At 68.0% G+C, this 55,957-nt stretch carries 52 protein-coding genes and 1 pseudogene (1 of these 53 cut by a window edge); 23 read left to right on the forward strand and 30 right to left on the reverse strand.

Annotation, left to right across the window (positions count from 1 at the left end; translation table 11 throughout):
• From ABD104_RS17610 to ABD104_RS17620, 3 genes are all read left to right on the forward strand, one after another.
• On the forward strand, positions 1–112 hold the end of the coding sequence (locus tag ABD104_RS17610) for a MarR family winged helix-turn-helix transcriptional regulator (protein ID WP_343927959.1). Its footprint begins 422 nt before the window's first position; only the last 112 of its 534 coding nucleotides appear in the window; its start codon lies beyond the left edge, outside the window; it ends in the stop codon at positions 110–112.
• 64 nt (positions 113–176) lie between these two features.
• On the forward strand, positions 177–974 hold the full coding sequence (locus ABD104_RS17615; protein ID WP_343927960.1) for an exodeoxyribonuclease III: 798 nt from the start codon (positions 177–179) through the stop codon (positions 972–974).
• A 22-nt stretch (positions 975–996) separates the two neighbouring features.
• Entirely contained in the window at positions 997–1,902 is a 906-nt protein-coding gene (locus ABD104_RS17620; protein WP_343927961.1) for a LysR family transcriptional regulator, read from the forward strand.
• Between the two features lie 13 nt (positions 1,903–1,915).
• On the opposite strand, the gene ABD104_RS17625 is transcribed toward ABD104_RS17620, so the two are convergent.
• From ABD104_RS17625 to ABD104_RS17640, 4 genes are all read right to left on the reverse strand, one after another.
• Positions 1,916–2,887: a Bug family tripartite tricarboxylate transporter substrate binding protein gene (locus ABD104_RS17625; RefSeq protein WP_343927962.1), complete on the reverse strand. Its 972-nt coding sequence runs from the start codon at positions 2,885–2,887 to the stop codon at positions 1,916–1,918.
• A gap of 35 nt (positions 2,888–2,922) precedes the next feature.
• Positions 2,923–4,494, reverse strand: a complete 1,572-nt coding sequence (locus ABD104_RS17630; RefSeq protein WP_343927963.1) for a sulfatase family protein — start codon at positions 4,492–4,494, stop codon at positions 2,923–2,925.
• A 112-nt stretch (positions 4,495–4,606) separates the two neighbouring features.
• A complete protein-coding gene (locus ABD104_RS17635) occupies positions 4,607–5,758 on the reverse strand; it encodes a CaiB/BaiF CoA transferase family protein (protein WP_343927964.1) in 1,152 nt (383 codons plus the stop codon).
• Positions 5,759–5,771: 13 nt separating this feature from the next.
• Entirely contained in the window at positions 5,772–6,938 is a 1,167-nt protein-coding gene (locus ABD104_RS17640) for an acyl-CoA dehydrogenase family protein (protein WP_343927965.1), read from the reverse strand.
• Between the two features lie 87 nt (positions 6,939–7,025).
• On the opposite strand from ABD104_RS17640, the gene ABD104_RS17645 reads away from it, so the two are divergent.
• Positions 7,026–7,928 carry a LysR family transcriptional regulator gene (locus tag ABD104_RS17645; RefSeq protein WP_343927966.1) on the forward strand — a complete coding sequence of 301 codons (903 nt, stop codon included), beginning with the start codon at positions 7,026–7,028 and terminating at the stop codon, positions 7,926–7,928.
• A 9-nt stretch (positions 7,929–7,937) separates the two neighbouring features.
• On the opposite strand, the gene ABD104_RS17650 is transcribed toward ABD104_RS17645, so the two are convergent.
• Positions 7,938–8,900, reverse strand: a complete 963-nt coding sequence (locus ABD104_RS17650) for a Bug family tripartite tricarboxylate transporter substrate binding protein (RefSeq protein WP_343927967.1) — start codon at positions 8,898–8,900, stop codon at positions 7,938–7,940.
• Positions 8,901–9,104: 204 nt separating this feature from the next.
• Here ABD104_RS17650 and ABD104_RS17655 point away from each other — a divergent pair, with 204 nt between their 5' ends.
• On the forward strand, positions 9,105–10,661 hold the full coding sequence (locus ABD104_RS17655; RefSeq protein WP_343927968.1) for a class I adenylate-forming enzyme family protein: 1,557 nt from the start codon (positions 9,105–9,107) through the stop codon (positions 10,659–10,661).
• Between the two features lie 70 nt (positions 10,662–10,731).
• Here the strand turns inward: ABD104_RS17655 and ABD104_RS17660 are convergent, their stop codons facing one another.
• The 4 genes from ABD104_RS17660 to ABD104_RS17675 all read right to left on the reverse strand — a co-directional run bounded on the left by ABD104_RS17660 (position 10,732) and on the right by ABD104_RS17675 (position 16,226).
• Positions 10,732–11,973 (reverse strand): serine hydrolase domain-containing protein, encoded by a 1,242-nt coding sequence (locus tag ABD104_RS17660; protein ID WP_343927969.1) that lies wholly within the window; start codon positions 11,971–11,973, stop codon positions 10,732–10,734.
• Positions 11,974–11,995: 22 nt separating this feature from the next.
• Entirely contained in the window at positions 11,996–12,970 is a 975-nt protein-coding gene (locus ABD104_RS17665; RefSeq protein ID WP_343927970.1) for a Bug family tripartite tricarboxylate transporter substrate binding protein, read from the reverse strand.
• Between the two features lie 221 nt (positions 12,971–13,191).
• A complete protein-coding gene (locus tag ABD104_RS17670) occupies positions 13,192–14,160 on the reverse strand; it encodes a Bug family tripartite tricarboxylate transporter substrate binding protein (protein WP_343927971.1) in 969 nt (322 codons plus the stop codon).
• A 44-nt stretch (positions 14,161–14,204) separates the two neighbouring features.
• The gene (locus tag ABD104_RS17675; protein WP_343927972.1) at positions 14,205–16,226 is read right to left on the reverse strand and encodes a metallophosphoesterase family protein; all 2,022 of its coding nucleotides are present in this window, start codon (positions 16,224–16,226) and stop codon (positions 14,205–14,207) included.
• A gap of 93 nt (positions 16,227–16,319) precedes the next feature.
• On the opposite strand from ABD104_RS17675, the gene ABD104_RS17680 reads away from it, so the two are divergent.
• Entirely contained in the window at positions 16,320–17,225 is a 906-nt protein-coding gene (locus ABD104_RS17680) for a LysR family transcriptional regulator (RefSeq protein WP_338617082.1), read from the forward strand.
• Between the two features lie 5 nt (positions 17,226–17,230).
• Here ABD104_RS17680 and ABD104_RS17685 read toward each other — a convergent pair whose 3' ends face one another.
• The 4 genes from ABD104_RS17685 to ABD104_RS17700 all read right to left on the reverse strand — a co-directional run bounded on the left by ABD104_RS17685 (position 17,231) and on the right by ABD104_RS17700 (position 21,669).
• The gene (locus tag ABD104_RS17685; protein WP_338619244.1) at positions 17,231–18,493 is read right to left on the reverse strand and encodes a hydantoinase/carbamoylase family amidase; all 1,263 of its coding nucleotides are present in this window, start codon (positions 18,491–18,493) and stop codon (positions 17,231–17,233) included.
• 25 nt (positions 18,494–18,518) lie between these two features.
• Complete coding sequence (locus tag ABD104_RS17690) at positions 18,519–19,454, reverse strand: dihydroorotate dehydrogenase (protein ID WP_132979713.1); 936 nt, start codon at positions 19,452–19,454, stop codon at positions 18,519–18,521.
• Positions 19,454–20,221 carry a dihydroorotate dehydrogenase electron transfer subunit gene (locus ABD104_RS17695; RefSeq protein WP_207958626.1) on the reverse strand — a complete coding sequence of 256 codons (768 nt, stop codon included), beginning with the start codon at positions 20,219–20,221 and terminating at the stop codon, positions 19,454–19,456. Before ABD104_RS17695 ends, ABD104_RS17690 begins: the two co-directional genes overlap by 1 nt.
• A 197-nt stretch (positions 20,222–20,418) precedes the next feature.
• Positions 20,419–21,669, reverse strand: coding sequence for an MFS transporter (locus tag ABD104_RS17700; RefSeq protein ID WP_087838838.1), 1,251 nt, complete (start codon positions 21,667–21,669; stop codon positions 20,419–20,421).
• A gap of 357 nt (positions 21,670–22,026) precedes the next feature.
• Here ABD104_RS17700 and ABD104_RS17705 point away from each other — a divergent pair, with 357 nt between their 5' ends.
• From ABD104_RS17705 to ABD104_RS17720, 4 genes are read left to right on the forward strand one after another with little or no spacing between them, the layout of a single operon-like run.
• Positions 22,027–22,908, forward strand: coding sequence for a helix-turn-helix domain-containing protein (locus tag ABD104_RS17705; RefSeq protein WP_087838839.1), 882 nt, complete (start codon positions 22,027–22,029; stop codon positions 22,906–22,908).
• Positions 22,909–22,946: 38 nt separating this feature from the next.
• Entirely contained in the window at positions 22,947–23,621 is a 675-nt protein-coding gene (locus ABD104_RS17710; RefSeq protein WP_087838840.1) for an orotate phosphoribosyltransferase, read from the forward strand.
• Between the two features lie 22 nt (positions 23,622–23,643).
• Positions 23,644–23,973, forward strand: a complete 330-nt coding sequence (locus ABD104_RS17715; protein WP_087838841.1) for a hypothetical protein — start codon at positions 23,644–23,646, stop codon at positions 23,971–23,973.
• On the forward strand, positions 23,970–25,229 hold the full coding sequence (locus ABD104_RS17720; RefSeq protein WP_243724507.1) for a muropeptide transporter: 1,260 nt from the start codon (positions 23,970–23,972) through the stop codon (positions 25,227–25,229). The genes ABD104_RS17715 and ABD104_RS17720 overlap by 4 nt, the downstream gene beginning before the upstream one ends.
• A gap of 19 nt (positions 25,230–25,248) precedes the next feature.
• On the opposite strand, the gene ABD104_RS17725 is transcribed toward ABD104_RS17720, so the two are convergent.
• On the reverse strand, positions 25,249–25,977 hold the full coding sequence (locus tag ABD104_RS17725; protein ID WP_338617081.1) for a DUF2076 domain-containing protein: 729 nt from the start codon (positions 25,975–25,977) through the stop codon (positions 25,249–25,251).
• Between the two features lie 75 nt (positions 25,978–26,052).
• Positions 26,053–26,493 (reverse strand): multidrug/biocide efflux PACE transporter, encoded by a 441-nt coding sequence (locus ABD104_RS17730; protein WP_087838842.1) that lies wholly within the window; start codon positions 26,491–26,493, stop codon positions 26,053–26,055.
• A 99-nt stretch (positions 26,494–26,592) separates the two neighbouring features.
• Between ABD104_RS17730 and ABD104_RS17735 the strand changes: the two genes are divergently transcribed.
• A complete protein-coding gene (locus ABD104_RS17735; RefSeq protein ID WP_087838843.1) occupies positions 26,593–27,453 on the forward strand; it encodes a LysR family transcriptional regulator in 861 nt (286 codons plus the stop codon).
• On the opposite strand, the gene ABD104_RS17740 is transcribed toward ABD104_RS17735, so the two are convergent.
• Positions 27,443–29,131 (reverse strand): SulP family inorganic anion transporter, encoded by a 1,689-nt coding sequence (locus tag ABD104_RS17740; RefSeq protein ID WP_087838844.1) that lies wholly within the window; start codon positions 29,129–29,131, stop codon positions 27,443–27,445. The genes ABD104_RS17735 and ABD104_RS17740 overlap by 11 nt on opposite strands.
• 28 nt (positions 29,132–29,159) lie before the next feature.
• Complete coding sequence (locus tag ABD104_RS17745; RefSeq protein WP_087838845.1) at positions 29,160–29,912, reverse strand: SDR family oxidoreductase; 753 nt, start codon at positions 29,910–29,912, stop codon at positions 29,160–29,162.
• A 172-nt stretch (positions 29,913–30,084) separates the two neighbouring features.
• Here ABD104_RS17745 and ABD104_RS17750 point away from each other — a divergent pair, with 172 nt between their 5' ends.
• Positions 30,085–31,524 carry an FAD-binding oxidoreductase gene (locus tag ABD104_RS17750; RefSeq protein WP_087838846.1) on the forward strand — a complete coding sequence of 480 codons (1,440 nt, stop codon included), beginning with the start codon at positions 30,085–30,087 and terminating at the stop codon, positions 31,522–31,524.
• Positions 31,525–31,655: 131 nt separating this feature from the next.
• On the opposite strand, the gene ABD104_RS17755 is transcribed toward ABD104_RS17750, so the two are convergent.
• The 3 genes from ABD104_RS17755 to argS all read right to left on the reverse strand — a co-directional run bounded on the left by ABD104_RS17755 (position 31,656) and on the right by argS (position 34,800).
• Positions 31,656–32,315 carry a thiol:disulfide interchange protein DsbA/DsbL gene (locus ABD104_RS17755; protein WP_254914597.1) on the reverse strand — a complete coding sequence of 220 codons (660 nt, stop codon included), beginning with the start codon at positions 32,313–32,315 and terminating at the stop codon, positions 31,656–31,658.
• Positions 32,316–32,406: 91 nt separating this feature from the next.
• Positions 32,407–33,108 (reverse strand): SPOR domain-containing protein, encoded by a 702-nt coding sequence (locus ABD104_RS17760; RefSeq protein ID WP_087838847.1) that lies wholly within the window; start codon positions 33,106–33,108, stop codon positions 32,407–32,409.
• 6 nt (positions 33,109–33,114) lie between these two features.
• The gene (gene argS / locus ABD104_RS17765; RefSeq protein ID WP_087838848.1) at positions 33,115–34,800 is read right to left on the reverse strand and encodes an arginine--tRNA ligase; all 1,686 of its coding nucleotides are present in this window, start codon (positions 34,798–34,800) and stop codon (positions 33,115–33,117) included.
• Between the two features lie 243 nt (positions 34,801–35,043).
• Here argS and ABD104_RS17770 point away from each other — a divergent pair, with 243 nt between their 5' ends.
• The 4 genes from ABD104_RS17770 to ABD104_RS17785 all read left to right on the forward strand — a co-directional run bounded on the left by ABD104_RS17770 (position 35,044) and on the right by ABD104_RS17785 (position 37,169).
• A complete protein-coding gene (locus ABD104_RS17770; RefSeq protein WP_087838849.1) occupies positions 35,044–35,367 on the forward strand; it encodes a DUF1840 domain-containing protein in 324 nt (107 codons plus the stop codon).
• 11 nt (positions 35,368–35,378) lie between these two features.
• Positions 35,379–35,963 carry a DUF924 family protein gene (locus ABD104_RS17775; protein ID WP_087838850.1) on the forward strand — a complete coding sequence of 195 codons (585 nt, stop codon included), beginning with the start codon at positions 35,379–35,381 and terminating at the stop codon, positions 35,961–35,963.
• A 103-nt stretch (positions 35,964–36,066) separates the two neighbouring features.
• On the forward strand, positions 36,067–36,765 hold the full coding sequence (locus ABD104_RS17780) for a DUF433 domain-containing protein (RefSeq protein WP_243724505.1): 699 nt from the start codon (positions 36,067–36,069) through the stop codon (positions 36,763–36,765).
• Positions 36,762–37,169, forward strand: coding sequence for a PIN-like domain-containing protein (locus ABD104_RS17785; RefSeq protein WP_087838852.1), 408 nt, complete (start codon positions 36,762–36,764; stop codon positions 37,167–37,169). The genes ABD104_RS17780 and ABD104_RS17785 overlap by 4 nt, the downstream gene beginning before the upstream one ends.
• A gap of 40 nt (positions 37,170–37,209) precedes the next feature.
• Here ABD104_RS17785 and leuA read toward each other — a convergent pair whose 3' ends face one another.
• The 4 genes from leuA to ABD104_RS17805 form a co-directional block, all read right to left on the reverse strand.
• Positions 37,210–38,910 carry a 2-isopropylmalate synthase gene (leuA, locus tag ABD104_RS17790; protein WP_087838853.1) on the reverse strand — a complete coding sequence of 567 codons (1,701 nt, stop codon included), beginning with the start codon at positions 38,908–38,910 and terminating at the stop codon, positions 37,210–37,212.
• A gap of 86 nt (positions 38,911–38,996) precedes the next feature.
• Positions 38,997–39,224, reverse strand: a complete 228-nt coding sequence (locus ABD104_RS17795) for a hypothetical protein (protein ID WP_132979709.1) — start codon at positions 39,222–39,224, stop codon at positions 38,997–38,999.
• Positions 39,217–39,636, reverse strand: coding sequence for a putative toxin-antitoxin system toxin component, PIN family (locus ABD104_RS17800; RefSeq protein WP_087838854.1), 420 nt, complete (start codon positions 39,634–39,636; stop codon positions 39,217–39,219). Before ABD104_RS17800 ends, ABD104_RS17795 begins: the two co-directional genes overlap by 8 nt.
• Positions 39,633–39,851 carry an AbrB/MazE/SpoVT family DNA-binding domain-containing protein gene (locus ABD104_RS17805; protein ID WP_087838855.1) on the reverse strand — a complete coding sequence of 73 codons (219 nt, stop codon included), beginning with the start codon at positions 39,849–39,851 and terminating at the stop codon, positions 39,633–39,635. Before ABD104_RS17805 ends, ABD104_RS17800 begins: the two co-directional genes overlap by 4 nt.
• A gap of 95 nt (positions 39,852–39,946) precedes the next feature.
• Between ABD104_RS17805 and prpE the strand changes: the two genes are divergently transcribed.
• Positions 39,947–41,893 carry a propionate--CoA ligase gene (gene prpE, locus ABD104_RS17810; RefSeq protein ID WP_343927988.1) on the forward strand — a complete coding sequence of 649 codons (1,947 nt, stop codon included), beginning with the start codon at positions 39,947–39,949 and terminating at the stop codon, positions 41,891–41,893.
• Here prpE and ABD104_RS17815 read toward each other — a convergent pair.
• Entirely contained in the window at positions 41,890–42,792 is a 903-nt protein-coding gene (locus tag ABD104_RS17815) for a LysR family transcriptional regulator (RefSeq protein WP_087838857.1), read from the reverse strand. The two genes, prpE and ABD104_RS17815, sit on opposite strands and share 4 nt — an antisense overlap.
• A gap of 94 nt (positions 42,793–42,886) precedes the next feature.
• On the opposite strand from ABD104_RS17815, the gene ABD104_RS17820 reads away from it, so the two are divergent.
• Positions 42,887–44,077, forward strand: coding sequence for an MFS transporter (locus ABD104_RS17820; protein WP_338617076.1), 1,191 nt, complete (start codon positions 42,887–42,889; stop codon positions 44,075–44,077).
• A gap of 103 nt (positions 44,078–44,180) precedes the next feature.
• The gene (locus tag ABD104_RS17825; protein ID WP_343927973.1) at positions 44,181–44,651 is read left to right on the forward strand and encodes an Hsp20 family protein; all 471 of its coding nucleotides are present in this window, start codon (positions 44,181–44,183) and stop codon (positions 44,649–44,651) included.
• A gap of 36 nt (positions 44,652–44,687) precedes the next feature.
• Here the strand turns inward: ABD104_RS17825 and ABD104_RS17830 are convergent, their stop codons facing one another.
• Positions 44,688–45,323 carry a flavodoxin family protein gene (locus ABD104_RS17830; protein WP_343927974.1) on the reverse strand — a complete coding sequence of 212 codons (636 nt, stop codon included), beginning with the start codon at positions 45,321–45,323 and terminating at the stop codon, positions 44,688–44,690.
• Positions 45,324–45,457: 134 nt separating this feature from the next.
• Here ABD104_RS17830 and ABD104_RS17835 point away from each other — a divergent pair, with 134 nt between their 5' ends.
• Positions 45,458–46,378: a LysR substrate-binding domain-containing protein gene (locus ABD104_RS17835; RefSeq protein ID WP_343927975.1), complete on the forward strand. Its 921-nt coding sequence runs from the start codon at positions 45,458–45,460 to the stop codon at positions 46,376–46,378.
• A gap of 135 nt (positions 46,379–46,513) precedes the next feature.
• Here the strand turns inward: ABD104_RS17835 and ABD104_RS17840 are convergent.
• Positions 46,514–46,714, reverse strand: a pseudogene (locus tag ABD104_RS17840) (DMT family transporter); the annotation flags it as partial.
• Positions 46,686–47,357: a glutathione S-transferase family protein gene (locus ABD104_RS17845; protein ID WP_343927976.1), complete on the reverse strand. Its 672-nt coding sequence runs from the start codon at positions 47,355–47,357 to the stop codon at positions 46,686–46,688. The pseudogene ABD104_RS17840 and the gene ABD104_RS17845, both read right to left, overlap by 29 nt.
• A gap of 96 nt (positions 47,358–47,453) precedes the next feature.
• Between ABD104_RS17845 and ABD104_RS17850 the strand changes: the two genes are divergently transcribed.
• Complete coding sequence (locus tag ABD104_RS17850; protein ID WP_343927977.1) at positions 47,454–48,500, forward strand: transketolase-like TK C-terminal-containing protein; 1,047 nt, start codon at positions 47,454–47,456, stop codon at positions 48,498–48,500.
• Here the strand turns inward: ABD104_RS17850 and ABD104_RS17855 are convergent.
• Positions 48,497–48,958, reverse strand: a complete 462-nt coding sequence (locus tag ABD104_RS17855) for a MarR family winged helix-turn-helix transcriptional regulator (protein WP_343927978.1) — start codon at positions 48,956–48,958, stop codon at positions 48,497–48,499. The genes ABD104_RS17850 and ABD104_RS17855 overlap by 4 nt on opposite strands.
• Before the next feature lie 135 nt (positions 48,959–49,093).
• Between ABD104_RS17855 and aceE the strand changes: the two genes are divergently transcribed.
• Complete coding sequence (aceE, locus tag ABD104_RS17860) at positions 49,094–51,763, forward strand: pyruvate dehydrogenase (acetyl-transferring), homodimeric type (protein ID WP_343927979.1); 2,670 nt, start codon at positions 49,094–49,096, stop codon at positions 51,761–51,763.
• Positions 51,764–51,791: 28 nt separating this feature from the next.
• The gene (locus ABD104_RS17865; protein ID WP_087838861.1) at positions 51,792–52,109 is read left to right on the forward strand and encodes a YnfA family protein; all 318 of its coding nucleotides are present in this window, start codon (positions 51,792–51,794) and stop codon (positions 52,107–52,109) included.
• Positions 52,110–52,113: 4 nt separating this feature from the next.
• Here ABD104_RS17865 and metH read toward each other — a convergent pair whose 3' ends face one another.
• Positions 52,114–55,884, reverse strand: coding sequence for a methionine synthase (gene metH, locus ABD104_RS17870; protein ID WP_343927980.1), 3,771 nt, complete (start codon positions 55,882–55,884; stop codon positions 52,114–52,116).
• Positions 55,885–55,957 lie beyond the last annotated feature (73 nt).

Below are 55,957 nucleotides of genomic sequence, written 5' to 3' on the forward strand. Positions count from 1 at the left end.
CCAGGCCGCCATGATCCGGGTGCTCGACAACGAGGAACGCGAGGTGCTGTACCGGACGCTGCACAAGCTGCGCCGCGCCTGCCACGACGAGGAGGGACCTCCCGACGAGTGATCCCGGCACCCCGCGGACGCACCGCGTAGAATTCGGCCAGTCATCCGTTTTCCAGGAGCCGGTCTTGCTGCGCATCGTTTCCATCAACCTCAACGGTATCCGTTCGGCCTCCCGCAAGGGCTTCTTCCCCTGGCTCGGCGCGAGCGGCGCCGACGTCGTCTGCCTGCAGGAGCTGAAGGCCCAGGATGCCGACCTGACCGACGACATGCGTCACCCGCCGGGCTACGAAGGCCATTTCTTCCCGGCGCAGAAAAAGGGCTACAGCGGCGTGGGCGCCTACGTGAAGCGCGCCTGCGAATCGGTCATCAGCGGCTTCGACAAGGAAGAGTTCGACGCCGAGGGCCGCATCCTGCGCATCGACTGGCCGGGCCTCTCGGTGGTCAGCGCCTACCTGCCCTCGGGCAGCAGCGGCGACGAGCGCCAGCAGGCCAAGTACCGCTTCCTCGATCGTTTCGCGCCCTGGCTCACGGACCTGATGGACGAGCATCGCCGCACCGGCCGCGAATTCGTCATCTGCGGCGACTGGAACATCGCACACCGGGAAATCGACCTGAAGAACTGGAAAAGCAACCAGAAGAACAGCGGCTTCCTGCCCGAGGAACGCGCCTGGCTGACCAAGGTGTTCGACGAGATCGGCTGGGTGGACGTGTATCGCCGGCTGCATCCGGAAACCACCGGCGAGGCATATACCTGGTGGAGCAACCGGGGCCAGGCCTGGGCCAAGAACGTGGGGTGGCGCATCGACTACCAGATCGCCACGCCCGGCATCGCCGGCACGGCGAAGGCGGCATCCATCTACAAGGAAGAGCGGTTCTCCGACCATGCCCCGCTGACGGTCGACTACGACTGGAAGCTGGACTGAGGCCACCGCGCGACGCGCCGCCATGGATATCCGCCACCTGCGCTATTTCATGGCCATGGCCGAGGGCGGCAGCCTGTCCGAGGCCTCGCGCCGGCTGCACGTGGCCCAGCCCGCGCTGAGCCAGCGGCTGGCGGACCTGGAGCAGGAACTGGGCGTGCAGCTGTTCGTGCGCGGCCCCAGCGGCATCGCGGTCACCGAGGCCGGCACGGAACTGTACGCGCGGGCCGCGGCCATCGTGAAGCAATTGGAATCGGCCCGCGCGGCGGTGCGCGAGAAGGCGGGACATGCCCAAGGCTCGGTGTCCATCGGCATCCTGAAATCCGTGGCGCCCATCGTCGCGACGCAGTTGTACCTGGCCATCAAGCAGGAACTGCCGGCGGTCACGCCGGAGATCGTGGTCGGGTATTCCGACGAGTTGCGGCAGCGGCTGCGCGCCTCGCAGCTGGACATCGCCATGCAGGTCCACGCCGCCCACGAGAAGTGCGCGCCCGCGACCCTGCTCTACCGCGAGCGCCTGTGCCTGGTCGGGCCCGAGCCGCTGGCCGGCCTCCATCCTGGTCCGATCAAGCTGGAACAACTGGCCGGCATCCCGCTGATCCTGTCGTCGATGCAGCCCAGCCACCGCATGCTGCGCGAGGAAGCCGCCCGGCGCGGCGTGGCGCTGGACATCGTGGGCGGCATCGAGGACTCGAAGGCGCTGCTGGACATCTGCGCCACCGGCGCGGCCGCCACCCTGCTGGCCGAATCGGTGGCCGCGCGCCGCGCGGGGAGCGCCGGACTCGCGCACGCGCCGCTGGACGAGCCGCGCCTGACGCGCCAGGTCGTCGTGACGCTGAACGACAACGTCATGAAGACGGGCGCGATCATCGCGGCCGAAGCCATACTCGCGCGCCTGCTGCGGGAGCGCCTGCAGGCGACGCTGCCCTGACGCGCCGGCCGCGTCAATCGGCCGAGATGTGCGCCGACTCGATCACGCCACGCCAGCGGGCCGCTTCCGCGGCGATGAACGCGCCGAATTCCGCCGGCGTGCCGCCAGCCGCCTCCGCCCCCACCGACGCCAGCCGCTCCTTCACCTCGGGCCGCGCCAGCGCCTGGTTGAAGGCGGCATTCAACTGGTCGACGATGGCCGGCGGCGTACCCGCGGGCGCCACCAGGCCGACCCACCCGCGTATGTCCACGTCGGGCAAGCCCGCTTCGGCCAGCGTGGGCACGTCCGGCAGCGCCTTGAGCCGGACCGGCGACGCGACCGCCAGGGCCTTGATGCGGCCGGTGGCCAGCCCGGTCAGCGCGGCGGCTGAACCGGCCAGCGCCGCATCGATCTGGCCACCCGCCACATCGGTCAGCGCGACCGAGATGGTCTTGTACGGAACGTGCCGCAATTGCAACCCGAACGAGCGGCTCATCAGTTCCACGCCCAGGTGCGCGGGCGACCCCGGGCCGGGCGTGCCGTAGGTGATTTCTCCCGGCCGGGCCTTGGCGTAGGCGACGAACTCCTTCATGTTGCGCATGGGCAAGTCGCGCCGCACGACGAAGACCGGGCTTTCCGTGGTCATCTGCACGACGGGCGCGAGATCGCGGCCGAGGTCGAACGGCGCCTGCTTGCGCAGCGCCGGTATCGCGCTCAGCTGCATGGTGATCATGCCCAGGGTGTAGCCGTCCGGCGCGGCCTTGATCAGCGCGCCCAGGCCCAGCGTGCCCTGCGCGCCCGCGCGATTCTCGACGACTACGGGCTGGCCCAGTCTTTCGGCCACGGCATCGGCCAGGCTGCGCGCGGCCGTGTCGGCCGGGGCGCCCGGCGCGCCGGGAACGATCAGGCGTATCGGCCTGGCCGGCCAGGCCTGGGCCTGCGCGCCGGCCGCGCAGGCCGCCAGCGCCAGCGCCATGGCCCGGGGGAATATCGGTTTGCTTCGCATCGTCTCTTCCATCTCTGTCGTCAAGGGTGGTCCGGTCATGCCACGGCGGTCGGCGCGGGGTTCGTCTCCATGAGGTCCAGCATTTCGCGCGCCAGCCTTTCCATCAATCCGGCCTTCAACGTTGCCACCGCCGGGTCGTGCCACAGGTTGCGGGTTTCGTGCGGATCCGCGGCGCGGTCGTACAGCTCTCCCCATTCGACGCCGCGATAGACACTGAGCCGGTGTCCGGCCGTCAGCAGCGTGCGCATGCGCACCGGTGCATCGAAGCCGAAATAGGTCCGCTGGCCATCCTCTTCGATCACGACGGCCTCGCGGTCCGCGCCGCCGGCCCCGCGTCCGTGGACCCCGGCCAGGAACGACCGGCCCTGGATGCCGTTGTAGGCCGGCACGCCGGCCCGCTCCAGTATGGTGGGCGCGATGTCGATGGTCGACAGCAGTCCGCGATGCACCCTGCCCGCCTGCCCGGCGGGATCGCGCCACACCAGCGGTGTGCGGATGAGGCTGCGGTAGTGCAGCGAACCCTTGAACAACAACTGGTGGTCTCCCGCGAACTCGCCGTGATCGCTGGTGAACACCACCACGGTGTCGTCCTCCAGTCCGAGCGCACGCAGTTGCGCCATCACCCGGCCGATCTGGGCATCGATGAAGCTGAGCGACCCCTGGCCCAGCGCGATGGCTTCCCTGGCCTCGCGCTCGGTGGCGGCGAAGCATGCCATGGTGTGCTTGACCGCCTGGCCCCGGTCGCGCTGTTCGCGCAGCCAGCGCAGGTGCGGGGGAGGATCCTGGGAATGGAAGGATGCGGGCAGCTCGACCTCTTCTGGCTTGTACATGTCCCAGTAGCGCCCCGGCGGCGTATAGGGATGGTGCGGGTCCGGGAAGGAACAATAGGCGAAGAAAGGCCGTCCGGCCCGCTTGGCCGCCCGCAGGCGCTCGATGGTCCGGTCGGCGATCCAGGCCGTGGGGTGGCAGGCCTCGGGTAGCCTGGACCGCCACGCCTGCCCGAACGAGGTCAGCACGTAGTCGGGCGCGGGCAGCGCGTGTCCGGGGCCGACGCGCTCGGCCAGTTCGGGATGATAGGCGCGCAGCCAGCGGCGGTAGTGCCCTTCGGCCTGGTCGCCGTGCTCGATGGCCAGCTCCACGTGATCGAAGCCGTAGAACGGCGTCGTCACCGCGGCCTCGTCGTTCCCGTGCCAGGTGGCCACGCACTCCTGCCGGTAGTCGCCGGGAAAGGCAGCCTCGGCATCCCGTGGCCAGCGCGGCGCGCCCGGCGCCGGCAGCGGCGGCTTGGCGGTCATGTTCTGCAGGTGCGACTTCCCGATCAGCGAGGTCATGTAGCCCGCTTCGCGCAGCGCGTCGACGAAGGTACGCGCGCCCAGCGAAAGCGGAATGCCGTTGTGGCGCACGCCATGGACCGAGGGCATCCGGCCCGTCAGCAGGCTGGCCCGGTTCGGCATGCAGATGGGCGTGGCGACGTTGCAGTCGTCGGCGCGCCAGCCCGCCCGGGCCAGCGCGTCGATATTGGCGGTATCGATGCGGTCATTGCCATAGCATCCCAGATGCGAGGCGCACAACTGATCGACGATGAAGACGAGGAAATTGGGTTTCATGGTGCCTGCGGCAGCGTAAGCCTGCGGGCACTGTAGAGCGCGGCGGCGGGGCGCGGGTACTACCGTCTCGCGAAGGGGATATAAGAAAACACAATGGCGGCGCCGGACGCGATCAGGAGCATGGCGCATCCGCCTTGCCCGGCATCGCGCCGCCGGCCAGCCAGCCCAGGATGCCGGCGCGATGCTGGTCCAGCGCCGGAGCCGTGCCGGATGGGGGCGCCCATTGCCCGGAAAAGCGGACCGGAAAACGCAGGTCCAGCCCGCCGTCGGAATGGCGTTGCACCATGCCTCGCGCGCGCACGTGCGCATCGTCGAACCATTCATGCGGCAGGGGCACCGGCGACCACGGGATGGCCTCCGGGTCCAGGACCGCGGCCCACTGCGCCAGCGTGCGGGAAGCGATCAGCCCCTTCAGGCGCGACGACAGCTCGCGTTTGTTCGCCAGCCGCCCCCGGCGCGTGCGGTATTCCGCCGCTGCCAGCGCCGGACATAGCGGCGCGAGCACGTCGGCCAGCGCCAGCCAGAACTTGTCCTCCAGGATGCCCAGGACCAGATGGCGGCCATCGGCGGTGCGGAACACGTCGTTGTCGGGCATCACGTGGTCCAGATCCTCCACGTCCGTGCCGGTGCGGACCAAGGCATCGATGCCCGGCGCGGTCCAGGCCGTCATCGCGTCCTGCAGGGACAGGTCCAGGTGCTGCCCGCGCCCGCTTTCCCTGGCGGTCATCATGGCCACGACCAGCGCCAGCGCCGCATACATGGCGCCGCAGTAGTCCGACAGGCGCACGCGCGGGCGGGCCACCACGTCCTCGACCTGCGACGGCACGGCCCAATAGCCGGCGCCCGCCAGGAAATTCATGTCGTGTCCGGGCCGGCCGGCGTAGGGCCCGTCCTGTCCGTAGCCCGAGATCGAGCACATGACCAGCGCAGGATTGACCGCGGACAACCGTGCATAGCCCAGCCCCAGGCGCTCCATCACGCCGGGCCGGAAATTCTCGATCAGCGCATGGCTCCTGCCGGCCAGGCCGAGCAGTATCTCGCGGTCTCCGGGCCGCTTCAGGTCGAGGGCGATCGACAGCTTGCCCCGGTTGTACTTGGCGAAAGTCTCCGCCCCCAGCGCCCGCGCCGCGTCGCCGCCGTCCGGCCGCTCCACCTTGATCACGGTCGCGCCCAGCTGGCCCAGCATGAAGGCCGCCTGCGGCCCCGGATGCAGCTGGCCCAGGTCGAGCACGACGCGGCCGCTCAGACAGGTGGAGGCGAACATCGGCGTCTCCCGTTCAGGCCAGGATGGACTTGGCGATGGTGTTGCGCTGGATCTCGCTGGTGCCGGTCACGATGCGGTACAGGCGCAGGCGGCGGAAGATGAATTCCACCGGGTGGTTCTTCGTCACGCCGACGTTGCCGTGGATCTGCATGGCCTTGTCGGCGATCTGGAAGCAGGTCTCGGAAACGAAGAGCTTGCACATGGACGCCTCGCGCCGCACGTCCTGGCCGCTGTCCGCCAGCGCGGCGGCGGCCTTGACCATGCCTTCGCAGGCATAGAGCCCGGTGGCCATGTCGGCCAGCATGTGCTGGATGGCCTGGAAGCGGCTGATGGGGCCGCCGAACTGCTGGCGCGTCTTGGCATAGTCCAGGGCCAGCCGATAGGCCTGCCGCGCCAGGCCTATCATCGTCGGACAGTGCAGCAGGCGGTTGACGCTGACGCGGTCCATGGCGATGCGGAATCCCTGCCCTTCCTTGCCGATCAGGTTGGCGCGCGGCACGCGCACGCCGTCGAACACGATGTCGGCATCGACGTGCTGGCCGGTCATGGGCAGGCAGTCGTAGGTCAATGACACGCCCGGGCGGTCCAGGTCGACGAAGATGGCCGAGATCCCGTCGGCGCCCTTGTCCGGGTCCGTCACGCACATGATCACGGCGAAGTCCGCGAAGGTCGACGCGCTGATGTAGTGCTTGTGGCCCGTAATGACGTAGTCGTCGCCGTCCACGACGGCCCGGGTGCGGATGCTGGCGGCGTCCGAGCCCGATTGCGGCTCGGTCATCGCGAAGCACGAGCCCTTCTCGCCCCGGACCACGGGCAGAATGTAGCGCTCGACCTGCTCGGGCGTGGCGTGGCGCACCAGGTTGCCGATGCGCGACGGCCCGCCCCAGTCTCCCAGCACGTGCGGAAACAGGATGGCGCCCGAGGCGGCCACGTCGTCCTTGAGCAGGCACAGGTCGGATACCGACAGCCCTCGGCCCCCCAGCTCGGGCGGCAGTTGCGGGCCGTACAGGCCCAGCTCCCGCGAGCGCCGCCAGACCTTGCGCACGGTCTCCTTGCTGAACTTGTCTTCGTAGGTGAAACCGGACGCCCGCTCGAAGGGCAGCAGTTCCTCCGTCAGGTAGCGCCGCAGCGTGGCGCGCAGTTCGTCGATATCGGTCTTGCCCTGGGAATCGTCCACCATGCTCTCCTGGTTTTGCCGGGATTATTGACAGGCGGAAAGGGGAAGAAGATTATCGACAGAACAATTCCGATAACTGCCGAGAATCGCATGAGACTGGAGGACCTGAACTATTTCCTGGCCGTGGCCGAAGCCGGCCACGTGGGCCGGGCCTCGACCAGGCTGGGGCACAGCCAGCCCGCGCTGACCAAGGGCCTGCAGCGACTGGAGAAGGAACTGGGCATCCAGCTGTTCGAACGCACCCCCAAGGGCATGACGCTGACGACGGCGGGCGCGGCCTTCTTCGAACGCGCCCGGCACGTGCGCACGGGGCTGGACGACGCGATCAAGGAAGCCAGCGACCTGCACCTGGGCAAGATCGGCCTGGTGCGCGTGGGCGTGGCGCCGGCCTACGTGCAGATGCTGTGCGCGCCCGCCTGCTCGGCCTTGATCACGCAGCGCCCGGCGGCGCGCATCCACATGACGACGGGCTTGAACGACGCGCTGTTCGGCGCGCTCCGGCTGGGGGAACTGGACCTGTGCATCAGCGCCATCGCCGCCTCGCCGGACCCGGAATTCGCCCAGCACCCGCTGATGGAGGACGACCTGCTGGTGATGGCGCGCGAACAGCATCCGCTGTTCGACAAGCGCGCGCTGCGTTTCGCCGACCTGGTGGAATACGGCTGGATACTGCCCACCGACAAGGTGATGGCCCGGCGCGCCATCGACGCGCGTTTCCTGGAGGCCGGCCTGCCCACCCCCGAGGTGGTGATCGAATCGAGTTCCACGGTGGCCACGCTGCTGCCGGTGGTGCGCACCACCGACCTGCTGACCGTGGTGGGCCAGCGCGCCGCGGGGCCGAGCGGCGGCGGACTGCGGCCCATTCCGCTCGAACAGGCCCGCTGGCGGCGCACCATCGGCATCTGCACCCGCCGCGGCGCCTACCAGTCGCCCCTGGCCAAGCGCTTCATCGAGATCGTCGACCAGCACGCCCGCGACCTCACGGGCGCCTGAGCGGCCGCCTCAGTCCGCGCGGATGCCGGTGCGGCGCACCACCTCGGTATAGGCCTTGGCTTCGGCATCGATATAGGCCTTGAACTCCTGCGGCGTCGTGGCCCGCGAGCGAAAGCCCATCACCTGGAGCTGCGCGGCCGTGGCCGGGTCCCGCTGGAACGCCAGCACGATCGCGTTCCAGCGATCGACGATGGCGCCCGGCGTGCGCGCGGGCGCGGCCAGGCCCATCCAGCTCGCGGCATCCAGCTCCGGATAGCCGACCTCGGCCAGGGCCGGCACGTCGGGCAGCACGCCGGAGCGCGACCCGCTGGTGACCGCCAGGGCGCGGATGCGCCCGGCCTTGATGAATTCCATGGCGGGCGCGATGGCGACGATGCCCAGCTGCACCTGGCCGCCGGCCAGGTCGCTCAGCGCGTTCGCGCCGCCGCGGTACGGAACGTGGACGATGTCCAGCCCGTAGCGGTGCTTGATCATCTCGAAGGTCAGGTGCATGGACGAACCCACCCCCGGGCTGCCGTAGCTGAGCTTGCCGGGCTGGCGCTTGGCGTAGGCGACCATCTCCTGCATGGTCTTGAAGGGCGCGCCCGCGTTGGCCAGCACGACGTGGGGCGAGGCGCTGATCAGCGCGATCGGCGCGAAGTCCTCCAGCGCGAAGCCGGGATTGGCATACATGGCCTTGGCCATCGTATGGTTGCCGCCCAGCGTGAGCAGGGTGTAGCCGTCGGCCGCCGCGTTGGCCACCTTGGCCGCGCCGATGTTGCCGCCGCCGCCCCCGATGTTCTCCACGATGACCGGCTGGCCCAGCCGTTCGCCCGCGTACTTGGCGAACAGGCGCGCGACGATGTCGAACTGTCCGCCGGCCGAGAACGGCACGACCAGCCTGACCGCGTGGTCCGGATAAGCGCCATGGGCGGCCCCGGCGCCCAGCAGCAGGACGGCCAGCAATGCACGGAAGCGGGCGAGTATCCGCATGTTCGTCTCCTGGATCTCGTGTCGATGGAATGTCCGGCAGTCTGCAACGCGGCGGCGGCCATCGGATGCCCGAATCGGCGATCTCCATTCCGCACCGTTATCCATTCCGGGATTCCCCAGGGTTATCGTCGCACGCGCCTGGCTTATCGCGCGGCCTTCGCGGCTCTCTAGTATCCGCCTCGTTCGACAACCTTCGAGGCGCATATGAACATTGGACGTTTTCTTACCCGCAGCGCGCGCTACTGGCCGAACCGCCCGGCCGTCATCTTCCGCGACCAGCCCCTGAGCTACCGCGAACTGGACCAGCGGTCCAGCCAGCTTGCCCATGCCCTGCTGGCGCTGGGCCTGGCCAAGGGCGAACGCGTGGCGATCCAGTCGTGGAACCAGCCCGAGCTGATCGAGATCGAGAGCGCGCTGTACAAGGCCGGACTGGTCAAGGTGGCGCTGAACGCCCGGCTGTCCGACGAAGAAGCGCGCGACACCTTCTCGAACGCCGAACCCGCGGTGCTGATCGCCGGCCCGGCCCACGCGGCGCGCCTGTCGGCCATCGCCGACGGCATCCCGTCCATCCGGCATCGCATCGTCTTCGGCGCCGACGCGCCGGGCTACCGCCCCTACGAGGATTTCATCGCCGGCCACCCCACCCACAGTCCCGACGTGGAACTGGAGCCGGGCGACCTGGCGGTGCTGCATTTCACCTCCGGCTCGACCGGCAAGCTCAAGGCCGCCATGCAGACCACCGGCAATCGCATGGCCTCCATCCGCAAGGTCGTCATGGGGCGCATGCGCGCGCAGCCGGGCGACGTCCTGGCGCTGGCCGGCCCCATCACGCACGCCAGCGGCATGTTCATGCAGCCCTTCCTGACGCAGGGCGGCACGCTGCTGCTGCACGAGCGATTCTCGCCCGAGGCCTACCTGGAGTCGCTGCAGAAGTACCGCGTCACCCATGCCTTCGTCGTGCCCACCATGATCAACATGCTGCTGGCCCACCCCGGCCTGAAGGACTACGACCTGGGCTCGCTCAAGACCATGACCTACGGTTCGGCCCCCATCGCGCCCGCGCGCATACGCGAGGCCTGGCGCGCCTTCGGTCCGGTGCTGTCGCAAGGCTACGGCGCCGGCGAAACCACGGGGGGGCTGGTGACCCTGAGCATCCAGGACCACCACGACGCCATCGAGGGCGGCCGTGAGGAACTGCTGTCCTCCTGCGGCCGCGTGTTCGGCGAATCCGACCTGCGGCTGTTCGACGACGAAGGCAGGGAAGTCGCCCCGGGCGAGATCGGCGAGATCGTGGTCCGCGGCCCCGACGTCTTCGCCGGCTACTGGCGCGAGCCCGAGCTGTCGGCCGCCGCGCTCGAGGGCGGCTGGCTGCACACGGGCGACCTGGCGCGCATGGACGAACTGGGCTACCTGTATATCGTCGACCGCAAGAAGGACATGATCATCTCCGGCGGCTTCAACGTCTACCCCTCGGAGGTCGAGGCCGCCCTGTACCGGCACCCGGCGGTGTACGAGACCTGCGTGATCGGCGTGCCGGACGAGACCTGGGGTGAAGCGGTCAAGGCGGTGGTCGTGCTCAAGGAAGGCGAACAGGCCGACCCCGATGCGCTGATCCGGCATTGCGCCGCGCTGCTGGCCGACTTCAAGAAGCCGCGCTCGGTGGACTTCGTGTCCGAACTGCCCAAGAACGGCAACGGCAAGCTGTCGCGCAAGGAGGTCAAGGAACGCTACTGGGCCGGGCAGGCCAGGCGCGTGGCCTGACGAAGCAAGAAAAAGGGCCGGGACCGCCTGCTGGCGGCCCCGGCCCGCTGGCCGCAGGGGCGGCGCCGAATCAGCCGTTCAACAACTGGGCCAGCTCGGCATGCAGCCGCGCGATGGGCGCCTCGAACGGATGCGGCGAAGTGCCGGGCGCCGCGCCGAACTGCGCCACCACCAGTTTCGCCTTGGTCGAGGCGTAGATCCGCTGGCCGTAGCGGCCATGGGCGCACAGGCCCTGCCACCGTCCCCCATCGGCATGGAAGTAGTTGCGATAGGCGCCACCGGGATTGGCGGCGGCAAAGCGGCTCTCGGCGTGGAAGGCGCGGTTGCCGCCATGATGCAGGTCGTCGATGAAGGACTGCGGCACCACCTGCTTGCCGTTCCAGGTCCCCTCGTTGCGCAGCAGTTCGCCGAAGCGTGCCATGTCGCGCATCGTCATGGCCAGGCCGCCGGCGGTGAATTCCGCCCCGGTGGGATCGACCGAATAGTAGGCATCGCGCTCGGGTCCGAGCGGCTGGTAGACCAGTTCGGACAGCAGCTCGGCGATCGGCCGGCCCGTGGCGCGCCGGATCGCCCAGGCCAGGGCCTCGGGCGGTCCGTTGTCGTAGTAGAGCTTCTGGCCGTGCTCGCCCGAGGCGGGCTTCTGCAGGACGAAATCGTAGAAATTGTCCGGCGCGCCCGGACGCCGGGGCAGGAGGCCCAGGATCTCGTACACGCCACCGTCCTGCGGCCCCAGGTTGCCCGGGCGGCCGTCCAGGCTGGGACGCACGATGCCGGCCTGCATGTCCAGCAACTGCTGCAAGGTGGCGCCGCCCATGGCCGCGCCGCGCATCTCGGGCACGTAGTACGACGCCTGGCGGCTGAAATCCAGCACGCCCTGGTGCGCCAGCACCCCCGCCACGACGCCCAGGAAGGACTTGCTGACGGAAGCGGTGCCGTGCCGCATCTGCGGCCGCATGCCGTGGAAATACCGTTCGAACACGATGGCGCCGTCGTGCATCACGAGCAGGCCGTCGACCTCGAGCGCGCGCAGGTGGTCCAGCAGCGGCGTCGGCTCGCCGTCCAGGCCGGTGACCCTCACGTCCTCGGGCAGCGCCGGCCCGGCAGGCAGCGCGGACACCGGACCCGCGCCGCGCCACACGTCCACCGTGGGCACGGACAGGGAGCGGTTCATCAGGCTCCAGCGCAGGTAGGGCAGCTTGAACCAGTTGTCGGGCGTCACGCGCGATTCGGCGGGCGGCGGATAACCCGTCATGACCTCGACGGGCGGATGGCCGCGGTAGGCGGCGGCGGGTTGGCTGTGCAGGTCTTCCATGTTCTTCCCGGTCCTGTCCGATTCAGTTTCCATATACGCCCGAACGCTCGACCAGGACGGCCCATTCCTTCGCCTCGGTCCTGAACTGCTGTTCCAGCTCGGCCGTCGACAGCGGCTTCCAGACCGACCAGAGCTCTTCCCGCTTGCGTTCCCACTCCGCGGAAGCATTGGTCTTGTTGATGGCGTTCGCCAGCGTCTGCACGATGGGGGCGGGCGTGCCCTTGCGCACCACGTAGACGGTCCAGCCCGTACGCTCGAAGCCCTCGTGGCCCAGTTCCTTGAACGTGGGCACGTCCGGCAGGTACTTGGACCGCTCCGTGCCCGTGGTCGCCAGGATCTTCAGGTCGCCCTTTTCCGTCAGCGCGCGCAGCCCCAGGATGTCCAGCATCATGAAGTCGTTCTGGCCGCGCACCACGTCCAGCAGCGCCAGGCTCGTGCTCTTGTAGGGGATGTTGGCGGCCTTCAGGCCGAACTGCTCGTTCACCTGGAAGCCATACAGGCTGGACACGGTCCCGTTGGACGAGGCGCCGTAGTTCAGCCCTGGCCGCTTGCGCGCCCACTCCAGCCATTCCTTCAGGTTCCGGGCCGGGTTCGAGGCGGGCACGGCCAGGCCGACCGGCGCGATGCCGCCGACGGCCACCGGCGTGAAATCGGTGATGGGATTGAACGGCAGTTTGCGGAAATAGCTGGGGATGATGGTCATGCCCGCGTTGGCCACGAACACGGTATAGCCGTCGGCCGGCGAACCCAGCAGCGACTGCGCCGCGATCTGCCCGCCCGCTCCCGGCTTGTTGTCCACGAACATGGTGGGGTTGCCCAGTTCGGGCGCGAGCGACGCCAGGAACTCGCGGGTGCGCAAGTCCACGCCGTCGCCCGGCGCCGAGGAAACGACGACCCGGATCGTCCGATCGGGCCAGGCCGCGCGCGCGGGCGCCGCCGCGGCCGCCAGGGCTGCAGCCCCCGCCAGGCGCATGAAGCCGCGCCTATCGCTGCTCAAGCATTCCATACTCTTCTCCGATGAAGGCCATTCTGCGCGGAACGGCCCGGAAGCCGCCGTGGAGCGCGTGAAGGCATGGCCATGGCCCGCAGCATACTGCGCCGGGATCAAATGCCTGGCCATCCTCTCCCCTCTTGTGATGAGAGGGGAACCTTAATGAGGACGCGTGGAGACCTGGATAACGGAATGCCCGGGATCGATAACGGGCGGGAATTGCCGCCTCAGTCTATGGTCGCTCCGGACAGCCTGACGGCCTCGGCCCACATCGCGCGCTCCTGCCTGACCCGGGCGGCAAAGGCCTGGGGACCCAGGAACTCGGGCTCGACGCCCAGTTGCCGCAGCTTGGCGGCGACCTCGGGCCGCGCGAGGGCCTTCTCGACCTCCGCCGCCAGGCGCTCGGCGACGCCCGTGGGCACGCCGGCGGGCAGGTAGAAGCCCAGGTAGGACGACGGCAGGGCGACATTCACGCCGGCTTCCGCGAAGGTGGGAACATCGGGCAGCACCGCCAGCCGTTTCGAGGCCGTCACCGCCACGGGGACGACGCGCCCGCCCTGCACGAAAGGCAGCGCCGGACCCGCGGCGTCTATCCCCAGCTTCAGCTGGTCGCCCGCGACGGCGGATATCGCGGCCGGGCTGCCCTTGAACGGCACGTGCTGCACGGCCAGGTTCTCGCGCGCCCTGAGCAGTTCCATCGTGAGGTGGACGGTCGTGCCGCTGCCCGGCGACGCGTAGGCGTACTTGCCGGGGTGGCGCTTGAGTTCATCCAGCACGCCCGCCAGCGTCCTGGCCGGGAAGGAAGGGTGGACGTAGACCAGGTTGGCGGCACTGCCGAACTGGGCCAGCGGCGCCAGGTCCTTGTCCACGCTGTAGTCGAGCTTCGTGTACATGACGGGGCTGACGACAGTGTTCACCGCCGCGCCCAGCAGCAGCGTGTAGCCGTCGGCCGGCGCGCGGGCGACCTGCTGCGTGCCGATGTTGCCCGAGGCACCGGGCTTGTTCTCGACCACGACGGGCTGGCCCAGCGATGCGGCCATGCCTTCCAGCACCAGCCGCGCCGCCACGTCGATGGCGCCGCCCGCGGGAAAGGGAACGACCGCCTTCAGGGGCCGCGCGGGATAGGGCTGGGCCACCGCCGGCTGCAGGGCCGACAGCAGGACGATCGCGGTCAGACAGGACAATCGGGACATCATGGCATTCTCCCTCGTGAATCGAGACATTCTGGATGGCGATGCGTTCAGGGCACCGGGTGCAGGACCCACAAGGCCGGCTCGCCGGCCTCGCAATGGATGGGACGACCGGTTTCCATGTCCACGGCGCTCTGCGCGCCGGTGCCGAGGTCCACGCGATAGCCCCGGCAGCGGTCCGCCAGGCCCGCCAGCGGGCCCCGCCAACCCCGACCGGCCGTTTCCGGCAGGGGCAGCAGCAATACCGCATCGCCCGCGCGGGCCTGGCCCAGCAGGCCATCGGCGGTCTCGTGCCAGTCCAGCGCCCGCAGCGCAGGCAGCTCCGACAAGGCCCCGTTCAGGTTGCGCAATACCCGGCCGGCCAGGCGCGGATTGCCCCGGCGGTCGATCAGCCCGGTCCTGGGGAAATAGCCGCGATCCACGTCGCCAAGGGTGTCCAGGAAGATGCGATGGCCGCGATGGAAATGGCTGCACAGCGCAGTCTCCAGCACGCGGCAGGTATTGCGCCACTCGTCGTCCCGCGCCCGTGCGGGACTGTCGTCGGCCAGGCGCACATGCACCTGGGCGCGCAGGCCCCTGCGCTCGGCCGCCGCTGTCGCCCGCGCGATACCCTCGCGCGCGGCGGTGTCGCGGGCGATGCGAAAGACCAGGCCGTCCAGCTGCGCGGTGGCGGGCCATTCGTCGTCGACCGTGAAGCCGTGGTCCACCAGCAGCTTGATCTGCTTGCCGTCGCGCGATTCGCCCGAGGCATTCCAGAAACGCGACAGGACGAGCGGCACGCCCGCGCGCTCCCGTGCCGCCGCAAGCCGCGCCTCCAGGTCGGGCGCGGGCGGCCATCTCAGGACCAGCTCCAGCCCGTCCAACAGGTGGCGATGCCGGCTCACGACGTCCAGCGCGGCCTCGTCCGGCCAGCCGAAATGGAACACCGCGAAGCGGCAGCCCTGCTCGGCCACCGCTTCCACGCGTGCGCGCGAGCCCGCGTCGAGCAAATCGTCCAGCGGCACGCGCAGCCGGCGCACGCCCATCTCCCACAGCGCCAGGATGGGGTAGTCGTTGCGCGCCCGCTTGCGCCGGAACTCGTCCAGCATGCTGCTGTACGGAATGTCGTACAGCACGGTCCAGCCATGGCGCAGTTCCACGCCCGGCGCGGGCAGTTCGCCGGCCGAGGGAGGCAGGCGCGGCCAGTCGCGCTGCGCGGCCGACCGATCCGATCCGCCGCCGAAGCTGCGGAGAAACTGCGTCACGATCCGCTCTTCATGGACGTCGACCACCATGACCCCCAGCTTGGCGACGTCGTTACGGCCGTTCTCGTTCTCGGGCGGCTGGCCCACGTGCAGCGTTTCCGAATAATCGGCGCGCACGAAGGCGGTGGACGGCATCAGGTAGAAATTCGTGTCCGCGTGGCGGTTCAGGAAGAAGTTGTGGACGTGGCCCGTGAACGCCGCCGCCACCTTGTGGCGCTCGACGACGTCCAGCAGCCAGCTTCGTCCCGGTTCGTCGATGTTGTCGTAATGCCCATTCTCGTCGCGGGTGGCGACGAAGGGCGGATAGTGCATGAACAGAAAGATGCGCTGCCCCGCGTGCGCCGCCAGGTCTGCCTCCAGCCACGCCGCCTGCTCGCGCTCCTGCGGCAGCCCCGAGTTGATGAGCGAGGTGTTGATGACGGCGAAGTGGCAGCCCTGCCGGTCGAAGCCGTAGAAATGTTCCCCGAAATGCCGGCTGTACAGCTCCACGTACTCGGGACGGATGGCGCCCGCCGGCACGTAGTCGGCCTGCTTGTCGCCCACGTCGTGGTTGCCGGGCACCAGATGGACCGGACAGGCCAGCGCCGCCATGGTGGCGCGGAACTGCCGCACGGCCTGCGGATAGGAGACGGCCTCGGGCACCGGATGGATCATGTCCCCCACGTGCACGACGAAGGCCGGCGCCAGCGCGTTGAGCATGGCCACGGTATGCCGCAGCCGCTCATTGGTCAGCCGATGCGACTCGAACGGCGAGATGTTGTCCTGTTCCGAAGGATTGACGTGGCTGTCGGCGATGACGGCGAAGCGAAAGAGAGGGGAAGAAGCCATGTTGCGGGTCGGCCATGAAAGCGAAAGGCCAGTATCCAGCAAGCTTTGGAATTAATAAAATTCATTTTTCTCATCCATGGATTCATGAAAATCATGGTCACGCTCCGTCAGCTCCACGCGCTCGCGACCCTGGCCAACACCGGCAGCTTCACCGCGACGGCCGATGCGCTGGCGCTGACGCAGTCCGCCGTCAGCGTGACGATCAAGGAACTCGAACAACAGGTGGGCGTGGAGCTGGTGGAGCGGGGGCGCACGGTACGCCTAACGGCGGCGGGCAAGACCTTGTGCGAAACCGCCAACCGCGTGCTGGCCGACATTCATCGCACGGTGGCCGGGCTGCGCAGCGTTGGGGAACTGCAAGGTGGCCGCATCCGCGTCGCGGTGGGGCCGCTGACCGCGGCCACTTTCTTCCCGCGCGCGCTGGCACTGTTCCGCGCGCGGCATCCGCTGGTGGCGGTCGACGTGCTGGACGTGCCGGTGGAACAGGCCTCGCAACGGCTGGCGGCCGACGAAGTGGACGTCGCCATCGGCTCGCCCGGCGCCAGCCCGGCCCTGGCCACCGTGCTGCGCACCGAACCGCTGGTGCGCGACCGCATGCACGCGGTGTATGCGCGCGGCAAGGCGCCGCCAGCCCCGGCGGGCGGACGCAGGATGAAATGGCAGGCCTTGCAGCACGCCGAGGTAATCCTGACGGACCGGGTCAGCGGCCAATGGCGCGAGGTCTTTCTACAGTTGTCGCGGGCCGGCGTGGCGCTGAACGGGGTGCAGGAAGTCAGGCTGTATTCGACGGCGCTGGAAATGGTCCGGTGCGGCCTGGGCATGACGCTGCTGCCCGCGTTCGCCGCCCGTCACCTGGACGCGGCGCACTACGACGTGCGCGGCATCGAGCATGGCGACACGCGCTGGGAGGTGCACTGGATGATGCGCGCCGCGGCGGCGACGACGGCGGCCTCGGAGGCCCTGCGGGAGGCCGTCATCGAAGCCCTGGGTTCGCGCTAGGGGACTCAGGTCACTTTGGGCAGCGACCGGTACAGCACGTCCACGCCCGCCATGAAGTCGTCGATCTCCATGGCCTCGGCCGGGTTGTGCGAGCCGTTCTCGTTGCGGATGAAGATCATGCCCGAGGGTATGCCGGCGTTGGCGAACAGGGCCGCGTCGTGTCCCGCGCCGCTGGGTATCTTCTCGGCCGGCAAGTCCAGTTCGGCCGAGGTATCCAGCAGCAGCTGCACCAGTTGCGCATCCATGGTCGCCGGGGCCGACTCGATGCGGCGGTCGAACTCGAAGCGCACGCCGCGCTGGCGCGCTACCTCGTCGCATTCGGCGCGCATCACGCGGTAGAACTCCTCCAGCGTCTCGGTGCTTTCGCTGCGCACCTCGAAGCTGAAGTCGACCCGGCCGGGAATGCGCGACACGGCGTGCTCGGCGGGGTCGGTGCCCATCACGCCCGAGGTCACGACCAGGTCGTTGCCGCGTTCGAGCAGCACGCGCCAGTGCTCGTCCAGCCGCATCAGCAGATCGGACACCGCGAACACCGCGTCGTTGCGCAGCCAGCGCGGCACGGCGCCGGAGTGCCCCGGCTCGCCTATGCATCGCACCAGGTTGTGGCGGATGTTGCCGCGTATGCCCGAGACGATGGCCGTGGGCCATTTGCGGGCCACCATCAGCGGCCCCTGCTCGATGTGCAGTTCCAGATAGGCGCGCACGCCCGACACCCAGGGCACCGGCTTGCCGGCGGCGATGCTGTCCACGTCGGCGCCAACGCTGGCCATGGCCTCGGCCAGCGTGCGGCCGCTGCGCTTGTTGCGCAGCGCCAGGTCGTCCGCCTTGAGCTTGCCCAGGATGGCGCCGGACCCCATGTAGGCCTTGCCGAACCACGCGCTTTCCTCGCCCCGCATGCCGGCGACCCACAAGGGATGCGCGAGCCGCACGCCCTCGTCCTTGAGCCGCTTCAGGCACAGCAGGCCGGCGATGACGCCGGCCAGGCCGTCATAGTTGCCGCCCTGGGGCACCGAATCCACGTGCGACCCGCACACGATGGGCGCCTGGTCGCCCGCCTGCGCCAGCGAGAACACCACGTTGGCTGCGGGATCGGTCCGCGCGGCGATGCCATGCCTGCCCGCCCACTCGACCAGCGCGTCCAGCGCGGCCGTCTCGGTGGGGCCGTAGCTCTCGCGCGAGACGCCGACGCCATCGAAGCTGAGCAGGCGGATCCGCTCGAACAGATCGATCGCGTCCTGCCGCCCGGGAACGGCCTTGGCACCGGCCATCGTGGTTGCTGCTGTCATGTCGCCCTCAAGCCATCGCCTCGAAAGGCACGAAGCCGGTGTCCTCCACCGCCCCCACCAGTCCTTGCAGGCTGGGCAGGCCCTTGCGCCGGCAGTACTGCACCAGGCCGTCGATCACGTCGATCATGGCCGTGGGATGGATGAAGGTGGCGGTTCCCACCTGCACGGCCTTCGCGCCGGCCAGCATGTATTCGATCGCGTCCTCGGCCGTGGAGATGCCGCCGCAGCCGATGATGGGAATCGAGACCGCGCGGTGGCACTGGTACACCATGCGGACGACGATGGGCTTGATCGCCGGACCCGACATGCCGCCCATGACGTTGCCCAGCTTGGGCCGGCGCGTGTCGATGTCGATCGCCATGCCCAGGATGGTATTGGCCGCCACGATGGCGTCGGCGCCCTCTTCCTGCGCCGCCCGGGCCACGTTGGCGATCTCGCCGGTATTGGGGGTGAGCTTGACCCACAGCGGCAGCGAGGTCGAGGCGCGCAGGGCCTTCACCACCGCGGCGGTGGAGCGGGCATGCATCGCGAAAGCCTTGCCGTCCTCTTCGATGTTGGGACACGAGATGTTGGCCTCGATGGCGGCCACGCCCTCGACCTGCGACAGTTCGGCCGCCAGCCGCGCGAAGCCGTCGTTCGACGGCGCCGAGATGCTGACCACCAGCGGCGGCGAGAACTTCCGGTAGAACGGGATGCTTTCGCGGATGAAATAGTCGGAACCCTTGCTGGGGATGCCGATGGCATTGAGCATGCCGCTGTGCACCTCCGCCACGCGCGGGACCGGATTGCCGGTACGCTTCTCGTGCGTGATGGTCTTGGTGACGAACGCGCCCAGGCGGTTGAAATCGATGGTGTTGGCCAGGCCATCGGCGAACGTGCCCGAGGCCGGCATCACGGGATTGGAGAGGCGCAGTCCGCCTACATCCACGGACAGGTCTATCATCACGCCACCTCCGCCAGGGGAAACACGGGACCGTCCCAGCAGACGCGCTTGCTGACCAGCTTGTCGCCTTCGCGGAAGGCGCGCACGCAGCAATAGCACATGCCGATGCCGCAGGCCATCTGCTGCTCCATCGCCACTTCGCCCGGCACGGACAACTCGGCGCCCAGGCGCTGCATCAGCAGGGTCAGGCGCGACGAACCACAGGTATAGAACGCATCGGCGCGGCCGGCGGCATGCAGCTCGCGCAGCAGGCGCTCGACGTTCTCGACCGAGCTGGTGCCGGCTTCGTCGGTGACTTCGACGATGGTCGCCCCGATGGCCGCGAAGCGGTCCTGCGACATCAGGCTGGCCGCATCGCGCGCACTGAGGATGGCCGTCACGCCCACGCCCGCGACAGCCGCCAGCTCGGCCAGGGGCGCCAGTGTCGCGAGCCCGACGCCGCGGCCCAGCACGACGATGCTGCGGGCGCCCTCGGGCAGCGTGAACCCCACGCCCAGCGGCCCCAGCATCGGCAGCTTGTCGCCCGCCTCGAGCGTGGCCAGCCCGCGCGTGCCCGCGCCGGTGACCTTGTACAGGAACTCCACCCGCCCCGTGGCCGGATCGGCCCGGTAGGTGCTCATGGGCCGGCGAAAGAACGGCGAATCCTGCTCGGTGGAAGGACACAGCAGATGAAAGAACTGCCCCGCCTTCGCCCCGGCCGCCGGCAACCCGGCATCCAGCACCAGGTGTTTGTAGTCCCGGTTGATCCATGCATTGCTGATCACCACGCCCTGCGTATCCGGCGCGGCAGGTCCGGCGCAACACCCGACATGCGATTCGGACGACAAAACTTCCATTCTGATTCCTCTGCGCTGCAAACTCCCCAGCGCTCGATAACTACCAACCTTGGGCACCGCGGATCCGGCTCCGCCGGTCCGCCAGTGCCGCCCCCTGGGGGGCGCGCGTAAGCGCGTAGGGGGGGGCTTTACTCCAGTGCAGCGCCCTTGCGTTCCGGGATCAGGAACAGCGTGGCGATGATGTCCAGCACATAGATCGACGCCAACAGCGCGATCGCATGGCTGAACGAGTACTTCGCGGCCACCGCGCCCACGGCCAGCGGCCCGAAGCCGCCCACCGCACGGCCGATGTTGAACAGCACGTTCTGTGCCGTCGCCCGCGCCTGCGTCGGATACAGCTCCGAGATCAGGGCGCCGTAGCCACCCAGCATGCCATTGACGAACATGCCCATGATGGCGCCGCCGATTAGCAGGGCATACTGCGACTCGAGCTGCGAATAGGCCAGTACCGACAAGACCGCGCCCACCTGGTAGAGCAGGAAGATGGGGCGGCGGCCGATGCGGTCGGCAAGCTGGCCGAACAGCCAGATGCCGAAGGCCATGCCGATGATGGTGATGGCCGTCCAGCCCGCCGACTTGGTCAGCGAGTAGCCGAACTGCTTGCTGAGGTACGACGGCATCCAGATCATCACGCCGTAGTACCCGAAGTTCTGCACCGAGGTCAGGATGACCACGCCCAGGCTGGCCCGCGTGGTCTTGGCATCCGCCACGAGCAGCTTGAACGAGTTCTCCTTCGGCGCCGTGGATTTCTGGCTCTCGATGAAGATCTTCGGTTCGCCGATGAAGTGGCGGATGACGAAGGCCACGACCGCCGGCAGCACGCCGATGGCGAACATGCCGCGCCAGCCGACGAGGGGCAGCAGGATGGGCGTGACCAGCGCCGCGGCCAGCACGCCCGCCTGCCAGCCCAGGCCGACGTAGGAGCTCATGCGGGCGCGCTGCTCGGGACGGCAGGCCTCGGCGGCCAGCGCCATGCCGATGCCGAATTCACCGCCCAGGCCCAGGCCGGCGATGGTGCGGTACGCCAGCAGGTCCCAGTAGCCCTGGGCCAGCGCGCACAGGCCGGTGAAGACCGCGAACAGCAGGATGGTCCAGTTCAGCACGCGCACGCGGCCGTACTTGTCGCTGAGCCAGCCGAACACGATGCCGCCGACCACGGCACCCACCAGCGTCCAGGTCACCAGGGACCCCGCCTGGGTGCTGGTCAGCCCCAGGTCGGACGAGATCGCCGCCAGGATGAAGCCCAGGATGAGAAGGTCGAATCCGTCGAGGGCATAGCCCACCGTCGACGCGATGACGGCCTTGCGGGCGTAGTCTTCGCCCTCGTTCGCCTTGCCTGCGGGGATATCCCCGGGGCTCGCGGCGTATTTGTCTGCCATTTCCTATCTCCGAAAGGAAGAGGTATCAATCGATCAAAAAGTGCTGCCAGGCGGCGACGCTGCCTCCCGCCGACGCCGCCCCCTGGAGGAGACGGCCCGTGTCGGACATGCTTGTGGCATGGAGCAGGCAAAAACCATTTACGCCGAAAGTCTTTTTTTTTAGACTAAGACACTTTTTCTTACCTTTCAAGCGAAATTTCACTAAGCTGATAAGGTAAATCCCGATGTTGCCCGGCGCGCACGATATTAGTGCAAACCCGCACTGATACTGGGCATCGGAGGGTGTACCGCTCGATTTCGGGGCGGAGCTCAAGCGTGGTTCGACATTCAGGATTCTCATTTTTTAGACTTGCTTCGATGAACACTACTTCCAGAACGCGCGCCGTCGATTTCCACGCCATCGGGGAAAGGCTGCGCGCCTACCGGATAGGCGCCTCCCTGCGGGCCGAGGACATCGCGGCCCAGCTGGGGGTGTCGCGGGCGGCGGTGTACCGCATGGAGAAGGGCGAGATCGTCAAGATCGAGACGCTGGAGCGGCTGGCCCACATCCTGGACACGTCGCTGGCGTCGCTGCTGGGCGTGGGGGCGGAGTACTACACCTCCCCGGTGGCGTACATCGAACGCATGCGCCAGCTCGAGACCGACGCCACGCGCATCATGGCCCATTTCGAGCCCATCTCCTTCCTGCTGACCTCCGACGAATACGGCGGCTACCTGGAACAGATGCTGCACGAGGCCCATCCCGGCATCGAATCCGAGCGCATGCAGGCCCTGATGAAGATCCTGGGCGAGCGCAAACGGGCCTACGCCCGGCGCCGCCCCCCCATCATCAGCCTGATCGGGCTGCGCGAGATCGAACGCTTCGTCCACTTCGGGCTGGTGGGGCGCATCGACCTTCCGCCCTCGGTGCGCATGGAGCGCTCGCTGGCGGCGCGGCGCGAGGTCGAGCGGATCATCGGCCTCCTGCGCGCCCATCCCATGGACATGCAGATCGGCATCGTCGACGACAGCATGCCCAACGCCACCTTCCAGGTGTTCGAGAGGCCCAGCGCCTCGTTCGTGGCGGTCAGCCCGTTCCGCTTCGGCGAACTGCCCAACGTCGCGACCGGCATCGCGCAGGTCACCTCCGCGCCCGAGGCCGTCGAGCTTTATACGAAAATGGTGGAAAACCTCTGGGAGAGGGCCTACAAAGGGCAACAGGCGGCGGAACTTCTCAGTAGCATGTTGAAGGTGGTCTGACGCCGGGTCGTTTGCTCCCCCCTAAATGGAACAGTGAAATGGAAGAAACCTCTATCGGCTCGACGGTGGCGCAGTTGCTGCTGGAATCGGGGGCGGTGCACGTCAGCTCGGGCAAGCCGTTCATCCTGCGCTCGGGCTGGGCCAGTCCGGTGTACGTGGACGTGCGGCGGCTGATCTCGTCGGTGGCCGGACGCAAGGTGCTGGTGGACGCGGCGCAGGCGGTGGTACGGCACCGCATTGGCGTGCAGGACATCGATGCCATCGCCGGCGCCGAAACGGCCGGCGTGCCGTATGCCGCATGGCTGGCCGACCGGCTGTCGCTGCCGCTGCTGATCGTGCGCAAGAAGCCGCTGGGCTTCGGCCGCAACGCGCAGATCGAGGGCATGGCGCAGGCCGGCGCGCGGGTACTGCTGGTGGATGACCTGACCACCGACGGCCAGAGCAAGCGCAACTTCTGCAAGGCGGTGCGCGATTCGGGCCTGGAGCTGGCCCACGTCCTGAGCATCTTCTATTACGATACGTTTGTCGAAAGCCGGCGTACCATGGAAGAAATCGGTGTCACGATGCATGCGCTGGCCACCTGGCAGGACATCATCGCGCAGGCCAGGACGGGCACGGTCCTGACCGCCGCCGACATCGAAAAAGTAGAAGGATTCCTGCTCCATACTTCCGAATGGTCCAAGGCCCACGGCGGCATCTCCCGCCTTCCGTGACTTTTATCGCTAACCTCGTGTTATGAACTTCACCGATCTGATCCAACGTTTCGCCGCCCAGGCCCCCGGTACCGACAGTTTCCTCAAGGTCAAGGAAGGTTCGCTGGCGCTGGTCTCCAGCGATTCCGAACACGCCGCCGCCTACTTCCTGATCTACGGTTTCGCCCGCTCCTACGTGCTGCTGTATGAAGACCAGGGCATCGCGCCCGCCTTCGCCGAAACCGCGAAGACCCAGCTCCTTTCCTACATGAACCGGCTCGACGAAGCGTTCAGGTCCGGCACGGCGCAGGATCTCGTCGCCGCCCTGAACTGGATCGTTCTGGACTACGGCCGCAGCGGAAAGATATTTTGAGCGCCCGCCCGGAGGCGCCCGCGGCCGCCTCGTCGCTGTACACGAACCGGCGCGTCGCGCCGCTGCTGGCCCTGGGGTTCGCCAGCGGCCTGCCCCTGGCCCTGACCAGCGGCACGCTGCAAGCCTGGGCCACCGTGGATGGCGTGTCGCTGCAGGCCATCGGCTTCCTGACCCTGGTCGGCTCGGCCTACACGCTGAAATTCCTGTGGGCGCCGCTGATGGACCGCTATACGCCGCCGCTGCTGGGCCGCCGGCGCGGCTGGATGGTGGTCACGCAATTGCTGCTGGCGCTCGCCATCATGGCCATGGGCCTGCTCTCGCCCAGCGAAGCCCTGCTGCCGCTGGCGCTGATCGCCGTGTTCGTCGCCTTCTGCTCGTCCTCGCAGGACATCGCCTTCGACGCCTACCGGACCGACGTGCTGCGCAAGGAAGAACGCGGCGCCGGCGCCGCGGTGTCGGTGCTGGGCTACCGGCTGGCCATGCTGGTGTCGGGCGGCCTCGCCCTCGTCATCGCCGACAGCTGGCTGGGCTGGGGCAACATGTACGTGCTGATGGGCGGCTTGATGGGGCTGGCCGTCCTGGCCACGCTGTGGGCACCCGAACCCGAAACGCCCGCGGCCGCGCCCCGCACGCTGGCCGAGGCCGTGACCGGGCCGCTGGTCGAATTCTTCCGCCGCCCCGGCGCCATCGTGCTGCTGGTGCTGATCGTGCTCTACAAGCTGGGCGATGCCTTCGCCGGCAGCCTGTCCACCGCCTTCCTGATCCGCGGCGCGGGCTTCTCCGCCACCGAGGTCGGCACCATCAACAAGGTGCTCGGCCTGGGCGCCACCATCATCGGCGCGCTGGCGGGCGGTTCGCTGCTGGCGAAGCTGGGATTGTTCCGGTCGCTGATGCTGTTTGGCCTGCTGCAGGCCGTCTCCAACCTGGGATTCTGGCTGCTCGCCGTCAGCCCCAAGAGCATCCTGCTGATGGCCGCCGCCGTCGGCATCGAAAACCTGTGCGGCGGCATGGGCACGGCGGCCTTCGTGGCCCTGCTCATGGGCCTGTGCGACCACCGCTTCTCGGCCACCCAGTTCGCGCTGCTGTCCGCCCTGTCGGCCGTGGGGCGCACCTACCTGGCCGGGCCGCTGGCCCCGCCCATGGTGGAAAACTACGGCTGGGCCACCTTCTTCCTGGTCACCGTGGCCATCGCCCTGCCCGGCATGGCCCTGCTGTGGTGGCGGCGGGCCGACGTGCGCGCGCTGGACCAGGCCTGAGGCGCCCTGGCGGGCGGCGTCAGACGAAGTCGTCGTCCGAGAACGTATCGTCCGAGAACGTATCGTCGGTGAAGGAATCGTCGGCCGACGTGTCATAGGCCTGCGCGCCGCCGTCCGTATCCGGGCGGTCGTCGTTCCCGCTGCCGTAGTAGTTGTTGGTGACGTTCTGCGTGATCGTCTCCGAAGCCGGGGCGTTGCCGGCCAGATGCGCCGCCTGGCCCGCGCCGCCGCCCAACAAGTGCTCGATGCCATTGAACAGGAACATCCCGCCCGCCACGCCGGCCGCCGTGGCCGCGGCATTGCCCAGGAAGCTGCCCATGGCACCGCCAGCGGCCGGTGCGCCGGCATAGGGAGCCGCGGGCGCCGCGGGCCGGTATTCGGGGCGCTGGCCGATATCGCTGCCGATCATGGAACCGCCGGCGGGTGCCGGGCGCGCCGGCGCCTTGCCCCATCCATCGCCGCCCAGCAGCCCGCCCAGAAAACTGCGCGCGGGCCGGGCTTCCTGCTGCTGCCGCGAGGCGGCCTGGAGTTCACCCACCTGCTGCTCCAGGGCGGCGATGCGCGCCTGCGCGCCCTCCAGCGCATGTTCCAGCAACAGCGCGCGCTGGATGCTCAGGTAGAGCGCATCCGGCTGGCCGGCGGCGCGGTGCCGGATCAAGGCATCGGCCTCGGGGTCCTTGTCCATGCCCCGGACGCCAGCCAGGCGGTCCAGGAAATTGTCGAGCAGGGCGCGTTCTTGCGGAGTCATGAGCGGTTCTCCCGGTATGCCGGCCGAAGGCCGGCGCATTGCTGCGGAGGATGACAGCCGGAGCTTAATCCTGGCTTAAGCGCCGGGACACGTTTCCCCTGCCCAATACACACGCAGCCGGTCATACGCCAGGTTATACACGTAGGTATACGGCAGGAAGAACAGCAGCAACCCGATATCCAGCACCAGCGCTTCCCACAGCGAGATGCTCAGCCACCACGCCGCCAGCGGGACCACGATCAGGATCAGGCCGGACTCGAACCCCACCGCGTGGACCATCCGCACCCGGGTGTCGCGTACCCAGCCCAGGCGGCGCTCCACGCGCTCGAACCCGGCGTTGTAGACCATGTTCCACAGCATGGCGATGAGCGAGATCACCGCCGTCAGCGCGCCCATGTGCAGCAGCGGCTTGCCCATGATCCAGGCCAGCGCGGGCGCGCACAGCGCCACCGCGATGATCTCGAAGCACAGGGCGTGCGCCAGGCGTTCACGGAGCGATTTCTTGTTCTGCAACACGTTTCAACCTCGTTCCGTTGATGTCGTATCGGCATTTTCTGCCATACTTCCGTTAAATAAAACGTAATTACCATCGGTTTTTCCGATAGGAAGCCAGCCATGGCCTATTCCCTGGAAGCGCTGGCGGCCTTCACCCAGGCAGCCGCGCTGGGTTCGTTCTCGGCCGCCGCGCGCAAGCTGGGCAAGCGGCAATCGAGCATCAGCGAAAGCATCGCCAACCTGGAAATCGACCTGGGCGTGCAGTTGTTCGACCGCTCCACCCGCCAGCCCACGCTGACACCGGCGGGCCGGGCGCTGCTGGTGGAGGCGGCCCAGGTCCTGGCCAGCGCCGAGCAACTGGGCCGCGCCGCCGGCCGTTATGCCCAGGGGCACGAGTCGCGGCTGACCCTGGCGCTGTCCGATACCTACCAGTCCGAGCGCTTCGAAGCCATCCTGGCCGCGCTCGATCGCACGTATCCCGACATCGAGTTCGAATGCATGATGTCCGAGGACTGGGACACGGTGGCCACCGTGCAGCGCGGCCGCGCCAACCTGGGGCTGGTGCGCGCGCAGGAGCAATATCCGCCCGACGTGGAGCACCGCACGCTACCCGACCTGTCGGAGATGGTGGTGGTCACCGGCAAGGACCATCCGCTGGCCAGGCTGGGCGCGGTCACCGAGGCCGACCTGCGCGCGGCTCGGGAGCTGCGCATCGCGCCCTACGAGGACGACGGCCGCCGCATCGCGCGAGGCCGCACCTGGTCGGCCCCCTATTACCTGATGCTGCTGGAGATGGCGGTGATGAACTTCGGCTGGGCCAGGATGCCGCGCTGGCTGGTGACCCATTTCGCCGCCGGCAGGCTGGTGGAATTGCAGGTGCCCGGCCAGGAACGCCTGCTGCCCGTGGACGTGGTCTGGTCCAACCAGCGGCCGCTGGGCCCCGTCGGTGCCTGGATGCTGGAGGAACTGCTCAAGGCCTGACCGGATGCGCGGTCAATTCGGCGATGGCCTCGCGCTCGGTGCGGAACACGTGATGGGGCGGCAGCATGGCCGTGACGCCGGAGGTGTCGAACACGTCTTCCACCTGCTTCTTCACGCCCGCCAGGTACAGGTCCACGCCCTGGTCGCGCAGCGTGCCGATCAGGTAGATGAGCGTGTCGACCCCGGTCACGTCGATGCTGTTGATCGGCCCCGCGTAGATCAGCACCCGTTTGATGCCGGGATCGGCCCGGCAGCGCTCGATCACGAAATGCTCCAGCGGGTTGGCCGTGACGAAGCTCAGCCCCGCGTCCATGCGCACCGCCAGCAGATCCGGCGCCAGCGGCGGCAGGCCGAAGCGCTGGCGGTCCCGCAGGGTACCGTCGGCATGGACCGCGACCTCGACGATGCGGGGGTGCGAACGCTGGTACAGGAAATAGCCCAGGGACAGGATGAAGCCCGCCAGGATGCCCCATTGCAACTGCGGCGCGGCGATCAGGGTGGCCACGGCCGTGGACGCGGCGATGACGGCCTCGGCGCGCGACGTGGCCCATAGCCGGACAAAGAAGCGCGGGGTGATCAGGTTGGAGACCGGCACGATGATGACGGCCGCCAGGAAGGCCCGCGGCAGGTGGGCGATGGCCGGGGTCAGGAACAGCAGGCTCGCCAGCACGCAGACGAAGGCGAACAGCGCGGACCAGCCCGAACGCGCACCCACGAACAGGTTCAGCGCCGAGCGCGAGAACGAGGCGCTGACCGGAAAGGCGCCGCTCAGGCCGCTGGCGATCTTGGCCAGCCCCTGGCCGATGAACTCCTGGTCCTCGTCCCAGCGCCGGCGCGTGCTGCGCGAGATGGTCTTGGCACTGGAGAGCGCTTCGACGAAGCTGACCAGCGCGATCACCGCCGCCGCAGGCAGCAGGCTGCGGTAGTCCTCCCAGTCCAGCAGCTTGGGCACGGTGAACTGCGGCAGGCCCGCCGGCAGCGTCCCGACCACGGCGCCGCCCCGCGCGCCGTAGCCGATGGCCCAACTGGCCAGGCCCGTCACCAGCGCGGCAGCCAGCACGATGGGCAGGCGCTTGCTGTGCTTCTTCAGCGCGGACAGGAAGACCAGCGTACCCACGCCAAAGGCGAACGCGGTCCAGTCCATGCTGCCCAGCAGGCCGCGCGGATCGGCCGCGGCCAGCGCGCCCCGCGCCTGGCTCCAGTCCAGCCCCAGCATGGCGGGCAGTTGCGACAGCATGATCAGCAGCGCGGCGGCCTGGGTGAACGCGCCCACGACGGACCCCGGCAGGAAATTCACCACCATGCCCAGCCGGGTCGCGCCGATCAGCATCTGTATCGCGCCGGCCATCAGCGCCAGCCAGATGGCCAGTTCGACCCAGCGCGCCGACTCGGCCGCGGCCATGCCCGACAGCGATCCCGCCACCAGCATGCTGGTCAGCGCGACGGGTCCCGCGCCCAGCAATTGGCACGATCCCCACAGTACGCTGATCACCGGCGGGATCAGCGCCGCGTACAGGCCGGTGATGGGCGGCATGCCGGCCAGCATGGCGTAGGCCACGGCCTGCGGCACCAGGATCAGGCCGAGCGTGAAACCGGCCCGAGCATCGGCGGCCAGGTCGGCGGCGTTGGGCCGAGGCCAGTTCAGGAAGGGAAGATAGCGGGCGAGCAGAGCGGACATGGAAATGCGCCGGATCGGGATCGGCGGGTCAGAGGTGGCGCGGCTTGCGCGGCGCGCGCACGGCGAAATGGTCGTAGACGGCATCGGGCAGGAGGCGCATCAGCTTGGCGACGATGCCCATCTGCCAGGGAATGACGGTGTAGCGGACGCCGCGGTCCAGGGCACGGGAGGCTTTCGCGGCGAACACGTCGGCATCCATCAGGAACGGCATCGAATAGGGGTTGCGCGCGGTCATGGGCGTGCGGATGTAGCCCGGCGCGATGGTCGTGACCCGTATGCCCTGCGGCGACAATTCGTTGCGCAGGCTTTCGCAGTAGGCGATGACCGCCGCCTTGGAAGCGCTGTACGCTCCCGCGCCGGGCAGCCCGCGTATGCCGGCCACGCTGGCGATGCCCGCCAGGTGGCCCCGGCCGGCCTGCTTCATGGCGGGAATGAAGGGCTCGAACGTCGCCACCATGGCGATCAGGTTGGTGTCGATCACGGCGCGGAAAGCGTCGAAATCCCCCATTTCCTCGGTCAACGTGCCGGTGCTGATACCGGCATTGGCGATCACCAGGCCGGTATCGCCCAAGGCCTGGAAATCCCGGGCCGCCGCATGCAGGGCATCGCGGTCACGCACGTCCAGCGCATAGCAGCGGTGCTTGCCCGGCAGCGACGCGGCCAGCGCCTGCAAGGCCTCCTGCCGCCGGCCCACCAGGCCCAGCGTGGCGCCCAGGGCCGCATAGCGGCGTGCCAGCGCCTGCCCGATGCCGCTGCTCGCGCCGGTGATGAAGACGTTCATGCTCCCCTCTCGTAACGTCATCATTATCTCCTTTAATCATGTAGTTCTTACCAAAAATCATTAAGAAACCGTCATCGCGCCGCTCCATTGTCGCGGCGGGACAGCTCCGGCCAGCCGTGGACGAATCTGCGATACTGCGAAAAGAACCGCGTCCGCGGCAACAGAGAGCAAGATGACGTCACTTCCCGTTTCCGATGTGCAAGCCGCGCTGGCCGGACTGGTCGGCCAGGCGAATGTCTATGCCGACCCCGCGGACAAGGCCCGCTACGAAACCGGCGCCCGCTACGGCGACGGCAAGGCCGCCCTGGTGGTGCGGCCGGGTTCGGCCACCGAGGTGGCGGCGGTGGTGCGCTACTGCGTGGACACCGGCACGCCGCTGATCGCGCAGGGCGCCAACACCGGCCTGGTGGCCGCCAGCACGCCTGACGCCAGCGGCACCCAGGTCGTGCTGAGCCTGGAGCGGCTGCGCGGCGAGATCGTGATCGACCGCGCCAACCGCACCGCCACCGTGGGCGCCGGCGTCACGCTGCAGGAACTGAACGACAAGCTGGCCGAACATGGCCTGTGCTTTCCCATCGACCTGGGCGCCAACCCCTCGCTGGGCGGCATGATCGCCACCAACACCGGCGGCTCGCGGCTGATCCGCTACGGCGACGTGCGCCACAACCTGCTGGGCATCGAAGTGGTGCTGGCCGATCCGCCCGGGCAGGTGCTCGACCTGATGAGCGGACTGCGCAAGAACAATACCGGCTACGACCTCAAGCAGTTCTTCGTCGGCGTGAGCGGCGCGGGCGGCATCATCACCCGCGCCGTCGTGCAGGTCCATCCCCTGCCGCGCCAGACCGCCACCGCGCTGATCGTGCCCACCAGCCAGGAAGCCGTGCTGGAACTGCTGATCGCGCTGGAAAGCGAGTTCGGCGATTTCCTGACCGCCTACGAAGGCATGTCCAGCTCCACCGTGCAGTCGGTCATCGACCACGTGCCCGGCGTCGCCAACCCCTTCGCGCCCGAACCCATCCCGGACTACTGCCTGCTGGTGGAACTGGCCGCCACCTCGTCGCGCGAAGTGCTGGGCGTGGACCTGCAATCGGCGCTGAACGACTTCCTGGAACGGCAATTCGACGTACTCGTGGCCAACGCCGTGCTGGATGGCGGCCCCGACCTCTGGAAGATCCGCCACTCCATCAGCGAATCCATCCGTCACCAGGGCAAGCTGATCGCCTTCGACATCGCCGTGCCGCGTTCCTCCATGGTCGACTTCCAGACCACCGCGCGGCGGATGCTGGAAGCCGACTTCCCCTGGCTGCGCCTGTTCGACTTCGGCCACTGGGCCGACGGCGGCACCCACTTCAACATCGTCTGGCCCCATGACGCCACGCCCGCCTACGACACGGACACCGTCGAAAAACTCCGGCTGGCGATCTACGACCTGGTCGTCCGCCAGTTCGGCGGCAGCTTCAGCGCCGAACACGGCGTCGGCCCCTACAACGAACGCTTCTACCACCGCTATGCCTCGCCCGAGGCGCAGGCGCTGTCCGGCAAGATCCAGCATGCGATCGACCCGAGTCACGCCCTAGGCCAAGTTCACTTCGGCCCCTCTCCCCAATCCTGACTTTCTCCAGAAAACCAAAAACGGCCTTGCACGGTTAAATGCAAGGCCGTTCTCGTATCCACGATCCAGACCCAGGGCACAGCGGATCCGGCTCCGCCGGTCCGCCAGTGCCGCCCCCTGGGGGGCGCGCGTCAGCGCGTAGGGGGGGTCCTTTCCCTACCGATCAGGAAGTCCGCGACCTGGAGCGCGCCGAGATTGCTGCCGGTCAGCGACGGCGAGGTCAGGTAGCGGCCGTTGATGGCCAGGGTGGGCACGCCGTCGATCTTGTAGGCCTCGGCCAGCTTGGTGGCGCGCTGCACCTTGCTCTGGACGCCGAAGGAGTTGTAGGCGGCCGTGAACTGGGCACGGTCCAGGCCCTGCTTCTCGGCCCAGTCGAAGATGCGGTTGGCCGTGTTCAGCGGCTGGCGCTGTTCATGGATGGCGGTGAAGACCATGCGATGCAACTGGTCGACCTTGCCCAGGGCTTCCAGGGTGTAGTACAGGCGCTGCTGCGGCTCCATGCCGGCATTGAAGCGCACCGGCACGCGGCGTACCACGACGTCGGGCGGCAGCTTCTTGATCCAGGCTTCCAGGCTGGGCTCCAGCGCGTTGCAGTGCGGGCAGCTATACCAGAAGAACTCGGTGACCTCGACCTTGCCCGGCGAATCGGTGGCCTGGGGCTGCTGCAGGCGGATGTATTCCGTGCCTTCGCGAGGCTGCTGCGCCTGGGCGGTGCCCGGCAGGGCGGCGACGAAACCGGCGGCCAGGGCCAGGCCGGCGAACATGTGGCGGAAAGCGTAGCGACCGATCATAGAATTCCTTTGGTAACGTGGCCCGGGCGGCAGGCCGGCCGGACGCGGTGGAAACTCGGACCGCGGCAGGCCGCGCGAAGTTCCACCGGGGTCATTTCTTCACGACGGCGGCCTCGATGCCGTTCTCGGCCAGGCGCGCGCGCGTGCGGTTCATGTCGTCGAGCCGGGTGAACGGCCCCACGCGTACGCGGTGCACCGTGCCGGCGGCCACGTCGGCCGTCTCCAGGCGCGCCTCGAACCCCATGAAAGCCAGCTTGGCCTTGAGCGCCTCGGCGTCCTCGATCACGCGATAGGCACCGACCTGGAGGAAATAGGTGCCCGACGCCCCCGCCGCCGGGGCGGGTGGCTGGGAAGGCGCGGCCGCCTGCGGCGCGGAAGGTTGCGCGCCCTTCTTGCTCTTGTCGACGTTCTGGCTGGCCAGGAAATCGCCCAGCGGATCGCGGGTGGCCTGCGGCACCGGCGCGGGCGCCGGCTGCGTGGCCGAGGGGCCCGAGGCCGACGGCGCGCCGGCGGGACCATCCTTGCCGTAAAGGCTGCGGTTCGGATCGGGAGCGTTGGCCGGATCGGGCGGCTGCGCGGGCGAGGCCGGCGGCCGGGTTCCCTTGCTGACGAAGGGCACCGGCGCCTTGGTGATGTAGAACGCCACCAGCACGGCCACCAGCAGGCCGACCAGCAATCCGGCCATCAGGCCGAACATGGTGCCGCCCACCGCGCGCTTGGGCGCGGCCTGGCGCTGGGCCGTGCCGGCCGGTTTGCCGCCGCGGGCGGACTTCGTCTTCGCTGTGGAGGCCATGAATCGTTACATCCGTTGCGGAGCGGAAACGCCCAGCAACGCCAGTCCGTTGGCCAGCACCTGCCGGGTCGCCGCCAGCAGCGCCAGGCGCGCCACCTTCAGCGCCTCGTCGTCCACCAGCACGCGCTCGGCATTGTAGTAGGCGTGGAAATCGGCGGCGCAGTCCTTGAGCCAGAAAGCGACATGATGCGGCGACAGATCGTTGGCCGCGAGCCCCACCATGGACGGAAACTCGGCCAGCCGCTGCAGCAGCAGGAACTCCCGTTCAGCCGTCAGCAACGACGTGTCGGCGCGCGCCAGATCGGCCTCGTCGCCACCCCATTGCGCCAGCACGGAACAGATGCGCGCGTGGGCGTACTGGATGTAGTAGACGGGATTCTCGTCGGTCTGCTTGAGGGCGAGATCGACGTCGAACACGAACTCGGTATCGGCGCGGCGCTGGATCAGGAAATACCGCACCGCATCGCGGCCCACCCAGTCGATCAGGTCGCGCATGGTCACGTAGCTGCCGGCGCGCTTGGAGATCTTGACCTCTTCGCCGCCGCGCATGACCTTGACCATCTTGTGCAGCACGTAGTCGGGATAGCCCTTGGGGATACCGACGTCCAGCGCCTGCAGGCCCGAGCGCACGCGCGCCACGGTGCCGTGATGGTCCGAGCCCTGGATGTTGATGGCCTTGGTGTAGCCGCGCTCCCACTTGGTGACGTGATAGGCCACGTCCGGCACGAAGTACGTATAGCCGCCCTCGGACTTGCGCATGACGCGGTCCTTGTCGTCGCCTTCGCCCAGTTCGGTCGTGCGCAGCCACAGCGCGCCGTCCTGCTCGTAGGTATGGCCGCTGGCGATCAGGCGCTGCACGGTCTGCTCGACCCGGCCCGACGTGTACAGGGAGCTTTCCAGGTAATAGTTGTCGAACTTCAGGTCGAAGGCCTGCAGGTCCAGGTCCTGCTCGCGGCGCAGGTAGGCCACGGCGAACTTGCGGATATCGTCGAGGTTCTCGGGATCGCCCGAGGCGGTGACCGGCTCGGCATCGGCCGCCTGCACCGTCTTGCGAGCCAGGAAGTCCGTCGCGATTTCCGAGATGTATTCACCGCGATAGCCGTCGGCCGGGAAATCCGGATGCTCGGGGCCGAAGCCGCGCGCGCGCGCCTGGACGCTGATGGCCAGGTTCTGGATCTGGTTGCCGGCGTCGTTGTAATAGAACTCGCGCGTGACGTTCCAGCCGCTGGCGTCGAACAGCCGGCAAATAGCATCGCCCAGCGCGGCCTGGCGGGCATGGCCGACGTGCAGCGGCCCGGTGGGGTTGGCCGACACGAATTCGACCATCACCTTGCGGCCGTTGGCCGGCGCGCGGCCGAACTCGGCGCCACGCACGCGGATGGCGTCGATCACCGCCTGCTTGGCGGCGGGCGCGATGCGCAGGTTGATGAAACCGGGGCCGGCGATCTCGGCACTCTGGACGAGCGCGTCCGCGCCCGGCAGCGCCAGCAGCGCATCGACGATGGCCTGCGCCAGCTCGCGGGGATTGCGCTTGAGGGGCTTGGCGATCTGCATCGCCACGTTGGTGGCGGCGTCGCCGTGAGAGGCCACCTTGGGCCGCTCGAGCAGCAAGGTGGGCGTGGCTTCGGGGGCGACGGCCTTGACGGCGGCGCCCAGGAGGCCCAGAAGTTGTTCCTGTTGCTCGGGGAGCATGGCTGGAATGATCGCGCTGAATGAAAAACCAAGAGCGGAATGTTAACAGCCGCGGGCCGGAGAGGGGAAAAGCCACGGACCCCGGCGTTCTCTACTGATGCCGCTCTGTCATCGGAGGTGACATATGATGCTTATGGATACCGAATGGCTCCGGTCGGATGGAGAGAGGTGGCGGCCATCGGGTTGCCCGCGCGGACTTCCGCCATAATGGATACCGGTCAACGACACGGGAAAAGCAACGCCATGATCGTCACCTTCAGATCCAAGGCCGCCGGCGAAGTCATCATGCTGGGCGAGCACGCCAGACCGCTGCTGGAACTGGCCGGCAAGATGCCCGAGATCGCCGCGGGCACGCGCGGCGTCTTCACGCCCGAACAATTGCCCGAGGCCATCCGCCGCATCGAGGCCGCGATAGGCGTCGAGAAGGAGCCTCGCTACGACGAGGACAACCCCGAGGAAAAAGAAAAGGCCGCCAGCCACGTCGGCCTGAGACAGCGCGCCTTCCCGCTGCTGGACATGCTGCGCAAGGCGCAGGCGCAGGACGTCAACGTGACCTGGGAAAGCTGAGGAGCCGCCGCATGACCCGACCACCCTGGCAGGACGTCCTGGACTTCTGGTTCCTGCCTCCCGACGATCCCGGCTACCTGAAGCCGCGCCACGTCTGGTTCCAGAAAAACCCCGACTTCGATGCCGAGATCGAACGGCGCTTCCTGCCGCGGATCGAGCAGGCGGTGGCCGGAGGTTTGCGCGAGTGGAAGCGCGAACTGGGCGGGGCGCTCGCGCGCATCGTGCTGCTGGACCAGTTTCCCCGCAACGTCTGGCGCGGCACGCCGCGCGCCTTCGCCGGCGACCCGCAGGCGCTGGCCGACGCGCTGGAACTGATCGACTCGGGCCGCTACCTGCAACTGCCGCCGGTGCAACGGGAATTCGTCTACCTGCCGCTGATGCACAGCGAGAACCCCGGCATCCAGGAACGATGCGTGGCCCTGTACACGACGCTGGCACAGGAACATCCCGCCTCCCAGAACTCGCTGGACTTCGCCATCCGCCACCGCGACATCGTGGAGCGCTTCGGCCGCTTTCCCCACCGCAACGCCATCCTGGGGCGGGCCAGCACGGGGCAGGAACTGGAGTTCCTGAAACAGCCCGGGTCGGGGTTTTGACTAGGACCAGACGAGCCTAGGACGACGCTGGATCCGCACGACCCCGGTGCTAAACTGGCCTCGTCGCTCTCCTCCAAAGCTGACCATGTACGCAGGAACCGGTATGTACAGCCTGAGCGAAGCGGCTCGTTTGATTGACGTCCCTTCGCGGCAATTGAATCGGTGGCTTTTCGGGTACCACTACCAGAAAAGCCAGGGCGACACGCGCTCGCGCTCCTGGTCTCCCCCGCTGTGGACACCGGCGCTATCCACGCAAGAATTCGACGAAAAGGTCATCGGCTTTCACGACTTGCTGGAAGTTCGCTTCGTCCACGCATTCGTCCAGTACGGCGTACCGCTGCTCGTCGTTCGCAAATGCCTGGAGTCCGCCCAGCAGATCTGGGGCGTCAAATATCCATTCACCACGCTGAAATTCAAAACGGATGGCCGAACGATATTTGGCGAAGCGATTCGGCAAGCTGGAATGGACGAAGCGTTGGTGGATCTGCGGAACAGACAGCATGTATTCCGGGAAATCATCAGCCCGTCGCTGTACGCTGGTATCGAGTATCACCAGGACCAGGCGTCCAGGTGGTATCCATTGCTTAAGCGGGAAGGCATTGTCCTGGACCCTTCCCGCCAGTTCGGAAGCCCCATCGTGGAAGCGGCAGGTACGCCAACCGACATCCTGCACGCGTCATACATGGCCGAAGGCGGAAACGAAGAAGCGATCAAGGCAACGGCTGCGATCTACGACATTCAACCGCGTCTTGTCAGATCTGCCGTCAGGTTTGAGGAAAGCCTGAGGCAACGAGTCCATTGAACTTCCTCCTGGACAACAATCTCCCGCCACAGTGGGCTCCCGCGCTTGCCGAAGCGAGCCAGGGAGTCCTGGCCGGCCGCATCGGTGAAGTCTGCCACCTGCGCAGCCGCTTTCCCAAGAACACAGACGACATCGTTTGGCTGCGGACTCTCGGTGAGGAGCGGGATTGGGCCATCCTGTCCGTGGATGCCTTCCGGAAAAAGAATGGCGCGGAGCGGCAGGTCATTCGCCAGTACGGCCTCTCGGTCTTCGTACTGCAATCGAGCTGGTCCAGCCGGAAGTACTGGGACAAGCTGTCGCAGCTGGTCCTATGGTGGCCCCGAATCGTCGATCAGGCCAACACGGTAGAACGCGCCGCGGTCGAGGTCCCCTGGCGCGTCTCCACCCGCTTCAAGCAACTGTAGCGGCTTGGGCAAGGGGCACCCGGCCCCGTGCCTGACCTGATCACACGCTCACTTCGGCAAGCTTGGTCCCCGCCGTCGCGGCCGGCTGCCCGCTGTCTCGGATATGCCGGTTGACCGCGCTCAGCACGGCCTTGAACGAAGCGGTGACGATGTCACTGTCCACGCCCACGCCGAAGCCGGTCGGGGCATCGCCCACCCGCACTTCCACATAGCAGGCGGCGGTCGCGTCGGCGCCCACGCCTATCGAGTGCTCGTGGTAGTCCATCATCCGCATCGGCATGTCCAGCGCCTGCACGAAGGCGTCGATCGGGCCGTTGCCGGTGCCCACCAGGGTGCGCGCCTCGCCGGCGACCTGCACGTCCACCTCGACCCGCACGCCGCCGTCGATGCTGGCCATGCGATGGCGGACGAAGCGATAAGGCTCGTGCTGCTCCAGGTATTCACTGCTGAAGATGGAGTAGACATCGGCGGCGACGACCTCCTTGCCGGTTTCGTCGGTCACGCGCTGGATGGCGCGGCTGAACTCGATCTGCAGGCGGCGCGGCAAGTCGAAACCATATTCCTGCTGCAACAGGTAGGACACCCCGCCCTTGCCGGACTGGCTGTTCACGCGAATGACCGCGTCATAGCTGCGGCCCAGGTCGGCCGGGTCGATGGGCAGGTAGGGAACGTCCCAGACGGCATCCGGCTGGCGCTGCGCGAACCCCTTCTTGATCGCATCCTGGTGCGAACCCGAGAACGCGGTGAAGACGAGGTCGCCCACGTAGGGATGGCGCGGGTGCACCGGCAACTGGGTGCAGTATTCGACGCAGCGGCGCACGTCGTCGATGTCGGAGAAGTCGAGCCCGGGCGAGATGCCCTGGCTGTAGCAGTTCAAGGCCAGGGTGACCAGGTCGACGTTGCCGGTGCGTTCGCCGTGGCCGAACAGGCAGCCCTCGATGCGCTCGGCGCCGGCCAGCACGGCCATCTCGGCCGCCGCGACCGCGGTGCCGCGGTCGTTGTGCGGGTGGACGCTGAGGATGATGCTGTCGCGATTGGCCAGGTTGCGGTGCATCCACTCGATCTGGTCGGCGTAGATGTTGGGCATCGCGCACTCGACCGTGGCGGGCAGGTTCAGGATGATCTTGCGGTTGGGCGTCGCGCCCCAGGCCTCGACCACCGCATCGCACACTTCCTTGGCGAAATCGAGCTCGGACGAACTGAACACCTCGGGCGAATACTGGTAGACCCATTCGGTGTCAGGACGCGCGTCGGTCAACTCCTTGATGAGACGGGTGCCTTCCAGCGCGATCTGCTTGACTTCTTCGCGCGACATGCCGAACACGATGCGGCGGAAGGCCGGCGCAATGGCGTTGTACATGTGCACGATCACCCGGCGGCCGCCCTCGACCGACTCGATGGTGCGGCGGATCAGTTCTTCGCGCGATTGCGTCAGCACCTCGATGGTGACGTCCTCGGGCACCCGGTTCTGGTCGATCAGGCCGCGGATGAAGTCGAAATCCGTCTGCGAGGCCGAGGGAAAGCCGACCTCGATTTCCTTGAAACCGATCTCGACCAGCTTCTCGAACATGCGCGTCTTGCGCTCGCCGTTCATGGGCTCGATCAGGGCCTGGTTGCCGTCGCGCAGATCGGTGCTCATCCAGATCGGCGCCTTGGTCATGCGGCGGTTGGGCCAGCTACGCTCGGAAAAGTCGTAGGCGGGAAAGGGGCGGTATTTCGCCTCGGGATTCTTCAACATGATGGACTGCTCCTGCTACTGCGGACTCGGAATGGACGGATGGACCGTGTGAGTGGCCGAGAGGGGGCTGCCGAACTGCCACGGGGACGCTAGGCCCGGCAACCGATCGGTAGTAGTAGCGAGGAGGCGATGAGGGCGACGATCGCGCGCACGTCGGCACCCGGCGCGGCTTGGCGCAGGGAGGCGGCGGAGCGGATGGCGGATGTGGCCATGGTTGCGATCGTGCTTGGGGAAAAATGCGGATAGATGTGATAGTCAACCACAAATTCGGATTGCTGGCAAGCCGCCTGGGCAAAAACTACGACGCCATCAGGCACCGGCGATGTCGGCGAGATGGTCGGCCGTCCATATGGGGAACGGAGCCTGCGCCCGCAAGGCCAGCAGGTCCGCATCGCCAGTCACCAGGGCCTCGGCCCCGGCGATATGGGCGAGCACGACGAAGACCTGGTCCTTCTTATCACGGCATTCGGGCAGGATCGGCCAGACGGCGGGCAACGTGACAACCTCGGCATACGGAAGAAAATCCGCGAGCAGGTCGTTCTGGTCACTCGCTGACAACCGGAACTTGGGATAAGCCAGGACACGCAGCAATTCATTGGCGGTAGCCCGGCAGACCAGAGGCGCAAGCCTGCCATCCTGCCAGGCCCGACGCATCCAAGCCAGCCGGCCTGAGGTGAACATCAGCGCCGACAGCACGATGTTGGTGTCGAGCACGACGCGACGCGTCATCGCCGTGCCCAAGCAAGGGCCTCTTCGATATCCTGCTCGGTGATGCCCAGTTGCTCCAGCTTGTCACGGACGGCTTGAGCCTGATGGACCCTGACCGGGGTCAATACGATGCGTCCGTTCTCGACCGTTACGTCGAAATAGTCCGTCTCGTCCACGCTGGAGACCGCGGCCTTGGGCAAGGTGATCTGGTTTTTCGATGTCAACTTGGCAAGCATAGGAAACTCCACAAACCAATAATTCTTACTTCCTTACTTGATCATATCAAGGAATCACGCTCTATCTAAGTCCGGGGTAAACCCGGGATACCCCCCTGCCCAACGCCGGTTCACCATCATCCGATAACCAGAAGGAGACTGCCGTGGCAAGCTACCAGGCCTTCCATGCCCGCTCGGTGGACCAACCCGGGCCATTCTGGAGCGAGCAGGCCCGGCTCGTCGACTGGCACGCGCCGGCCGCCCAGCCCCTGGACCTGTCGCATCCTCCCTTCTCGCGCTGGTTCGTCGGCGGACTGACCAATCTCTGCCATAACGCGGTCGACCGGCACCTGGCCGAACGCGGCGGCCAGCCCGCGCTGATCCACGTCTCGACCGAAACCGGCACCGAGTCCGCCTACTCCTACGCGCAGTTGCACGACGAAGTGAACCGGATGGCCGCGGTGATGCAGGCCCTGGGCGTGCGGCGCGGCGACCGGGTGCTGATCTACATGCCCATGATCCCCGAGGCCGCGTTCGCGATGCTGGCCTGCGTGCGGATCGGCGCCATCCACTCGGTGGTGTTCGGCGGCTTCGCCTCGGCCAGCCTGGCCACGCGCATCGACGATGCCCGGCCGACGCTGGTGGTGTCGGCCGATGCCGGATCGCGCGCGGGCAAGGTGATCCCCTACAAGCCCCTGCTGGACGAGGCGCTGCGCCTGGCCTCGCATGCGCCGGCCAGCGTGCTGCTGGTGGACCGGGGCCTGGCGCCCATGTCCTTGCAGGAAGGGCGGGACCACGACTACACGGCGCTGCGCGAGCGGCATGCGCATGCCCGCATTCCCTGCGTCTGGCTGGAGTCGAACGAGCCCTCCTACATCCTCTACACCTCCGGCACCACGGGCAAGCCCAAGGGCGTACAGCGCGACACCGGCGGCTACGCCGTGGCGCTGGCCGCGTCGATGCGCCACATCTTCTGCGCGCAAGCGGGCGACGTGATGTTCACCACCTCCGACGTCGGCTGGGTGGTGGGCCACAGCTACATCGTCTACGGGCCGCTGATCGCAGGCATGACGACGCTGATGTACGAAGGCACGCCGGTGCGCCCCGATGGCGCGATCTGGTGGAAGCTGGTGGAGCAGTACCGCGTCACCCACATGTTCAGCGCGCCCACCGCGATACGGGTGCTGAAGAAGCAGGATCCGGAAACCCTGCGCCGCCATGATCTTTCCACGCTGCGCACCTTGTTCCTGGCCGGCGAGCCGCTGGACGAGCCCACCGCGCGCTGGATACACGAGGCCATCGGCAAGCCGGTGGTCGACAACTACTGGCAGACCGAGACCGGCTGGCCCATGCTGGCGCTGCCGCGCGGAGTGGAGGATCTGCCCACCAAGTTCGGCTCGCCCGGCCTGCCGGTGTACGGCTATCGGCTGAAGATCGTGGACGAACAGACGGGCGAGCCGTGCCCGCCCGGGCGCAAGGGCGTGGTGGCGCTGGAGGCGCCGCTGCCGCCGGGCTGCATGACCACGGTCTGGGGCGATGACGAACGCTACGTCTCCACCTACTGGTCGGGCTTTCCCGGCAAGCTGCTGTATTCCAGCTTCGACTGGGGCATCCAGGACGAGGACGGCTACGTCACCATCCTGGGCCGCACCGACGACGTCATCAACGTCGCGGGACATCGGCTGGGCACGCGCGAAATCGAGGAAAGCGTCTCCAGCCATCCGGACATCGCCGAGGTCGCCGTGGTGGGCGTGCAGGACGCGCTGAAGGGCCAGGTGGCGATGGCCTTCGCCATCGCGCGCAGCGTCGAGCGTGCCGCGACACCCGAAGGTCGCATGCGGCTGGAAGGCGAGGTCATGCAGACGGTCGAGCGCCGGCTGGGCGCGGTGGCCCGCCCGGCGCGGGTGTTCTTCGTGAACGCGCTGCCCAAGACACGCTCGGGCAAGCTGCTGCGGCGGGCCATCCAGGCCATTGCCGAAGGGCGCGACCCCGGCGACCTCACCACCATCGAGGACGCCGGCGCGTTGCAGCAGTTGAAAGAGGCGATGTTTCCGCCGGCCTAGCGCTTGGCGGCCGCGGCCAGCGCCTGGCAGAAGGCCCGCGCCGCGGGCCCCGGCGGCGCGTCCACCCGATGCGCCAGATAGGCCTCCGACGCCAGCGAGCTGTCGCGGCCCAGCGCCGACACGGCCAACCGCACCAGCCGGCCCTCGGCCAGGTCCCGCTCCACCTGCCATGCCGGCAGGCGCCCCCAGCCCACGCCCGCAAGGATGAGCTGGTGCTTGGTGTCCTGCGTGTTGACGCGGCAGGTCTGCGGCGAAAGCACGCCGAAGTCCTGTCCCGGCGTCAACGAGGAAGGATCGGCCAGCACGATCTGCAGATGGCCGGCCAGGTCCGCCATCTGCAAGGGCAGGGCCATTGCCGCCAGCGGGTGGGATGCGCCGGCCACCGCCACCACCTCGACCGCCGCCAGGGCTTGCATGGCGATCTTCGGACTGCGAAAGTGCTCGCCCACCGTGATGCCCACGCCATAGCGCCGATCGAGCAGGCCCGACAGCGGCCCGCCCAGCGGCTCGACCGCCAGCCGCACCGCCACGGCCGGGTAGCGGGACCGCATGACGTTCAGGGCCTGCGCGACCCAGGCGATGGGGAACAGCGTATCGACCACCAGCGCAAGCTCGAGTTCGACACCTTCGCCCATGCCTCGGGCCCGCGCACGCATGGCGTCCACGCGCAGCAGAATATCCCGTACGTTGGACAATAGGGCCTGCCCCTCGTGAGTCAGGACAGGGCGATGTCCGCCGCGATCGAACAGCGCGACGCCCAGTTCTCCTTCCATCCTGGCGATGGCATGGCTGACGGCCGACTGCGCGCGCCGCAGCCGGCCGGCCCCCGCCCGGAAGCTTCCCGTTTCCGCCACGGCGGCGAACACACGCATCTGGTCCAGGGTCAGGGCGTCGATCATGATCGATTATTTGGATAGAAAACATCTAAATAATGTCACTTTTGTCGATCGACGGCCAACCCTATGCTGGCAGCCTGACGAACAGGAATGCACGATGCGGGCAAGCCATCAAGACATCGCGGTACGGGAAAAGAACAGCTGGGCGAGTGTCGCGGTCATCGTCGGCGGCGGCGTGGTGCTGGCGCTGCAGGTCGGCAAGGCCTCGATCGCCGCGCCGCTGCTGCGCGCCGACATGGGACTGGACCTGGCCGCCATCGGCTGGCTCACGGCCGTCATCGCCGTGCTCGGCATGCTGGGCGGCATGCCCGCCGGATCGCTGGTGGCGGCCCGTGGCGACCGCCACGTCTTTCTTGCCGGCCTGGGCACCAGCGCGCTGGGCGCGGCACTGGGCGCGGGCGCGCCCGGCTATGCCTGGCTGCTGGCTTCCCGTCTGCTCGAAGGCCTGGGGTTCCTGCTGGTGGTCGTCGCCGGGCCGGCGCTGCTGCAACGCGTGGTCGCCGCCGCACAGCGCGATCTGGCCTTCGCGCTGTGGAGCTGCTTCATGCCCACCGGCATCGCGCTGGCGATGTTGCTCGGTCCCCTGTTCTCGTCCTGGCGGATCTTGTGGTGGAGCAGCGCGGCGCTATCGTTGGCCGCTGCGGCCTCCGTCCTGCTGCTTCCTCCTTCGGCGCGCGGCGCTTGGCGGGGATGGCGCGACACGGGCCGCGACGCGCTGGCGACGCTGCGTGGCCGGGACCCCTTGCTGCTGGCCGCGGGATTCGGACTGTACAGCCTGCAGTTCTTCGCGCTGTTCAATTTCCTGCCCATCCTGCTGACCGAACGGATGAGGATGCCGCTACAGACCGCCGGGCTCCTGGCCGCCGCGGCCACGGCGGCCAACATCGCCGGCAATCTCTGCGCCGGCATCCTGATGGAGCGCGGGGTGGCCAGATGGGCGCTGGTGGCCTGCGGCAGCGTCGTCATGGGCCTGGCGGGAAGCGGGGTCTTCCTGTCCGTGCTGCCCGACGCCGGCAGCTTCGCGCTGTGCATGCTTTTCTCGGCCGCCGGCGGACTGATCCCCGCCACGCTGCTGGCGACGGCTCCGCGCGCGGCGCCCAGTCCGGCCCGGGTGCCGCTGGTGGTCGGGCTGATGATGCAAGGCAACAACCTGGGCCAGGTCGTGGGTCCGGCCGCGGTCGGCGGCCTGATCCAGTCATACGGCTGGCCCGCCGCGGCGGGCATCGCCGGCGTGGCGGGCGTGCTGGCGCTGGCCGTGGCCCTGGGACTACGACAGTCCGGAAGATGAATGGCAGGGACTTGAAATGCGCGCGATCGTCCAGAGATTGGGTTCAGGGGATGCCGCAATCGGGTCCCCGGTGAAACTTGCTGACTATCAGGAGATTCGAGCCATGAACGCTACTTTTTCGCTGGCGCCCTTGTTCCGCCAATCGGTCGGATTCGACCGCTTCAATGACCTTTTCGAGTCCGTCTTGCGCAACGACACGGGCAGCACCTATCCGCCCTACAACGTCGAGAAGCGCGGCGACGACGACTACCGCATCGTGATCGCGGCGGCCGGGCTACGCAACGAAGACCTGGACCTGCAGGTCGAGAGCGGCGTGCTGACCGTGACCGGCGGCCGCCGTGAAAAAAGCGAAGAGGCCGTCACCTACCTGCACCAGGGCATCGCGCAACGCGCGTTCAAGCTGTCGTTCCGCTTGGCCGACCATATCGAAGTGCGCGGAGCGCATCTCGAGAACGGCCTGTTGAACATCGACCTGGTCCGGGAAGTGCCCGAGGCGGCCAAGCCCCGGCGCATCGAGATCGGCAGCGCCGCCCCCACGCCGCGCGAGCAACCCGCGCTGGCCAACGCCGCCTGACGGCACGGCGGAGCGGCAACGCTCCGCCCTTCTTCCTTACGCCGCTGCATCCCACACGTCGTGGCTGCGCGGCGTATCGATGCGATAGTCCGTATAGGGCCGCTGCAGCAGCTCGGCTCCCAGCCGCCTGGCCGCGCCGACCGGGTCGCGGGGGTCGCGCGCGACTTCGCCCCGGCGATTGCCCGAACCGTGCACATAGCCGACGAAGGCCGAATGGCTGTACCGGGCGAATTCCTGCACCTGGTGCACGATGCCCAATCCCGCTCCGGGATAGCTTTCTTCCGAGGCCAGCGTCAGCGCCAGCCGCTTGCCCTGCATGCGCGTCATCACCTCGGCATGATGCGGGTAGGCGGCCGAGTAATAGGCGAACGACCGGTCGAAGAAAGCCTTGGTCTGCGCCGACATTCCGTACCAGTAGATGGGCGTGCAGAACACCACGCCGGCGGCGGGCAGGAACTCTTCCAGGAAGAGTTCGCCGTAGCGATCGGCCGGCAGCCCGGACGCAGGCGTACGGTCGCCCAGGAATCCGCTGATGTAGTCGTCCAGGAAACGCAGGCGTGGGGCAAGTCCCGCCTCCTGCGCGCCGGTCTCGACCGCGCGGGCCAGCAGTGCACTGTTGCCGTCCCGGCGGGGGCTGCCGACCAGGATGAGTATCGAAGAAGATGAGTCCATGTCATGCATTCCCGTAGAAAGAAGTTTCCCGGACTCGCCGGGGATGGAAAGAATGTAGGGGCATGCCGCGGTTATTGGCGAATGAGCTTCTTTCCAATAGGATGAATTGAATTCATCTCCAGGCCACTCATCCAGTGTTCGCCCGACTGCCTCTGAACGCCCTGCGCACGTTCGAAGCCGCCGCGCGGCTGCGCAGCTTCAAGCTGGCCGCGCAGGAACTGCACGTCACGCCCACCGCGGTGTCCCACCAGATCCGGACGCTGGAGCACCACCTGGGGGTGGCCCTGTTTCAGCGCGAGGCGCGCGGCGTGACGCTGACCGCGCCGGGGGCACGGCTACTGGAAACCGTGCACGGCGCGCTCCTGGACATCGGCCAGGCCATGGACGCCCTGCGGCCGCGGCCCGGCACGGGCGTGGTCACCGTCACCACCACGCATTCCTTCGCCGCCCTATGGCTCGTGCCCCGGCTGGGCCGCTTCTACCAGGAACATCCCGGTTGCGAAGTGCGGCTGGACGCCACCGAGCGCGTGGTCGACCTGTTGCAGGACGCCAGCGTGGACGTGGCCATCCGCTACGGCGGGAACGAGCCGCCGGGCCTGCTGGCACCGGCGGCGCTGGCCGAGTCCTTCGGCGTCTATGGCACGCCGGCGGCCGTCCGCGCGGCCGCCAAGGCCAGGCCGACACTGATCTCGGTGCAATGGCGCGACTCCACCCTGTACGAGCAGGGCTGGCGGCAGTGGTGCGCGGCGGCGGGCCTGCGCTGGCTGGGCGGACGGCCGTCCATGCGGCATTACGAGGAAGAGCACTACGCCTTGCAGGCCGCGATCGCGGGCCAGGGGCTGGTGCTGGCGAGCTCGGTCATGGTCTCGGATGCCGTCGGCGCCGGGCTGCTGCGGCCGTTCAAGCCCGGGGTGCGCGTACCGGGCGACCGCTACATCGTGCTGTGCGCTCCCGGCCGCGAACGCCACCCGCCGGCCCGCGCCTTCCTGGCCTGGATCGAACGGGAGTTCGCCGGCGCGCGGGACGACGAGCCGGTCAGCCGGCCGGCTCGGTGAAGCGCAGGCCGGCGATGCCTGCCACCGCAAGCGCCAGGAAGAACAGGCGGCCGGGCGGCGCGCCTTCGCCGAACACACCATGCCCAACACCGTCAGCCCGACGGTACCCAGGCCGGTCCAGACCGCGTAGGCGATGCCCAGGGGCAGCGCGCGCAAGGCGTGCTCCAACAGGAAGATGCTGCCCAGCGCCGCCACGATCGCCACCGCGCTGGGCACGGGCCGGCTCCAGCCGGCGTTGAGCTTGAGCGCCACCCCCATCACCACCTCCAGGCAGGCCGCCGCCAACAGATAGGTCCAGGCCATGGCGCTACGCCCGCGCGACCGTCGCCGCGGCATCGTGGCGCGAGGCACCCGGCAGGCGATTGGCCGCAATGGCCCGCTGTACCGCCGGCCGCGCCGCGATGTCCGCCAGCCAGCGGCGAACCGCCGGATAGTCCGCGATGTCGAGGTCCAGTTCCTCGTGCGTGCGCAACCATGGAAAGGCCGCCATGTCGGCGATCGTGTAGTCGTCCATCGCCAGGAAGCGGGATGCCCGCAGCCGGCGTTCGACCACGCCGAACAAACGATGGGATTCTTTCCGGTAGCGAGCGATGGCCTCGGCATTGGTGCCGCCGGCGCCGTGCAGGAACCACCACAACTGCCCCAGCATGGGACCGATGCCGCCCACCTGGAAGTACAGCCATTGGCGCACCTGCGTGCGGCCCGCCAGGGTCGAAGCCGAGAAGCGCCCGTACTTGTCCGCCAGATAGTCCAGGATGGCGCCCGATTCGAATATCGCCAGCCCGGCATCTTCATCCACGATGGCGGGAATCTTGCCGTTGGGATTGATGGCCAGGTAATCCGGCTGATGCTGGTCGCCCCGCCCCAGATCCAGTGCGACCTGCGCGTACGGGATGCCCGTTTCCTGAAGAAAAATGCCGATCTTCAGCCCGTTGGGCGTATCGGCGGTATAGAGCGTGATGGCGTCTTTCCGGGTCATGGCCAGGCTCCTTGGCGTCGGTTATGGATTGCAATTACAATTACTGCATTGGCAACTATGACGCACCACGAACCGTTGCGCAAGAGGAGACGAGCGATGTCCTTTTCCTTCGTTTCGAACGACGATGCCGCGACCCGCCGCGCGGCGGCCCGTTGTCTGGCGGCATTGAACCCCGGCGGGAAACCAGCGGGGCAGGCTCCGCTCAGCCCCTGGCAGACCATCGAAGCCAGCGCGCAGGTGCTGGAAACCAATGCGCTGGCGGACCACGCGTGGGTGGTCCGCAGCCGCGCCGTGAACGGCGCGCCAGCGATGGCCAGCGCGTGGCCGCTGTGGTTTCGCCGCGATGCGGCCCGCTACGAGCGGCCCCTGGTCTGCCTGTGCCGCATTCCATCGGTGGCCGGGTTGCAAGGGCTGGCGGCGCAGTTGCGCCAACGCGGCGTGCTGTGCAACGAAGCCACCGCCTGGCGGGAAGGCGGATCCCCGGAGCGCCATGCTGAACTGCCGCTGTGGCTGGCCGACAACCTGGACTATGTGCCCTACGACCTGGCCTGCGCGGACGAGGCGCGGGCCGTGCTGGAAGGCGCCCTGGAGGACATGTATGACCAAGGCACCCGCCGCTTCTACTATTTGTCGGCGCACGACCTGCCAACCCCAGCCGGCACTATCATGGATCCGGCCATGGCATCCGATGCGATGCGGGGCATGTACCTGGCTCGAGCCACCCCGGCCGGAGCCGCCATTACCCACGTCCGGCTACTGGCGGCGGGGACGGTACTGCATGCCGCGTTGCGCGCGGCGCGCTTGCTGTGGCGGGGCTGGCGCATAGGCGCGGAGGTCTGGAGCTGCCCTAGCTACACGCGGCTGGCGCGCGAAGCGCGCCAGGCTTCGTGGCATGCACTGTTGCACCCGGACGCGCCGGCGGAAGCTTCGCATCTCGTCCGCTGCCTGGCGCGGGGCCGGGGTCCGGTCATCGCGGCCACCGCCTACCCCCGCCGCATCGCCGAACAGATCGGCGCCCACGTGCGCGGGCCGTTCATGGCCGTGGGCGGCGACTCCATGGCAATCGCGCCGCAGGACGACCCGCTGTCATCCCGGGCGCTTGCCCTGGCGGCAATCCAGGTTCTGCAAAACACGGACCGCTAACCGGCGCCGCCCGCCGCCATCGACCGCCTGGCGTCCGCCGCGGCGTGGTCCAGCGCCTTGGCGAACAGATCTCTTTCGGCGCCGCTGAACCGGGACAGGAACAGTTCGTCCACGGCGGTCTCGTACACCTTCCACATCTTGCGGCGCAGCGCGCGCCCTTCCTTGGTGATCGAGGCGAAGGCCGCCCGGCCGTCCTCGGCCGAACGCGCCCGCGTGACCAGTCCCTCGCGCTCCAGGCGATCCACCAGCCGCGTCAGGTTATAGCGTTCGATGGCCAGGACATCGGCCAGCTCGTGCATGCGGCGGGTACCGCCGGGGCCGCTTTCCAGCCCCCACAAGGCGTCGTACCAGGCATAGGGAGGCAGGTCCGCGGCGGCAAGGCGGCGCTCGATCTCCCGGATCATCCAGCGATGCGCGCGGACGAACGAGAACCAAAGATCGGCTTGCTCTGCGGCCATGAATGCTCCCTGGGTTGATATTGCAGTTGCAATTATATGACCGGAGATTAGAATTGCACTTGCTATCATTGTAATTGCAATCATATGCGTGGCCGCGGGCGACCCCCAGGCCAGCAGCCTTAGTGGAGCCGCCTCATGTCCCGACCGACACCATCCATCGACATCGATCCCCAGGAAACCCGAGAGTGGCTGGACGCCATGGAAGCCGTCATGGCGGTGGAAGGCCGCGATCGCGCGCACTTCCTGATAGACCAGTTGCTGGACGAGGACGTGGCGCAACACGGCAGCCTGCACGGCCGGGTCACGACGCCCTACGTCAACACCATTGCCCGCGCACGCCAGCCCGTATATCCCGGCGACCTGGCCATCGAGCGCCGGCTGAGCGCCTACGTGCGCTGGAACGCGATGGCCATGGTCCTGCGAGCCGGGCGGCACTCCAATGTCGGCGGCCACATCGCGACCTACGCATCGGCCGCGGCGCTGTACGACGTCGGCTTCGACCACTTCTTCCGCGGCCGGACCGACACGTTTGCCGGCGACCTGGTCTACATCCAGGGGCACTCCGCTCCCGGCATCTACGGCCGCGCCTACATCGAAGGCCGCCTCGACGAAGCCCGGCTGGACGACTTCCGGCGGGAAGCCGGACGCCCCGGCCTGTCGTCCTATCCTCATCCCCGGCTCATGCCCGACTTCTGGCAGTTCCCCACGGTTTCCATGGGCCTGGGACCACTGACCGCCGCCTATCAGGCGCGCTACATGCGCTACCTGGACTATCGCGGCCTCAAGCCCCAGCAGGGGCGCAAGGTCTGGGCCTTCCTGGGCGACGGCGAAATGGACCAGCCCGAATCGCTGGCGGCCATCGCGCTGGCCGGGCGGGAGAAACTGGACAATTTGATCTTCGTCGTCAACTGCAACCTGCAGCGGCTGGACGGCCCGGTGCGCGGCAACGGCAAGGTCATCCAGGAGCTGGAAGGCACGTTCCGGGCCGCGGGCTGGAACGTCATCAAGGTCATCTGGGGCGGCGGCTGGGATGCCCTCCTGGCCCGCGACCATGCCGGCCTGCTGCGCCGCCGGATGATGGAATGCGTGGACGGCGACTACCAGACCTTCAAGTCGCAGGACGGCGCCTACGTGCGCCAGCACTTCTTCGGCAAGTATCCGGAGCTGCTGGAGATGGTCGCGCACCTGACCGACGACGAGATCTGGCAGTTGGCGCGCGGCGGCCACGACCACGAGAAGGTCCATGCCGCCTATGCGGCCGCCACCGCCCACGCGGGCCAGCCCACCGTGGTGCTGGCCAAGACGGTGAAGGGTTTCGGCATGGGGGAATCGGGCGAGGGGCAGAACATCAACCATCAATTGAAGAAGATGGCGGACGCCTCGGTCCGGGCATTCCGCGATCGCTTCGCGCTACCGCTGACCGACGAGCAACTGGCCGACCTGCCCTACCTGAAACCCGAACCGGGCAGCCTGGAGGCCCGCTACCTGGCCGAACGGCGGGCCAGCCTGGGCGGCCATGTCCCCTCGCGCAGCGGCGCAATGGCCCCGCTGCCGATACCCCAGCTCGATGCCTTCGCCGCTCACTTGAAGGACACCGGTGAACGCGGCGCCTCCACCACCATGGCCTTCGTGCGCATCCTGAGCACCTTGCTGAAGGACCCGGCGCTGGGCCCGCTGGTCATCCCCATCGTGCCCGACGAGTCGCGCACCTTCGGCATGGAAGGCCTGTTCCGGCAGATCGGCATCCATTCGCACCTGGGCCAGCTCTATACCCCGCAGGATGCCGGCCAGCTCAGCTACTACAGGGAAGCGCGCGACGGGCAGATCCTCCAGGAAGGCATCAACGAGTCGGGTGCCATCTCGTCCTGGATCGCCGCCGGGACGTCCTACAGCACCCACGGTCTCGCCACCATCCCCTTCTACATCTTCTATTCCATGTTCGGCCTGCAGCGCGTGGGCGATCTTGCCTGGGCAGCCGCCGACGCGCGCACGCGGGGCTTCCTGCTGGGCGCCACGTCCGGCCGCACGACGCTGATGGGCGAGGGCCTGCAGCACGACGACGGGCACAGCCACGTGCTGTCCTCGGTCATTCCCAGTTGCGTCTCGTACGACCCCACCTTTTCGTACGAACTGGCGGTCATCATCCAGGACGGACTGCGCCGGATGTACGTCGAGCAGGAAGACATCTATTACTACATCACGCTGCTGAACGAGAACTACCCCCACCCCGCCCTGCGCGAGACGGACCGGGAAGGCATCCTGAAGGGTCTGTACCTGTTCCGCGCATCCGCGGCCCCGGCCTCGCTGCTCCGCGCGCAACTGCTGGGCAGCGGTGCCATCCTGCGCGAGGTCATCGCGGCGGCCGAGCTGCTGGAAAAAGACTTTTCCGTTGCCGCCGACGTCTGGAGCGCCACCAGCCTGACCGAGCTGCGGCGCGACGGCCTGGCCGCCGAACGCTGGAACCTGCTCCATCCCGAGGCCGCGCCACGCTCGCCGTACGTGCAGCAGTGCCTGGCCGGGCGCCAGGGCCCCATCGTGGCCGCGACCGACTACATGAAGATCGTCGCCGACCAGATCCGCCCCTTCGTCGGCGGCCGCCGCTTCGTCGCGCTGGGCACCGACGGCTTCGGGCGCTCCGATACCCGCGAGTCGCTCCGGAGCTTCTTCGAGGTGGACCGGCACTTCATCGTGGTCGCGACACTGAAGGCCCTGGCCGACGAAGGCGCCATCCCGCCGGCCACGGTCACGCAGGCCATGCAGCGCTACGGCATAGCCGCCAACAAGCCGGATCCGGCCGCGGTGTGAACGAAGGGAGGCATGCCACAATGCCGGCATGCGCACCTTTCTTCTCTACGTCGCCACCGCCTTGGCGGAGATCGTCGGCTGCTACCTGCCCTACCTGTGGCTGCGGGAAGGCCGCTCGGTTTGGCTGCTGGTTCCCGCGGCGGCCAGCCTGGCGCTATTCGCCTGGCTGCTGACCCTGCACCCCACCGCCGCCGGCCGGGTCTATGCCGCCTATGGGGGCGTCTACATCGGCGCCGCCATCGTGTGGCTGTGGGCCGTGGACGGCATACGGCCCACCTCGTGGGACGTGGCGGGCGCGGCGGTGGCGCTGGCCGGCATGGGGATCATCATTTTCCAGCCGCGCTAGGAGGTCACAAACTGCTCATCAACGCCCGCCGCAGTTCGTCCTCGCTGCGTCCGCTGCGCGACGCGTAATCCGCCAGCTGGTCCTCGCCGATCTTCCCGACATTGAAATACTGCGACTCGGGATGGCTGAAGTAGAAGCCGGATACGGCCGCGGCGGGGTACATGGCCAGGCTGTCGGTCAGTTCCATGCCGATGTCCTGGCAGGCCATGACCTCAAACATGTCGCGCTTGACCGTGTGCTCGGGGCAGGCCGGGTAGCCGGGCGCGGGACGGATGCCGCGATAGGCCTCCTTGATCAGCGCCTCGTTGTCCAGGGCCTCGTCCGGCGCGTAGCCCCACAGGTCCTTGCGCACGCGCTCGTGCATGGCTTCGGCGAAGGCCTCGGCCAGCCGGTCGGCGATGGCCTTGAGCATGATGCTGGAGTAGTCGTCGAGCTGTTTCTGGAACTCGGCTTCCCACTTCTCGATGCCCAGGCCGCCGGTGACGGCGAACATGCCGATGTAGTCGGCAATCCCGCTGGACTTGGGCGCGATGAAGTCGGCCAGGCATTTGTTGTCCACGCCTTCGCGCTTGGCGGTCTGCTGGCGCAGGTTGCGCCAGGTGAACAGGACCTTCTGGCGCGACTCGTCGGCGTAGATCTCGATGTCGTCGTCGTTGACGCTGTTGGCGGGGTAGAAGGCCACGACGCCGTTGGCGGTCAGCCAGCGGCCTTCGATCACGCGCTTGAGCAGCGCCAGGCCATCGGCATGGACCTTGCGGGCCGAGTCGCCCACGACCGCGTCGTCCAGGATGGCGGGGAAGGCGCCGTGCAGGTCCCAGGTCTGGAAGAAGGGCTGCCAGTCGATATAACGCGCGATCTCGGCCAGGTCGAAGTTCTTGAACGTGCGGCGGCCGATGAACTTGGGCCGCGGCGGCTGGTAGCCGTCCCACTCGATGGGCGGCTTGTTGGCGCGCGCCTCGGCCAGCGGGATCAGCGGCGTGGCCTTGCGGTTGGCGTATTGCTCGCGCACGCGCTCGTACTCGGTCTTGATCTCGGCGATGTACTGCGCGGCCTGGTCCGACACCAGGTTCTGCGCCACGCCCACCGAGCGGCTGGCGTCGGTCACGTAGATGACCGGGCCTTCGTAGTGCGGCGCGATCTTCACGGCCGTGTGCACGCGGCTGGTGGTGGCGCCGCCGATCAAGAGCGGCAGGTTGCGTTCGCGGAAGTAGTCGTCGCGCTGCATCTCGGCGGCGACGTAGGCCATTTCCTCCAGGCTGGGCGTGATCAGGCCCGAGAGGCCGACGATGTCGGCCTTTTCTTCCTTGGCCTTGGCCAGGATTTCCGCGGCCGGCACCATGACGCCCATGTTGACGACTTCGAAGTTGTTGCACTGGAGCACGACGCTGACGATGTTCTTGCCGATGTCGTGCACGTCGCCCTTGACCGTGGCGATGACGATCTTGCCCTTGGAGCGGACGTCGCCGCCGGCGGCCTCGATCTGGCGCTTTTCTTCCTCGATGAAGGGAATGAGGTGGGCCACGGCCTGCTTCATCACGCGCGCGGACTTCACCACCTGCGGCAGGAACATCTTGCCCGAGCCGAACAGGTCGCCCACGACGTTCATGCCGTCCATCAGCGGCCCCTCGATCACCTCGATGGGGCGGCCGCCGCGTGCGTCCACGGCCTGGCGGGCTTCCTCGGTGTCCTCGACGATGTAGGTGTTGATGCCGTGCACCAGCGAGTGCGTCAGCCGCTCGCCGTAGGGCAGGCTGCGCCAGGCCAGGTCTTCTTCCTTTTTGGCGCCCGAACCCTTGATCGTGTCGGCGAACTGCACCAGCCGCTCGGTGGACGTGCGTTCGTCGCCCGGGTCCTTGCGGCCGAGCGGTTCGGCGCGGTCCAGCACCACGTCTTCCACCAGGTCGCGCAGCACCGGGTCCAGGTCGGCGTACACGCCCAGCTGGCCGGCGTTCACGATGCCCATCGTCAGCCCTTCGCGGATGGCGTGGTACAGGAAGACCGTGTGGATGGCCTCCCGCATCGGCTCGTTGCCGCGGAACGAGAAGCTGACGTTGGAGATGCCGCCCGACACCTTGGCGTGCGGCAGGTTCTGCCGGATCCAGCGCGTGCCCTCGATGAAGTCCACGGCGTAGTGGTTGTGCTCCTCGATGCCGGTGGCGATGGCGAACACGTTCGGGTCGAAGATGATGTCCTCGGGCGGGAAGCCCACTTCTTCCACCAGCAGCTTGTAGGCGCGTCCGCAGATGTCGATGCGGCGCTGGAGCGTATCGGCCTGGCCCTGCTCGTCGAAGGCCATGACCACCACCGCCGCGCCGTAGCGCCGGCACAGCCGGGCCTGGTGAAGGAAGGGCTCGATGCCTTCCTTCATCGAGATCGAATTGACGACGGACTTGCCCTGCACGCACTTCAGGCCGGCCTCGATCACGCTCCACTTGGAGCTGTCGATCATGACCGGCACGCGCGAGATGTCGGGTTCGGAGGCGATCAGGTTCAGAAAGCGCGTCATGCTGGCCTGCGAATCCAGCATGGCCTCGTCCATGTTGATGTCGATGATCTGCGCGCCGTTCTCGACCTGCTGGCGGGCCACGGCCAGCGCCTCGTCGAATTTCTCCTCGCGGATCAGGCGGGCGAACATCTTGCTGCCGGTGACGTTCGTGCGCTCGCCCACGTTGACGAACAGGGTCTCTTCGTCGATGTTCAGCGCCTCCAGGCCGGACAGGCGCATCTTCGCCTCGATCACCGGGGGCTGGCGCAGCGGCAGCCCCGCCACCTTGTCGGCGATGGCGCGTATGTGGTCAGGCGTGGTGCCGCAGCAGCCGCCCACGACGTTGACGAAGCCGGCGCGGGCGAACTCTTCCAGCAGGCGCGAGGTGTCTTCCGGCGTTTCGTCGAAGCCCGTGTCGCTGAGCGGATTGGGCAGGCCGGCGTTCGGATAGACACAGACGAAGGTGTCGCTGATCTTCGACAGCTCGGCGATGTAGGGCCGCATCAGCGCCGCGCCCAGCGCGCAGTTCAGGCCGATGGTGATGGGGCGGGCGTGGCGTACCGAGTTCCAGAAGGCTTCGACCGTCTGCCCCGACAGGATGCGCCCGGAGGCGTCGGTGACCGTGCCCGAGACCATGACGGGCAGGCGCTCGCCGCGCGCCTCGAACACTTCCTCGACGGCGAAGATGGCCGCCTTGGCGTTCAGCGTGTCAAAGATGGTCTCGATCAGGACGAGGTCGATGCCGCCGTCGAGCAGTCCGTTCAACTGCTCGGTATAGGCCGCGCGCAGCTCGTCGAAGGTGACGTTGCGCGCCGCCGGATCGTTCACGTCGGGCGAGATGGACGCGGTCTTGGGCTGGGGCCCCAGCGCGCCCGCCACGAAACGGGGCCGCTCCGGCGTGCCGAACTCGTCGCAGGCCTGGCGCGCCAGCCTGGCCGAGGCCAGGTTCAGCTCGTAGGCCAGTTCGGGCAGCTCGTAGTCGCCCTGGGCGATGGAGGTAGCGCCGAAGGTATTGGTCTCGATGATGTCCGCGCCCGCGGCCAGATAGCCGCGGTGGATTTCCAGGATGACCTCGGGCCGGGTCAGGCTGAGCAGCTCGTTGTTGCCCTTCACGTCCTTGCCGTGGCCGGCGAAGCGCTCGCCCCGGAACGCCGCCTCGTCCAGCTTGTAGCGCTGGATCATGGTGCCCATCGCGCCGTCCAGGATCAGGATGCGCTCGGTCAGGAGGCGCGCGAACTCGGCGCCGCGCGTGTAGGACGAAGGGGGATAGGGAAGGGCGGGGAAAGACATGGACGACACGGGGCCTCGCAGGATCCCTGGCACAGGCCCCTGGGAGGCACGGCCAGCCAGGGGGTGGACTGGC

It is taken from the genome of Pigmentiphaga daeguensis, assembly GCF_039523035.1.
Lineage (GTDB): Bacteria > Pseudomonadota > Gammaproteobacteria > Burkholderiales > Burkholderiaceae_B > Pigmentiphaga > Pigmentiphaga daeguensis.

Excerpts from the sequence above, each read along its gene's own strand:
- ABD104_RS17620 (WP_343927961.1), top strand. The coding sequence starts at position 997 with ATGGATATCCGCCACCTGCGCTATTTCATGGCCATGGCCGAGGGCGGC.
- ABD104_RS17625 (WP_343927962.1), bottom strand. The coding sequence starts at position 2,887 with ATGCGAAGCAAACCGATATTCCCCCGGGCCATGGCGCTGGCGCTGGCG.
- ABD104_RS17630 (WP_343927963.1), bottom strand. The coding sequence starts at position 4,494 with ATGAAACCCAATTTCCTCGTCTTCATCGTCGATCAGTTGTGCGCCTCG.
- ABD104_RS17635 (WP_343927964.1), bottom strand. The coding sequence starts at position 5,758 with ATGTTCGCCTCCACCTGTCTGAGCGGCCGCGTCGTGCTCGACCTGGGC.
- ABD104_RS17640 (WP_343927965.1), bottom strand. The coding sequence starts at position 6,938 with ATGGTGGACGATTCCCAGGGCAAGACCGATATCGACGAACTGCGCGCC.
- ABD104_RS17645 (WP_343927966.1), top strand. The coding sequence starts at position 7,026 with ATGAGACTGGAGGACCTGAACTATTTCCTGGCCGTGGCCGAAGCCGGC.
- ABD104_RS17650 (WP_343927967.1), bottom strand. The coding sequence starts at position 8,900 with ATGCGGATACTCGCCCGCTTCCGTGCATTGCTGGCCGTCCTGCTGCTG.
- ABD104_RS17655 (WP_343927968.1), top strand. The coding sequence starts at position 9,105 with ATGAACATTGGACGTTTTCTTACCCGCAGCGCGCGCTACTGGCCGAAC.
- ABD104_RS17660 (WP_343927969.1), bottom strand. The coding sequence starts at position 11,973 with ATGGAAGACCTGCACAGCCAACCCGCCGCCGCCTACCGCGGCCATCCG.
- ABD104_RS17670 (WP_343927971.1), bottom strand. The coding sequence starts at position 14,160 with ATGATGTCCCGATTGTCCTGTCTGACCGCGATCGTCCTGCTGTCGGCC.
- ABD104_RS17675 (WP_343927972.1), bottom strand. The coding sequence starts at position 16,226 with ATGGCTTCTTCCCCTCTCTTTCGCTTCGCCGTCATCGCCGACAGCCAC.
- ABD104_RS17680 (WP_338617082.1), top strand. The coding sequence starts at position 16,320 with ATGGTCACGCTCCGTCAGCTCCACGCGCTCGCGACCCTGGCCAACACC.
- ABD104_RS17685 (WP_338619244.1), bottom strand. The coding sequence starts at position 18,493 with ATGGCCGGTGCCAAGGCCGTTCCCGGGCGGCAGGACGCGATCGATCTG.
- ABD104_RS17690 (WP_132979713.1), bottom strand. The coding sequence starts at position 19,454 with ATGATAGACCTGTCCGTGGATGTAGGCGGACTGCGCCTCTCCAATCCC.
- ABD104_RS17700 (WP_087838838.1), bottom strand. The coding sequence starts at position 21,669 with ATGGCAGACAAATACGCCGCGAGCCCCGGGGATATCCCCGCAGGCAAG.
- ABD104_RS17705 (WP_087838839.1), top strand. The coding sequence starts at position 22,027 with ATGAACACTACTTCCAGAACGCGCGCCGTCGATTTCCACGCCATCGGG.
- ABD104_RS17710 (WP_087838840.1), top strand. The coding sequence starts at position 22,947 with ATGGAAGAAACCTCTATCGGCTCGACGGTGGCGCAGTTGCTGCTGGAA.
- ABD104_RS17715 (WP_087838841.1), top strand. The coding sequence starts at position 23,644 with ATGAACTTCACCGATCTGATCCAACGTTTCGCCGCCCAGGCCCCCGGT.
- ABD104_RS17725 (WP_338617081.1), bottom strand. The coding sequence starts at position 25,977 with ATGACTCCGCAAGAACGCGCCCTGCTCGACAATTTCCTGGACCGCCTG.
- ABD104_RS17735 (WP_087838843.1), top strand. The coding sequence starts at position 26,593 with ATGGCCTATTCCCTGGAAGCGCTGGCGGCCTTCACCCAGGCAGCCGCG.
- ABD104_RS17740 (WP_087838844.1), bottom strand. The coding sequence starts at position 29,131 with ATGTCCGCTCTGCTCGCCCGCTATCTTCCCTTCCTGAACTGGCCTCGG.
- ABD104_RS17745 (WP_087838845.1), bottom strand. The coding sequence starts at position 29,912 with ATGAACGTCTTCATCACCGGCGCGAGCAGCGGCATCGGGCAGGCGCTG.
- ABD104_RS17750 (WP_087838846.1), top strand. The coding sequence starts at position 30,085 with ATGACGTCACTTCCCGTTTCCGATGTGCAAGCCGCGCTGGCCGGACTG.
- ABD104_RS17755 (WP_254914597.1), bottom strand. The coding sequence starts at position 32,315 with ATGATCGGTCGCTACGCTTTCCGCCACATGTTCGCCGGCCTGGCCCTG.
- ABD104_RS17760 (WP_087838847.1), bottom strand. The coding sequence starts at position 33,108 with ATGGCCTCCACAGCGAAGACGAAGTCCGCCCGCGGCGGCAAACCGGCC.
- argS (WP_087838848.1), bottom strand. The coding sequence starts at position 34,800 with ATGCTCCCCGAGCAACAGGAACAACTTCTGGGCCTCCTGGGCGCCGCC.
- ABD104_RS17770 (WP_087838849.1), top strand. The coding sequence starts at position 35,044 with ATGATCGTCACCTTCAGATCCAAGGCCGCCGGCGAAGTCATCATGCTG.
- ABD104_RS17775 (WP_087838850.1), top strand. The coding sequence starts at position 35,379 with ATGACCCGACCACCCTGGCAGGACGTCCTGGACTTCTGGTTCCTGCCT.
- ABD104_RS17780 (WP_243724505.1), top strand. The coding sequence starts at position 36,067 with ATGTACAGCCTGAGCGAAGCGGCTCGTTTGATTGACGTCCCTTCGCGG.
- ABD104_RS17800 (WP_087838854.1), bottom strand. The coding sequence starts at position 39,636 with ATGACGCGTCGCGTCGTGCTCGACACCAACATCGTGCTGTCGGCGCTG.
- ABD104_RS17805 (WP_087838855.1), bottom strand. The coding sequence starts at position 39,851 with ATGCTTGCCAAGTTGACATCGAAAAACCAGATCACCTTGCCCAAGGCC.
- ABD104_RS17815 (WP_087838857.1), bottom strand. The coding sequence starts at position 42,792 with ATGATCGACGCCCTGACCCTGGACCAGATGCGTGTGTTCGCCGCCGTG.
- ABD104_RS17820 (WP_338617076.1), top strand. The coding sequence starts at position 42,887 with ATGCGGGCAAGCCATCAAGACATCGCGGTACGGGAAAAGAACAGCTGG.
- ABD104_RS17825 (WP_343927973.1), top strand. The coding sequence starts at position 44,181 with ATGAACGCTACTTTTTCGCTGGCGCCCTTGTTCCGCCAATCGGTCGGA.
- ABD104_RS17830 (WP_343927974.1), bottom strand. The coding sequence starts at position 45,323 with ATGGACTCATCTTCTTCGATACTCATCCTGGTCGGCAGCCCCCGCCGG.
- ABD104_RS17845 (WP_343927976.1), bottom strand. The coding sequence starts at position 47,357 with ATGACCCGGAAAGACGCCATCACGCTCTATACCGCCGATACGCCCAAC.
- ABD104_RS17850 (WP_343927977.1), top strand. The coding sequence starts at position 47,454 with ATGTCCTTTTCCTTCGTTTCGAACGACGATGCCGCGACCCGCCGCGCG.
- ABD104_RS17855 (WP_343927978.1), bottom strand. The coding sequence starts at position 48,958 with ATGGCCGCAGAGCAAGCCGATCTTTGGTTCTCGTTCGTCCGCGCGCAT.
- aceE (WP_343927979.1), top strand. The coding sequence starts at position 49,094 with ATGTCCCGACCGACACCATCCATCGACATCGATCCCCAGGAAACCCGA.
- ABD104_RS17865 (WP_087838861.1), top strand. The coding sequence starts at position 51,792 with ATGCGCACCTTTCTTCTCTACGTCGCCACCGCCTTGGCGGAGATCGTC.
- metH (WP_343927980.1), bottom strand. The coding sequence starts at position 55,884 with ATGTCTTTCCCCGCCCTTCCCTATCCCCCTTCGTCCTACACGCGCGGC.